This window comes from Paenibacillus sp. N3.4, from assembly GCF_008017805.1.
Classification (GTDB): Bacteria; Bacillota; Bacilli; order Paenibacillales; family NBRC-103111; genus Paenibacillus_E.
This window is the reverse complement of sequence record NZ_VRTT01000003.1, coordinates 1-57,671: the sequence shown is the minus strand read 5'-3', so window position 1 is coordinate 57,671 and position 57,671 is coordinate 1. Positions and strand designations below refer to the sequence as shown.

Annotated in this window: 59 protein-coding genes, 1 pseudogene and 1 riboswitch (1 of these 61 running past the window's edge); of the genes and pseudogenes, 11 read left to right on the top strand and 49 right to left on the bottom strand. The window is 46.0% G+C overall.

The features are described 5' to 3' along the window. From FU659_RS03090 to FU659_RS02970, 26 genes and pseudogenes are all read right to left on the bottom strand, one after another. Nucleotides 1-447, bottom strand: partial view of a DNA sulfur modification protein DndB gene (locus FU659_RS03090; RefSeq protein WP_147946196.1) — the start only. It extends 717 nt beyond the left edge of the window; the window shows 447 of its 1,164 coding nt (coding positions 1-447); the start codon lies at nucleotides 445-447; its stop codon lies off the left edge, out of view. 90 nt (nucleotides 448-537) lie between these two features. Next, entirely contained in the window at nucleotides 538-1,713 is a 1,176-nt protein-coding gene (locus FU659_RS03085; RefSeq protein WP_147946279.1) for an LL-diaminopimelate aminotransferase, read from the bottom strand. An 80-nt stretch (nucleotides 1,714-1,793) separates the two neighbouring features. Continuing rightward, nucleotides 1,794-2,405 carry a zinc metalloprotease gene (locus tag FU659_RS36780; RefSeq protein ID WP_261807578.1) on the bottom strand — a complete coding sequence of 204 codons (612 nt, stop codon included), beginning with the start codon at nucleotides 2,403-2,405 and terminating at the stop codon, nucleotides 1,794-1,796. A gap of 86 nt (nucleotides 2,406-2,491) precedes the next feature. Then, complete coding sequence (locus tag FU659_RS36775) at nucleotides 2,492-2,857, bottom strand: site-2 protease family protein (RefSeq protein ID WP_261807577.1); 366 nt, start codon at nucleotides 2,855-2,857, stop codon at nucleotides 2,492-2,494. A 4-nt stretch (nucleotides 2,858-2,861) separates the two neighbouring features. Then, nucleotides 2,862-3,230, bottom strand: a complete 369-nt coding sequence (locus FU659_RS03075; RefSeq protein ID WP_147946195.1) for an arsenate reductase family protein — start codon at nucleotides 3,228-3,230, stop codon at nucleotides 2,862-2,864. Between the two features lie 121 nt (nucleotides 3,231-3,351). Then, complete coding sequence (locus FU659_RS03070; protein ID WP_147946194.1) at nucleotides 3,352-4,293, bottom strand: RluA family pseudouridine synthase; 942 nt, start codon at nucleotides 4,291-4,293, stop codon at nucleotides 3,352-3,354. After that, nucleotides 4,290-4,859 carry a cob(I)yrinic acid a,c-diamide adenosyltransferase gene (locus tag FU659_RS03065; RefSeq protein ID WP_147946193.1) on the bottom strand — a complete coding sequence of 190 codons (570 nt, stop codon included), beginning with the start codon at nucleotides 4,857-4,859 and terminating at the stop codon, nucleotides 4,290-4,292. The genes FU659_RS03070 and FU659_RS03065 overlap by 4 nt, the downstream gene beginning before the upstream one ends. Nucleotides 4,860-4,878: 19 nt before the next feature. Beyond that, entirely contained in the window at nucleotides 4,879-6,456 is a 1,578-nt protein-coding gene (locus FU659_RS03060; RefSeq protein ID WP_147946192.1) for a cobyric acid synthase, read from the bottom strand. Then, on the bottom strand, nucleotides 6,449-7,546 hold the full coding sequence (cobD, locus tag FU659_RS03055; protein ID WP_147946191.1) for a threonine-phosphate decarboxylase CobD: 1,098 nt from the start codon (nucleotides 7,544-7,546) through the stop codon (nucleotides 6,449-6,451). Before cobD ends, FU659_RS03060 begins: the two co-directional genes overlap by 8 nt. Nucleotides 7,547-7,565: 19 nt before the next feature. Continuing rightward, nucleotides 7,566-8,399: an adenosylcobinamide-GDP ribazoletransferase gene (cobS, locus tag FU659_RS03050; RefSeq protein ID WP_147946190.1), complete on the bottom strand. Its 834-nt coding sequence runs from the start codon at nucleotides 8,397-8,399 to the stop codon at nucleotides 7,566-7,568. Next, nucleotides 8,372-9,391 carry an adenosylcobinamide-phosphate synthase CbiB gene (gene cbiB, locus FU659_RS03045; protein ID WP_147946278.1) on the bottom strand — a complete coding sequence of 340 codons (1,020 nt, stop codon included), beginning with the start codon at nucleotides 9,389-9,391 and terminating at the stop codon, nucleotides 8,372-8,374. The genes cobS and cbiB overlap by 28 nt, the downstream gene beginning before the upstream one ends. A gap of 35 nt (nucleotides 9,392-9,426) precedes the next feature. After that, nucleotides 9,427-9,993 carry a bifunctional adenosylcobinamide kinase/adenosylcobinamide-phosphate guanylyltransferase gene (gene cobU, locus FU659_RS03040; protein WP_147946189.1) on the bottom strand — a complete coding sequence of 189 codons (567 nt, stop codon included), beginning with the start codon at nucleotides 9,991-9,993 and terminating at the stop codon, nucleotides 9,427-9,429. A gap of 62 nt (nucleotides 9,994-10,055) precedes the next feature. Then, the gene (gene cobT, locus FU659_RS03035) at nucleotides 10,056-11,138 is read right to left on the bottom strand and encodes a nicotinate-nucleotide--dimethylbenzimidazole phosphoribosyltransferase (RefSeq protein WP_397354986.1); all 1,083 of its coding nucleotides are present in this window, start codon (nucleotides 11,136-11,138) and stop codon (nucleotides 10,056-10,058) included. Between the two features lie 21 nt (nucleotides 11,139-11,159). Continuing rightward, nucleotides 11,160-11,936: an ABC transporter ATP-binding protein gene (locus tag FU659_RS03030; protein WP_187273862.1), complete on the bottom strand. Its 777-nt coding sequence runs from the start codon at nucleotides 11,934-11,936 to the stop codon at nucleotides 11,160-11,162. Between the two features lie 5 nt (nucleotides 11,937-11,941). Beyond that, nucleotides 11,942-12,979: a FecCD family ABC transporter permease gene (locus tag FU659_RS03025; protein WP_147946186.1), complete on the bottom strand. Its 1,038-nt coding sequence runs from the start codon at nucleotides 12,977-12,979 to the stop codon at nucleotides 11,942-11,944. Continuing rightward, nucleotides 12,980-13,990 (bottom strand): ABC transporter substrate-binding protein, encoded by a 1,011-nt coding sequence (locus FU659_RS03020; RefSeq protein WP_261807576.1) that lies wholly within the window; start codon nucleotides 13,988-13,990, stop codon nucleotides 12,980-12,982. It abuts the gene before it with no gap. Nucleotides 13,991-14,169: 179 nt separating this feature from the next. Next, nucleotides 14,170-14,328, bottom strand: a riboswitch (cobalamin riboswitch). Nucleotides 14,329-14,360: 32 nt separating this feature from the next. After that, nucleotides 14,361-14,888 carry a type 2 periplasmic-binding domain-containing protein gene (locus tag FU659_RS03015; protein WP_147946185.1) on the bottom strand — a complete coding sequence of 176 codons (528 nt, stop codon included), beginning with the start codon at nucleotides 14,886-14,888 and terminating at the stop codon, nucleotides 14,361-14,363. A 62-nt stretch (nucleotides 14,889-14,950) separates the two neighbouring features. Next, complete coding sequence (locus FU659_RS03010) at nucleotides 14,951-15,217, bottom strand: aspartyl-phosphate phosphatase Spo0E family protein (RefSeq protein WP_147946184.1); 267 nt, start codon at nucleotides 15,215-15,217, stop codon at nucleotides 14,951-14,953. 69 nt (nucleotides 15,218-15,286) lie between these two features. Beyond that, nucleotides 15,287-16,492, bottom strand: coding sequence for an aminotransferase class I/II-fold pyridoxal phosphate-dependent enzyme (locus FU659_RS03005; protein ID WP_147946183.1), 1,206 nt, complete (start codon nucleotides 16,490-16,492; stop codon nucleotides 15,287-15,289). 15 nt (nucleotides 16,493-16,507) lie between these two features. Continuing rightward, nucleotides 16,508-16,999 (bottom strand): Lrp/AsnC family transcriptional regulator, encoded by a 492-nt coding sequence (locus FU659_RS03000; protein WP_147946182.1) that lies wholly within the window; start codon nucleotides 16,997-16,999, stop codon nucleotides 16,508-16,510. 177 nt (nucleotides 17,000-17,176) lie between these two features. Then, complete coding sequence (locus tag FU659_RS02995; protein ID WP_147946181.1) at nucleotides 17,177-17,470, bottom strand: hypothetical protein; 294 nt, start codon at nucleotides 17,468-17,470, stop codon at nucleotides 17,177-17,179. A gap of 144 nt (nucleotides 17,471-17,614) precedes the next feature. Then, nucleotides 17,615-18,562, bottom strand: a complete 948-nt coding sequence (gene cysK, locus FU659_RS02990) for a cysteine synthase A (protein ID WP_147946180.1) — start codon at nucleotides 18,560-18,562, stop codon at nucleotides 17,615-17,617. Between the two features lie 38 nt (nucleotides 18,563-18,600). Beyond that, nucleotides 18,601-19,914, bottom strand: coding sequence for an MFS transporter (locus FU659_RS02985; RefSeq protein WP_147946179.1), 1,314 nt, complete (start codon nucleotides 19,912-19,914; stop codon nucleotides 18,601-18,603). A 117-nt stretch (nucleotides 19,915-20,031) separates the two neighbouring features. Next, on the bottom strand, nucleotides 20,032-20,529 hold the full coding sequence (locus FU659_RS02980; protein ID WP_147946178.1) for a hypothetical protein: 498 nt from the start codon (nucleotides 20,527-20,529) through the stop codon (nucleotides 20,032-20,034). Nucleotides 20,530-20,905: 376 nt separating this feature from the next. After that, complete coding sequence (locus tag FU659_RS02975; protein ID WP_147946177.1) at nucleotides 20,906-21,586, bottom strand: PspA/IM30 family protein; 681 nt, start codon at nucleotides 21,584-21,586, stop codon at nucleotides 20,906-20,908. A gap of 136 nt (nucleotides 21,587-21,722) precedes the next feature. After that, nucleotides 21,723-24,084, bottom strand: a pseudogene (locus FU659_RS02970) (endonuclease MutS2). Nucleotides 24,085-24,290: 206 nt separating this feature from the next. Between FU659_RS02970 and FU659_RS02965 the strand changes: the two are divergent. Continuing rightward, nucleotides 24,291-24,659 (top strand): phage holin family protein, encoded by a 369-nt coding sequence (locus FU659_RS02965; RefSeq protein WP_147946176.1) that lies wholly within the window; start codon nucleotides 24,291-24,293, stop codon nucleotides 24,657-24,659. A 189-nt stretch (nucleotides 24,660-24,848) separates the two neighbouring features. Then, nucleotides 24,849-25,232 (top strand): cupredoxin domain-containing protein, encoded by a 384-nt coding sequence (locus tag FU659_RS02960; protein WP_147946175.1) that lies wholly within the window; start codon nucleotides 24,849-24,851, stop codon nucleotides 25,230-25,232. Between the two features lie 120 nt (nucleotides 25,233-25,352). Here FU659_RS02960 and FU659_RS02955 read toward each other — a convergent pair whose 3' ends face one another. From FU659_RS02955 to pheS, 5 genes are all read right to left on the bottom strand, one after another. Then, complete coding sequence (locus FU659_RS02955) at nucleotides 25,353-25,907, bottom strand: CvpA family protein (protein ID WP_261807575.1); 555 nt, start codon at nucleotides 25,905-25,907, stop codon at nucleotides 25,353-25,355. Nucleotides 25,908-25,913: 6 nt separating this feature from the next. Further along, nucleotides 25,914-26,960 carry a hypothetical protein gene (locus FU659_RS02950; protein ID WP_147946174.1) on the bottom strand — a complete coding sequence of 349 codons (1,047 nt, stop codon included), beginning with the start codon at nucleotides 26,958-26,960 and terminating at the stop codon, nucleotides 25,914-25,916. Between the two features lie 120 nt (nucleotides 26,961-27,080). Further along, the gene (locus tag FU659_RS02945; protein ID WP_147946173.1) at nucleotides 27,081-27,632 is read right to left on the bottom strand and encodes a cell division protein ZapA; all 552 of its coding nucleotides are present in this window, start codon (nucleotides 27,630-27,632) and stop codon (nucleotides 27,081-27,083) included. A 93-nt stretch (nucleotides 27,633-27,725) separates the two neighbouring features. Further along, nucleotides 27,726-30,179, bottom strand: coding sequence for a phenylalanine--tRNA ligase subunit beta (gene pheT / locus FU659_RS02940; RefSeq protein ID WP_147946172.1), 2,454 nt, complete (start codon nucleotides 30,177-30,179; stop codon nucleotides 27,726-27,728). Between the two features lie 26 nt (nucleotides 30,180-30,205). Continuing rightward, complete coding sequence (pheS, locus tag FU659_RS02935) at nucleotides 30,206-31,240, bottom strand: phenylalanine--tRNA ligase subunit alpha (RefSeq protein ID WP_147946171.1); 1,035 nt, start codon at nucleotides 31,238-31,240, stop codon at nucleotides 30,206-30,208. A gap of 526 nt (nucleotides 31,241-31,766) precedes the next feature. Between pheS and FU659_RS02930 the strand changes: the two genes are divergently transcribed. Then, a complete protein-coding gene (locus FU659_RS02930) occupies nucleotides 31,767-32,195 on the top strand; it encodes a MarR family winged helix-turn-helix transcriptional regulator (protein ID WP_147946170.1) in 429 nt (142 codons plus the stop codon). A gap of 18 nt (nucleotides 32,196-32,213) precedes the next feature. Then, nucleotides 32,214-33,866, top strand: a complete 1,653-nt coding sequence (locus FU659_RS02925) for an MDR family MFS transporter (protein ID WP_147946169.1) — start codon at nucleotides 32,214-32,216, stop codon at nucleotides 33,864-33,866. Nucleotides 33,867-33,927: 61 nt separating this feature from the next. Here FU659_RS02925 and lepB read toward each other — a convergent pair whose 3' ends face one another. Then, the gene (gene lepB, locus FU659_RS02920) at nucleotides 33,928-34,449 is read right to left on the bottom strand and encodes a signal peptidase I (protein WP_147946168.1); all 522 of its coding nucleotides are present in this window, start codon (nucleotides 34,447-34,449) and stop codon (nucleotides 33,928-33,930) included. Between the two features lie 135 nt (nucleotides 34,450-34,584). Between lepB and FU659_RS02915 the strand changes: the two genes are divergently transcribed. Both FU659_RS02915 and glsA read left to right on the top strand, forming a co-directional pair. Next, nucleotides 34,585-35,505: an aldo/keto reductase gene (locus FU659_RS02915; protein ID WP_147946167.1), complete on the top strand. Its 921-nt coding sequence runs from the start codon at nucleotides 34,585-34,587 to the stop codon at nucleotides 35,503-35,505. 46 nt (nucleotides 35,506-35,551) lie between these two features. After that, on the top strand, nucleotides 35,552-36,508 hold the full coding sequence (gene glsA / locus FU659_RS02910; protein ID WP_147946166.1) for a glutaminase A: 957 nt from the start codon (nucleotides 35,552-35,554) through the stop codon (nucleotides 36,506-36,508). A gap of 146 nt (nucleotides 36,509-36,654) precedes the next feature. Here the strand turns inward: glsA and FU659_RS02905 are convergent, their stop codons facing one another. From FU659_RS02905 to FU659_RS02840, 14 genes are all read right to left on the bottom strand, one after another. Beyond that, nucleotides 36,655-37,902, bottom strand: coding sequence for an APC family permease (locus FU659_RS02905; protein ID WP_147946165.1), 1,248 nt, complete (start codon nucleotides 37,900-37,902; stop codon nucleotides 36,655-36,657). A 141-nt stretch (nucleotides 37,903-38,043) separates the two neighbouring features. Continuing rightward, the gene (locus FU659_RS02900) at nucleotides 38,044-38,238 is read right to left on the bottom strand and encodes a hypothetical protein (RefSeq protein WP_187273861.1); all 195 of its coding nucleotides are present in this window, start codon (nucleotides 38,236-38,238) and stop codon (nucleotides 38,044-38,046) included. A gap of 16 nt (nucleotides 38,239-38,254) precedes the next feature. Further along, nucleotides 38,255-39,955 (bottom strand): copper resistance CopC/CopD family protein, encoded by a 1,701-nt coding sequence (locus tag FU659_RS02895; RefSeq protein ID WP_187273860.1) that lies wholly within the window; start codon nucleotides 39,953-39,955, stop codon nucleotides 38,255-38,257. Then, nucleotides 39,918-40,322: a DUF2203 domain-containing protein gene (locus FU659_RS02890; protein WP_147946162.1), complete on the bottom strand. Its 405-nt coding sequence runs from the start codon at nucleotides 40,320-40,322 to the stop codon at nucleotides 39,918-39,920. The genes FU659_RS02895 and FU659_RS02890 overlap by 38 nt, the downstream gene beginning before the upstream one ends. A gap of 42 nt (nucleotides 40,323-40,364) precedes the next feature. Next, nucleotides 40,365-40,847 carry a nickel-responsive transcriptional regulator NikR gene (nikR, locus tag FU659_RS02885; protein ID WP_147946161.1) on the bottom strand — a complete coding sequence of 161 codons (483 nt, stop codon included), beginning with the start codon at nucleotides 40,845-40,847 and terminating at the stop codon, nucleotides 40,365-40,367. A gap of 173 nt (nucleotides 40,848-41,020) precedes the next feature. Next, complete coding sequence (locus tag FU659_RS02880; RefSeq protein WP_147946160.1) at nucleotides 41,021-42,778, bottom strand: GGDEF domain-containing response regulator; 1,758 nt, start codon at nucleotides 42,776-42,778, stop codon at nucleotides 41,021-41,023. Nucleotides 42,779-42,825: 47 nt separating this feature from the next. Next, nucleotides 42,826-43,209, bottom strand: coding sequence for a response regulator (locus FU659_RS02875; RefSeq protein WP_147946159.1), 384 nt, complete (start codon nucleotides 43,207-43,209; stop codon nucleotides 42,826-42,828). A gap of 91 nt (nucleotides 43,210-43,300) precedes the next feature. Next, nucleotides 43,301-43,678 carry a gamma-glutamylcyclotransferase family protein gene (locus tag FU659_RS02870; RefSeq protein ID WP_147946158.1) on the bottom strand — a complete coding sequence of 126 codons (378 nt, stop codon included), beginning with the start codon at nucleotides 43,676-43,678 and terminating at the stop codon, nucleotides 43,301-43,303. Nucleotides 43,679-43,826: 148 nt separating this feature from the next. After that, nucleotides 43,827-44,114 (bottom strand): CD3324 family protein, encoded by a 288-nt coding sequence (locus FU659_RS02865; RefSeq protein ID WP_147946157.1) that lies wholly within the window; start codon nucleotides 44,112-44,114, stop codon nucleotides 43,827-43,829. Between the two features lie 668 nt (nucleotides 44,115-44,782). Beyond that, complete coding sequence (locus FU659_RS02860) at nucleotides 44,783-45,541, bottom strand: LamB/YcsF family protein (RefSeq protein WP_261807574.1); 759 nt, start codon at nucleotides 45,539-45,541, stop codon at nucleotides 44,783-44,785. Between the two features lie 85 nt (nucleotides 45,542-45,626). Then, on the bottom strand, nucleotides 45,627-46,652 hold the full coding sequence (locus FU659_RS02855) for a 5-oxoprolinase subunit C family protein (RefSeq protein WP_147946156.1): 1,026 nt from the start codon (nucleotides 46,650-46,652) through the stop codon (nucleotides 45,627-45,629). Beyond that, a complete protein-coding gene (gene pxpB / locus FU659_RS02850) occupies nucleotides 46,642-47,394 on the bottom strand; it encodes a 5-oxoprolinase subunit PxpB (RefSeq protein ID WP_147946274.1) in 753 nt (250 codons plus the stop codon). Before pxpB ends, FU659_RS02855 begins: the two co-directional genes overlap by 11 nt. After that, entirely contained in the window at nucleotides 47,391-48,185 is a 795-nt protein-coding gene (locus FU659_RS02845) for an alpha/beta hydrolase (protein ID WP_147946155.1), read from the bottom strand. Before FU659_RS02845 ends, pxpB begins: the two co-directional genes overlap by 4 nt. 193 nt (nucleotides 48,186-48,378) lie before the next feature. Beyond that, nucleotides 48,379-49,974 carry a bifunctional metallophosphatase/5'-nucleotidase gene (locus tag FU659_RS02840; protein WP_147946154.1) on the bottom strand — a complete coding sequence of 532 codons (1,596 nt, stop codon included), beginning with the start codon at nucleotides 49,972-49,974 and terminating at the stop codon, nucleotides 48,379-48,381. 151 nt (nucleotides 49,975-50,125) lie between these two features. Between FU659_RS02840 and FU659_RS02835 the strand changes: the two genes are divergently transcribed. Both FU659_RS02835 and FU659_RS02830 read left to right on the top strand, forming a co-directional pair. After that, nucleotides 50,126-51,112, top strand: coding sequence for a phosphate/phosphite/phosphonate ABC transporter substrate-binding protein (locus FU659_RS02835; RefSeq protein ID WP_147946153.1), 987 nt, complete (start codon nucleotides 50,126-50,128; stop codon nucleotides 51,110-51,112). Nucleotides 51,113-51,306: 194 nt separating this feature from the next. Continuing rightward, entirely contained in the window at nucleotides 51,307-51,543 is a 237-nt protein-coding gene (locus tag FU659_RS02830) for a hypothetical protein (RefSeq protein ID WP_147946152.1), read from the top strand. 80 nt (nucleotides 51,544-51,623) lie between these two features. Here FU659_RS02830 and phnE read toward each other — a convergent pair whose 3' ends face one another. The 3 genes from phnE to FU659_RS02815 form a co-directional block, all read right to left on the bottom strand. Then, complete coding sequence (gene phnE / locus FU659_RS38690; protein ID WP_147946151.1) at nucleotides 51,624-53,198, bottom strand: phosphonate ABC transporter, permease protein PhnE; 1,575 nt, start codon at nucleotides 53,196-53,198, stop codon at nucleotides 51,624-51,626. Continuing rightward, complete coding sequence (gene phnC / locus FU659_RS02820; protein ID WP_147946150.1) at nucleotides 53,195-53,968, bottom strand: phosphonate ABC transporter ATP-binding protein; 774 nt, start codon at nucleotides 53,966-53,968, stop codon at nucleotides 53,195-53,197. Before phnC ends, phnE begins: the two co-directional genes overlap by 4 nt. 169 nt (nucleotides 53,969-54,137) lie before the next feature. Beyond that, nucleotides 54,138-55,163, bottom strand: a complete 1,026-nt coding sequence (locus FU659_RS02815) for a HoxN/HupN/NixA family nickel/cobalt transporter (protein ID WP_147946149.1) — start codon at nucleotides 55,161-55,163, stop codon at nucleotides 54,138-54,140. 208 nt (nucleotides 55,164-55,371) lie between these two features. On the opposite strand from FU659_RS02815, the gene FU659_RS02810 reads away from it, so the two are divergent. From FU659_RS02810 to FU659_RS02800, 3 genes are all read left to right on the top strand, one after another. Further along, on the top strand, nucleotides 55,372-56,151 hold the full coding sequence (locus tag FU659_RS02810) for a sensor histidine kinase (RefSeq protein WP_261807573.1): 780 nt from the start codon (nucleotides 55,372-55,374) through the stop codon (nucleotides 56,149-56,151). Next, nucleotides 56,148-56,822: a response regulator gene (locus FU659_RS02805; protein WP_147946148.1), complete on the top strand. Its 675-nt coding sequence runs from the start codon at nucleotides 56,148-56,150 to the stop codon at nucleotides 56,820-56,822. Before FU659_RS02810 ends, FU659_RS02805 begins: the two co-directional genes overlap by 4 nt. A gap of 96 nt (nucleotides 56,823-56,918) precedes the next feature. Continuing rightward, nucleotides 56,919-57,548, top strand: coding sequence for a YcnI family copper-binding membrane protein (locus FU659_RS02800; RefSeq protein WP_147946147.1), 630 nt, complete (start codon nucleotides 56,919-56,921; stop codon nucleotides 57,546-57,548). Nucleotides 57,549-57,671 lie beyond the last annotated feature (123 nt).

The window sequence follows — 57,671 nt, the reverse complement described above, 5'->3', positions numbered from 1 at the left end:
TGTAATCTCTTCCATCTTGTCATATTCACGGCGATCTTTGGCGCGTGCCATCTGACTTTGCAAGGTTTCCATAATACGTTGAAAAGCAGCTAAACGATGCTGACCATCTACCACATACAATTTCTCAATTGGCTGTAAACGAAGGGATTGATGATCATCGTCGTAATGACCTGCTCCCCTTGCCGAGAAAATAATTCCCGGGAAGTAGATTGGTTGACGATCTTCTAAATACAAATTGACGTAATCAATGAGTTTGGACAGATTGCGCGGAATGATTGCCCGCTGCACTTCCATGTCAACCTCATAAATCGAAAACAACTTACTCATAGGCAATGTAGCTGCAATCGTGGATTGCCCAAACGTCTGCCCCAAAATTCCCGGAATTTCTACGTACGATGATGGTTTCTGATCGGCTAAAAGCTCTGATAATGAGGATATTGCATCCATGTGCTTACCCCTTTCAAATAATAAATATTGTTGTTACGATAACAGTCGAAATGTCTCTCATTCTCCTATTTTTACCAATATCTCTAATTTTCATTCTAAGGTATACAGCCAATCTCTTATTCGCCTTGCAGCTTCAAGTAATCGAGCTTCGTCTTGTACTAAGGCGATGCGGACGAAACCTTCTCCTTCAGCTCCAAAGGCATCTCCTGGGATAACAACTACACCGGTACGGTAAAGCATTTCCCGGGAAATTTGTCGAGATGTCCAGCCTTTTGGTATTGGTGCCCAGATAAACATTGTCGCTTTGGGCGGTGTAATCTTCCACCCTGCTTCTGCTAAAGCCTCAATAAACACATTCCGTCTTTTTTCATATACACCGGCGACAGAATGATCATGCTCCATATCTTCCTCTAATGCTGTAATTCCAGCCGCTTGAATGGCTCCGAACACCCCATAATCAATATTCGATTTGAGCGTTTTTAATGCTTTGACTACATCAGCATTCCCCGTTAGGAATGCAATTCGACACCCTGCCATATTAAAGCTTTTGGACAGGGAGTGAAACTCGACAGCAACCTCCTTCGCACCCTCTATTTCCAAAATACTCAGCGGCCGATAGCCGTCAAAAGCCATTTCGGAGTATGCCAGATCATGCACGACAAGCAAGTTTTGCTTCTTTGCATAAGCAATTAACTGCTCAAAGAATGCTCGATCTGCAACAGCAGACAGCGGATTGCTTGGGTAGTTAAGCAGGATGAATTTTGCCTTCGCAGCCACGTCTGTCGGAATGTCCTCTAATTGTGGTAAAAAATTGTTCTCAGCTCGTAAAGGCAGTAAATAAGGTTCGACACCCGCCAACACTAAGCTTGCCGAATATATGGGATAACCTGGATCGGGAACAATAGCCATATCTCCCGGATCGCAGAGGGAAAGCGCTAAATGAGCAAGACCATCTTGTGAACCCATTAAGGTTAAAATTTCAGTTTCGGGATTAAGCGCTACGCCAAAACGATATTGATACCATTTGGCAACCGTTTCTCGAAATGCGAGGCTCCCCTCGGAAGTTGGATATCCGTACATAGCAGGATTACGAACAGCTGCGGTAATCGCTTCTATAATCCGTTCAGAAGGAGGCAGGTCGGGGCTTCCTATACCTAAATCTATGACGTCTACCCCTTCGTTCATAACCTCTCTCTTCCAACCTGCAATTTCCGAAAAAATAGCCGATCCTAGTTGGCTAAGCCGTTTCGATCCTGTAAATGTCATCATTCATACCCTCATTATAATAAGTTAGTAGCATTCATTCCTATATGGCAGGTCACAGGATATCTAATTGATGAACAAGCCTAATCATGTATAACAAAAAGAGCACGAGTGAGGTAAGACATACCAAACTTCCAACGGGTCTTTGTGGATACCTCATAATAACGCTCATCCGTTCCAAGCGGTGAAAAATCAACTTGCACTTGAATACCTAAGATGAACTGATTTTCTCTCTGAATGCGTTCCACCTTGACCACTTGAACTTTTTTCACGATCGATTGCCGAGGCAAATACGCATGCCCCTCGAAACCGATACCTTGCCAATACATAATAATCGTTTGTCTGCTATCGCCTGAACCGTGCAATTCAGAAAAGGTCGTATATGCCAAATCACGTGTGTGATTCTCACCGGGAAGGATATATCCTTGTTGAAGCAAATGATCCGCATAAAATTCAAAGCGTGTAGAAACAGATACAATTTCCTCACGATTTCTGTATTTCACATATTTCTTATATAAATCCCAGGCAAACATAGCCCAAATCACAAAGAAAATAAATTGACTAAGCCGGCTATCTACATAGTAAATAAAGACTAATCCACCAATTAATCCTAAAATCCACAACCAACGAGTAACTGCCGTCGAAATTCGCCCTCCATCCAACGGATGAATGGGAAGTAGATTAATTAAATTCAAGTAGAAAGCAGTATAAGCTATAGATACGATGGCAGGAGATTGTGTATATACACCTAAGGCCAGTGCGGCTACCCCGCCTAATGTCCCTAAAATAGGCCCGCCAATGCCAACAAAGGCTTCTGTCGCAGCATCCGCAGGATTTTTTTCATCATAATCAAGGCACCGAGAAATGGGATAAAGACAGGCGCCGATACCGGAAGACCTTTGATCTTCGCAGCCAAAACGTGTCCAAGCTCGTGAATGAGGATCATGACGACAAGCCCTATAGCAAAAGGTAACTTAAACATAATCGCGTATGCCCAAATCGTAATAAACATACTGATGACGGCACCGCCAACTTTACCTAATTTGAATACCGTTAAAAGCAGCTTGCCTTGAGAAAGGAGTACAGCTAAGAACCCCCCAATGGCCAACGGTGACTTTTTGCGTGCCGGTTTCTGCTTTTCTTCCAACCTTCTATCCCCCCTTTGCCCATACGTTCTCAAACTCAGAGTCCTTGAATCCGACCGTCACCGTTTTGCCGTCTGTTACGATAGGTCTTTTGATGAGTCGCCCATTCGAAGCTAACAGATTCAGCTTCTCCTCGTGAGACATCTCCGACAATTTGTCTTTGAGTCCCATCTCTTTATATACTTCGCCGGATGTGTTGAAAAACTTCTTAATATCAAGCCCGCTGTCCTGAAGCAATTTTTCCAGCTCCTTAGCAGAAGGTGGTGTTTCAAATAGGGGGACATTTTCACGGATATCTACATCATGGGCTTTCAACCATTTTACCGCATTTCGGCAAGTTCCGCATTTATCGTAAGCAAATACTTTTACTTCCATTTATTAAAGCTCCTTCAGATTTAATGAAAATAAGGCTATTTAAAATTTTGGGCTAATTGCCTCGGAAAGTCAAGTTTATAGCACTAGAAAAACCATCCAAAGAGGGATGGTTGGCGTATTTCTAGGTGCTGGCTTGCAGCCAATTTTGCAATTCTGCTAAATCAGCAGGCAATGGAGCCTCGTATAACGTCCATTTCCGTGAACCCGGATGTATAAAGCCTAGTTGATATGCGTGCAGGGCCTGGCGCCCCAACCGTTCACAAACTTCTCCGGCGGCTTCGCTTAGCTCAAATCCAGGCAGCGTGTACATTTTATCCCCTAGCAGCGGATGTCCAATATGTGTCATATGTACACGAATTTGATGCGTTCTGCCCGTCTCCAGCCAGATTCGTACTAAAGCGGCGTGCTTGTATTGTTCAACGACTTCATAATGAGTAATGGCTGAGTAGCCTGTTGGTGTGACTATCCGGATATGGGGCTGTTCGGGATTTCGATCGATGGGTTCATTTATAGTTCCGCTTTTGTCCGTGACGACACCCCAGACAAAGGCCAGATACTCTTTTGCCACTTCATGACGAGTCATTTGCTCCGATATTTGCTGGTGAACATATGGTGTCTTAGCGATAGCCAGAACACCGGAGGTTTCTTGATCCAGCCGATGAACCGGACGAAAGCGACACGTAATGCCGGCCTGCTGCCAGTGATAGACGACACCGTTGGCGATTGTATTCACATAATGCCCATGCGTAGGATGTACAATAATGCCAGCTTCTTTGGCCAGAATTAATACATGCTCATCCTCATGAATAATGTGCAGAGGAAGATCCTGCGGTAAAATGTCCTCAGACTGCTCTTCCTCCATACGAATCTCGACACGGTCCCCGGCTTTCACCTTTATGCTAATGTATTCTCTAGTCCCATTTACCGTGATGCCTTGTTCGGTCAACTTAATCCGTGATATTAATTTACGGGAAACCATTAATCTTTTCTGCAAAATGGTCTTCAGGATAAATCCTTCCTCTTCAGGCGGCACGATGTAGACGAGCGGTTCATAGTAACTCATGATTTACGTCTGAACACCTCTGCACTGCGGACATACTCTACATCGGCAACACCCTCACGGAAATTAGCTGTACGCGCTATGGTAAAAAATAAATCCGAAAGTCGATTCAAGTATCTGCGCACTTCAGGATTAATTTCCTGCGTACGAGCCAGCGTAACCACTCGGCGTTCAGCCCGGCGGCATACAGTACGACAAATGTGGAGCGTCGAAGAAACGCTGCTGCCCCCCGGTAGTATAAATCTCGTAATATCTGGCGTTTCGGCATCATATTTGTCAATCCAGCCTTCGAGCGCCTCGACCATTTCGGCTGTTACTTTATAAGGACGCAGTTCTTGCTTCAAGAGCGCAAGATCCGAACCGCAGTCAAACAGTTCATGCTGCACCTGCAGCATGTCTTGAAGCAAGTCAGGATATTTATCCGGCGACATGAAGCTCATGGCTTGACCTACGAAGCAGTTCAATTCATCCGTTGTGCCATAGGCTTCAACGCGATCATCATCCTTATCAACCCTGCCACCAATTACGCCCGTTTGACCGGCATCGCCTGTACGTGTATAAATTTTCACAATTATCGTCCTCTCTCTATCAAGACTTAGTTACCTTCATCATCTCATAAACACGGCTCATATCCAAGTGGCTTCGCACATGATTTGCGAGCCTATCGAAAGCTTGCTCTCGCCGTTCTTTGTAACGAAGTCCATCCGCAACAGGCAGCAATCCCTTATTCACACGAATGCGATTTAACCACGCCCGACGAAATTCATCATTGTGCAAAATTCCATGCAAATAAGTTCCCCATACACGTCCCTCATCCACAGTTGCCCCATCCCCATGACGTTCGCCGCTGGCAGGATTCGTCTCAAAAGCCTGTAAATAGAATGGGACTTCCACATCTTGTAGATAGCTCGTGCGCCCCATATGAATTTCATAGCCATCGATGATGATCTCCGAACCATCTCCGGCGAAAAGCGCTGTGCTCCCTTGGACTAAAATCGTCCGCTTCTCCGCTGTAAATACCGTTTCCGTCGGCAAAAGTCCTAAGCCTTCCAACTCCGGATGATCCGATTCGTAGCCTTCCGGATCCAGCAGCTTCATGCCAAGCATCTGATACCCTGCGCAAATGCCTGCGACTGAGCCATGCTCCGTTTGAGCAAAAGCTTGAATCCGCTCAGCCAGACCAGTTTCCTTCAAGTGTCGAAGGTCATCCATCGTGTTTTTGCTTCCCGGAAGTAAAATAACATCCGGCTTGCCCCATTCGGAGAGGTGAGTGATGTAGCGGAAGTGCACGTCCTTTTCTTCTTGCAAAGGATCGAAATCCGTAAAGTTGGACAGACGCGGAAGACGGATAACCGCAATATCTAACTGATCTGCGGATTTTCCGTGTGAAGCCTCTTCACGCCTGCGTTGTACACGTTTAGAATCTAGTGACGCCGAGTCCTCGTCCTCAATACCTAATTGGGGCAAGTACGGAATGACGCCAAGTACTGGCTTACCTGTTCTTTCCTCCAACCAATCCAGGCCTGGCTTTAATAGACTGACATCTCCGCGAAACTTATTAATAATAAAACCTTTAACCCGCTCTCTTTCCTCTGGCGTCAATATCTCCAACGTGCCGACAATGGAAGCGAACACACCACCACGATCAATATCTGCGACAAGCAGCACAGGCGCGTCCGCCCAACCGGCCAACCGCATATTCACGATATCCCGATCTTTCAAATTGACCTCAGCAGGGCTGCCAGCGCCTTCCAAAACGACGACTTCATACTGGCTTCGCAGCCGATGCAGAGCGTCCTTCACGATCACTTCAGCCTGAGGCAAATAGGTCTCTCTGTACGTCCTCGCATCCAGATCCGAGTATGGTTTTCCGTGAACGACAACCTGGGCTACCATATCTTGTTTAGGTTTAAGTAAAATAGGATTCATATCGGTGGTAGCCAATATTCGACAAGCGTCAGCTTGCACACCTTGAGCCCTGCCGATTTCTTTTCCATCGTAAGTGACATAGGAATTGAGCGACATATTTTGCGACTTGAACGGCGCAGTTTGCCAACCGTCCTGAAACAGAATGCGGCAAATCGCGGCCGTAAGAATACTTTTCCCTACATCCGAGGCTGTGCCCTGAACCATCAGTGTGGCCGCCAACTTGGTTTCTTTACTCATTCTTCGGCCCTCGATTCTTCTGCAGCATCTCGCGCAACCCTTCAACCAAACGCTCATTGTCAGCGCGAAGTCGAATCGCAACACGACAATAACGATCATTGAGCCCTTTGAACAAAGAGGCATCCCTAATCAAAATCCCTTGATGTCCCATATGCGTTTGAGCTTGTTTGACCGTAATTCCCATATTGTCAGGAAATGAAAATAGCAAAAAATTAACATCACTAGGGGTAACTTCCAAACCTAACTCTCTAAGTTGCCCAGTCAGCCATGGCTTTTCTGCCTCCAGCCAATCCCTGCTGGATTGCTCAAAAGCTTCGTCGTCTAGCACCGCAGCTCCGATTCGTTGAGCCAAATAGTTAACACTCCACTGTACTTGTAGTGTCTTGATCTGCTTAATGAAATCTGGGTGCGCGACCATAAAACCAAGACGAATGCCCGGTATGGCAAAAAATTTGGTCATCGAACGAATAACCACAACCTGTTGGCTGGCCGATGCCAACTGGATCAACGAGTAATCTTTCTCCTGTGGAACGAAATCCATAAAGGCCTCGTCAAGAATGACCCTTTGTCCATACTGAATAAGCATATCCAGGATGTGGCGAGGAAGAAGCTTGCCTGTCGGATTATTCGGATGCCCCAAAAAGAGTAAATCTGCAGCCGAACACGCAGCTTCCAAGTCTTGCTGTTGGATTTCAAAACCGTAGTTAGCATAAAGCGGAATGTTATAAAGAGATCCGCCCGATTTCAAAATCGCTTCCTCATACTCGCTAAAAGAAGGTCTGGCTAATCCTGTTCTATCTGATTTCAATACGCGCGCTGCCAAATCGATCAACTCAGCGGCACCATTGCCCACGAGTATACTTTCGAAAGGAACATCATATTTCTGAGCTAGCTTCTTCGTCAGTTCACGAACGGCAGGGTCCGGATATTTCACAATGTCCTGCCAATCATCATGTAGAATGTGCCTGACAGCAGGTGGGGGACCTAACGGATTCATATTGGAGCTAAAGTCGAGAAATTGCTCCTTCGGCCTTCCAAATGTTTCCTCCGCCGTCCATAGATCACCTCCATGTCCGTAACGCTCCAGCATACTTCCCTCTCCTTTCAATTTACAATATCGCCGTGAGACCCAATAATAAAAGCACTTCAAGCAGTTCATTCAAAGCGCCGTAGGTATCTCCCGTTAAACCGCCAAGCTTGCGGCTCATATACATAGCTATAACCCAACCGATCACAAAAGTGACGATGGCAAAGCCTATAGGAACTGAAAAGATTGAGAACACATGGAGCGATGTCGAGATTGGTTCACACATATATGTAAAGAGCATCGTAGTTACCAACGCTAAGAACGTGGAAAAAGCTAGATGCCATTTCGTAACGCCACGAAACAAACTGCCTAATCCTGACTCTTTCCGGGCATAGGGCCAACCGCAAATAGCTGCAACCATAAACCAACGACTCCAGATGGGAACGACGGTAAGCAGAAGGCTCGCTCCCTCCCAGCCTTCCATCTGGACTCGCTCTAGTATCGTATAGAGCAGAGAAAACTTGAGCAATACATGCAGGACGCAAACAATAACACCCATGGCGCCTACTCGGCTATCCTTCATAATTTCCAGCATCTGCTCTCGCGGCCTGTGGCTAAGAATGCCGTCAGCCGTATCCATCAAGCCATCCAGATGAAGACCGCCTGTCAGAACGACCCAAAACGTCAAAAGCACAATAGCTGCCGGCATGGGGGGAAGAATCAAGCTCAATCCTTGACAAGCAAGAACCAAGAGCAAACCGATAACAAAACCGGCTAGTGGATAAAAGCTGACGCTGCGCTGGAAAACACGGTCGGTATAAGCGATTTGCACCGGAATTGGCAGCCGCGTTAGAAATTGAAAGGCGGCTATGCAGGCACGCAGCCAATCTAGTAAAACAAGACGAGCAGTACGCATAGCAATCCTCCCATGACTAGAAAGCTGACGCCGTAGAGCATCCTTACGGCGTATACAATATCCCGCTGCGTCCGCGGTCGCAGCGGCCAACCCATGCGGGCGCGCTCGCTCTCGACGCCGCCGTAGACATTCAGCCCGCCCAGCTCAATACCGAGTGCTCCGGCTACCGCCGACTCCGGTATTCCGCTGTTCGGGCTGGGGTGCAAGTGCGCGAAGCGGCGGACTGCAGACGCCGCTCGCTGGGCTGAGAGCCCCGGCTTCAGCAGGGCGACAAGGATCAACAGCAGGCCGGTAAGCCGGGCCGGAATCCAGTTCATGACGTCGTCCCATCGCGCCGACGCCCACCCGAAATGACGGTATTGGTCATTTCGGTAGCCTACCATCGAATCCAGCGTGTTCGATGCCCGGTACAGCATAGCAAGCGGCGCTCCGCCGAGCAGCGCATAGAAGAGCGGCGAGATGACCGCATCCACGATATTCTCCGCCACCGTCTCAACGACCGCGCGCGTCAGTTCTTCCTCACCGAGCTCACCAGTATCACGGCCTACGATGTAGCCTGTGTATTTACGCGCATCTTGAAGATTACCACTGCGCAGCGGATTATAAACCAGATACGCCGCATCTTTTAAACCCTTAATCGCTATCGTTGTTGAAATGAGCCAGGTTGAGACCACATAACCAAGCCATTCATGAATGGAGCGAGCAGCCAAAATAAGCAAGAGCACCGCTCCAAAGCTAACCGCTATGGTGAATACGGTAAGAAATATGCCCTTCGTTCTTAGCCTTTCAGCTGATTCAACCGTTCGTGCATGAGGTAAATCGCCGACTGCTGCTCCTTTTTCTTTAGGACGCAGCTTGTCTTCCAGCCAGCGAATCCAGCGCCCTATAAGAATAACCGGATGCGTTGGCCACTTCGGATCTCCTACGATCCAATCCACGACAATCGCAGCAGCCGTCATCATCACGATCTCCTGCCAAGAATATAACCACATCATTCATCACCGTTCCATGCTTTGTCCATAGCTTTTTAATCCAACCGATAAGCCATGCTTTTTAACTCAATCGGCACGCCTACGGTAACCAGAAAAACTTGCTCGCATACGGCAGCCAGTCGCTGATTCATCCGTCCTGCCAAGTCTCGAAAGCTGCGTCCGAGCGGGTATTCCGGCACGATGCCATCGCCAACCTCGTTCGTAACCAGAATCAAGTGGCCCTTGTAGGAAGAAACAGCACCTGCAAGCTCATCTATTTGCTTCATCACTAAGGCCGTGCAATCAGCTTCTCCTTCATATTTCAGCAGCCAGTTGGTCAGCCAGAGGGTCAAACAATCGACCATGACGACTGCCCCGGAACTGATGCCCGTCGTCTGCAACTGGAGCAGCAGCTCCTTCAGCGCATAGGGCTCTTCTCGTGTATCCCATGGATACCCGGATTCGCGCCGCTGCTGCTGATGCAAACCAACCCGCTCCCTCATTTCCTCATCATAGATGTGGGAGGTCGCGATATAAATGCCCATCTCGCTGCTGCGCATCGCCAGCTTCTCCGCAAATAAGCTTTTGCCGCTTCGCGCGCCGCCTGTAACCAAAACCGCCATGACGCCACTCCTCCCTAACTCAGCTTCCTAACGTAAGCTTACACTGTTCATCGTGCCGTTCTCTATTCTCGCGACACGCCTGCGCTTTCGAATGTCGCCATTTCCTTCATGATCTTGCCTGCGGCGTCGATCAAGTTGAAACAGAGCACCGCGCCTGTTCCTTCGCCCAGGCGCATATCCATCTGCAGCATCGCTTCGAGGCCAACGGCTTCGAGCAGTTTCTTATGCCCCTGCTCATGGGATAAGTGCGAGGCGAGCATGTACGACGCGCTTAGCGGTGCTAATCGGCTCGCCACAAGCGCAGCAGCCGACGATATGAAGCCGTCGACGACTACCGGGCAGCGGTTCTTCGCCGCGCCCAGAATCACCCCAACAAGTCCGGCGATCTCGTATCCGCCAACTTTCGTTAATACATCAAGCGCATAGTCAGCGCTCAGCTTCATCCCTTCATCCTGTTTGCCATGAAGGCTATTCACTTCCAATGCCTTGTTCACCACGGTTTGCTTATGGAGCCATTTGGCATCGTCTATTCCTGTCCCCCGACCAACGGCGATGTCCGCACCTAGTCCCGTTAGCGCACACAATATAGCTGCGCTCGCTGTCGTGTTGCCGATGCCCATTTCCCCCGTTGCAAAAAGCCGATACCCTTTACCTGCTAACTCATCCACAATGTCAACTCCGGCTTGTATCGCCTGGATCGCCTCTTCCGGTGTCATGGCCGCCTCACGGGCCATGTTGCGCGTTCCTTTTCTCACCTTGCGGGCAACAAGGTTAGGATGATCAAGATCCGCATTGACACCCATATCCACACATACAACCTCGGCTCCGGCATGCTTTGCCAGCACATTCACCGCAGCGCCGCCATAGAGGAAGTTAAGCACCATTTGCGGGGTTACCTCTGCTGGAAAGGCACTGATGCCTTCCTCGCAAACACCATGATCACCCGCCATAACAATTACCGCTTTTTTCTCAAATGCAGGCATGACTTCACCTGTTATTCCCGCCATTTGACGAGCGATATCTTCCAATTTCCCCAGACTTCCAGGGGGTTTAGTCAGCTGATCCAAGTGCGCACTAGCGAAGTTCACGTAATCTTCATGAAGCGGTTTGATACTGTCAACGATAAGTTTTAAATGTTTCACGATATGATTCCTCCGTTATAGGGGCTAATGGCCCGGTTGCAACAAGATTTGCGGCGCTTGATTGACAGGGTGCTGGAGCACGATAGGCTCCGTGCCATAGACAGCTGAAATTAACTCATTGGTAATCATTTCCTCCGGAGTTCCGATTCCGGCAAGTTTACCGTTATGCACAACCATAATTCGCGTGCAATATTGGGCGGCTAAGTTTAAATCGTGCAGCACGGCAACGACTGTCAGATTCGATTCTTGCTGCCATTCCTTGATATAATCCATCATCTGAACCTGATAACCGATATCCAGAAAGGTTGTCGGTTCATCTAACATGAGCAGCCGCGGCTGCTGGGCCATCACCTTACCAAGAGCAACACGTTGGCGTTCACCACCGCTAAGTCTTTCTACGGTTCGGTTAATAATCGGCTCCAGGTGCAATTTCTCCACAATACGAGCAATAAGTCCTTCGGCTTCCACCGAATCCTCACCAAGCCAATTTTGGAAAGGATAACGCCCCATTTCCACCACTTCTTTTACCGTGAACCCTACAGGCGGCAAAGCATCCTGCTGCAAGACAGCCAGCCACCTGGCCAGTTCCTTCCTAGAGTAAGACGCTACCTGCTTCCCATCAAGAACAACTTCGCCCGCATCTAATGGATCAATCCCAGACAATAATCGAAGCAGCGTCGATTTGCCGCTGCCATTGGGTCCAATAATCCCCAAAAACTCACCCTGCTTAACCTCAAAGGTGATGTCCTCCAGCACTTGCTGTTCCCTGAAAGATTGGGAGACACGTGCTACTTTTATCATCGCAATCAACCTCTTAACGTTTTCTTATCTTTGTGGAGTAAATAAGCAAAAAATGGAGCTCCGATAAATGCCGTAATCACACCTAGCGGTATTTCCGTTGGGCTAAGCAGTGTACGCGCAATCGTATCTGCCCAAAGCACATAAATGCCTCCCCCGATCGCGGACAATGGTACAATCAACCGATAATCCGGACCAACTAACAGACGCACCAAATGCGGCACAATAAGTCCAACGAAGCCTATAACACCAGCTACCGATACGGCCGCGGCCGTAATGAAAGTCGCTACAATCAGCACGATAAGCTTCGTTCTTTCCACATGGACGCCCAGATGAGCAGCCTGTCTCTCTCCAAGTGCCAGCAAATTGAGCGATCTCGCATAACTGATGATCACCACAAAGCCAATGATTAAATAAGGGGAAATCATGAATGCATAGGACCAACCACGCATCGCCAAGCTGCCCATGAGCCAAAAAATAATTTCATTAATGACTTGTTTGGAAATCGAAACCATAAAGGATACAATAGCGCCCAAAAAAGCCTGCATGACTACACCAGATAAAATAAGCGTCTCCATCCTCAGCTTCCCATCGATTTGCGCCAGCTTGAGAACCAGAAACAACGAGATAAGTCCGGTTCCAAATGCAACTACTGGAATGGACCATTGACCCAACCATGCGAATCGGAGGCCAAAATATATCAAAAAAGCTGCGCCTACTGATGCGCCTGAGGATACCCCCAGTGCATAAGGATCGGCTAGTGGATTACGCAGCACACCTTGAAAAGCTGCCCCCGCCACTGAAAGAGATGCCCCTACAAGAATACCAAGCAAAACACGGGGAAATCGCACTTTGTTTATGATCTGCTCCGAACTTTGCGGCCAGCTAACATCAATATGACTACCTACCCAAGGAATGTGCTTCGCGAGAATACTGGCGATTTGCCCTATAGGCAAGTTTGCAGTTCCCATGGCTAAACTCGCCAGAATAGAAAGAAGAAGGAGTACACCCCCTACTCCTCCCCATAGCATCAATTTTCTTTTCATTTATTTCACCAGTTCGGGATAAATGCCTTTCGCCATTTCGAGGAGACCATCGGTTAATCTAGGCCCTGGACGGCTCAGCATATTTTGCTCAAGACCAACCACTTGCTTGTTCTTCACCGCATCAATAGCATCCCACCCGCTGCGGCCACGTATAATTTCGTCCAGTGTCTTCTTGGTCTTATCATCGACAACCCCTTTAGCAAAGAGAATCACATCAGGGTTTTGTTGAATAACTTTTTCTTCGCTTATTTGATACCAGCCTTGCTTATCTCCTGCCACATTGACCCCACCGGAAAGCTTAATCAACTCATCCATGAATTCGCCACTGCCAACTGTCCAGCCTACGCTAAATTCAATGTACACCTTCTTCTTATTTTCTTGCTTCACATCTTTAACGGCATCGACAACCTTTTGGCGATCTGCTTTCATTTTGGCAACTATTTTTTCAGCTTGTTCCTGATGATCAGTAATTACACCATACGTTAAAATATTACTCATCGCATCATCCAATGTTTTAGGCTCAACCTTGAAAAGATTGATGTTCAGTGCACGTAATTTTTCCACTGTATCGACTTTCATAGAAACGCCAGTGAACACGACACCTGCATTTGCAGCAAGCAGCGCTTCTTGATTAGGTTTCGTAATGCTGCCGAGCTTAGGTTTGGTTTTAACTGCATCCGGATAATCATCAAAGTCCGACACACCTACAATATTAGGCTCTAGGCCAAGCGCAAACAGGGCTTCTGTTTCAGCGGGAGACACAGATGCAATGCGCTCCGGCGCTTTATCGAACGTAAATTCTTTCCCTGTTGCATCCTTTATTTTTAATGGATACACCGTCTTTTTCGCTGATGATGGAGCGGTTGAAGTGACCGGTGCTTTGGTTGAATCCCCGCCCAGCTTAGCCGGTGAGCTGATCTCCGTTTCTTTTTTGCCGCAACCTGCGAGACTAATCGCTGTAGCTACTGCTAAACTAAGTAAAAGTGCTTGTTTCATTGTTTGCTTTTTCATTCCTGTACCAACCTTTCTTTAACCCTGTTTCATTCAATCGTTCTTACAATCCATCTTACAATCCTTCTTACAAAAAAATCCCCTCTGTTCCTAAGGAACAAAAGGGGACGATAAATCGCGGTATACAGCAACCCTAAAGTTACATCCTGATTTAACGCGATCCTTTTCCTCGAAGGATATCGTAGACAGCACCATGGGCAGGTATCCTGACTTTCGAGGCAATGAGACGTATTGCCTGGAATACAGTGGCGGGACCGCGCCGGATTCCAACCGGCTTCCCTTTTAAGTGACACCTCAAGGTAAAGGAGTGTGCCAACACCTATGGCTGCATAATTGATCATAATCATCTTTGTCGATTATAGACCTCTTGCTACTTTTGTGCAATTGCTTTAAGTACTTGCTTTGCTTCATTCAACTTCGGTGCGTTCTGGGGAATAAATGCGACTAACCCTTTCCCTTCAAATCCCTGATCTTTCATCCATTTATTGTTCGTAAGCGGAATACCGTATAAATGCTTCTCGGCAGGTTTCCCTTCCTCAGCGACTTCGATGACTCCGTCCGGATAGTCTTCAGGCTTAATAGTATCATCCAGTGAGACAAATCCTGCTTGTTTAGTCAATGATTTGAACTGATCTTCTGCAAGAATGAAAATACCATTACCGCCAGCCGCAAGTTCAACAATCATCTTTTCCATCGAAAATATAGGTGATGTTAATACTTTCACCGTCGGTGTTTCTCCTACTTTTTCTTTAAGAGAAAGCTCCAGCTTGTCCCCTGCTTCGCTTGGATAGCCATTAGGTCCCATAATAAAAATGGATACATCCGGTTTCGGCCCGCCGCAGCCAGCAAGAATGATCATGAGTCCTACGATTGTAATGAATAGCCATTTCGCTTTCATGTTTGTAAGTATCCCTCCGTCGGTGGTCTAGAGCAATCGATAGTCATGAGAAAAGTCGGTTTTCACCGACTTTTTTTACCTCTATTCATATATTCATTAATTTTTTGGTCGAGGATGGTACTTAATTCGACGACAGAATCTGATGTCATTTCTTTGCCTTCAAGGACCATTTGCTCGAGCATTCGGCGTAGAGAATGAATTTCTTCTTCCAGTAAGTTGAGGGAGTTGAATTTCTTCGCACGCTTGGTCAACCAACGTTGTTCGGTATCATTTTCACGAATTTGAAGATGTTTATTATAGGTCGACAGTTGATATTCCAAAAAAGCCATGCTCATCCCTCCTTACTACAAGGATACCAGTTTTCGTCATCAATGAACATATTTTTTTAGTCTATCATGTTACATTTTTCTCAGTAGATTTCCTATTCTTTCTAAAGCCTCGTTTAGTTGAGAAACGCTGTATGCATAGGAGCAGCGCAAGAAGCCTTCTCCTCCCAGACCGAACACATCCCCCGGCACAGCTGCAACCTTCGCTTCAAACAATAATCGCTGCGCAAACTGGTCTGAAGTCAGTCCCGTAGCAACGATGCTTGGGAATGCATAGAACGCGCCTTGCGGTTCGTGACACTCAAGTCCGATGTCTCTGAACCCTTTGACAATCAAGCGACGACGCTGATTATAGGATTCGATCATGCGATCTTTCTCATCAAGCCCATTGGTCAACGCTTCATGAGCAGCCACCTGACCCATGACGGGTGCGCACATGACGGTGTATTGATGAATCTTGGTCATGGCCGAAATGAGCTCCGGATGACCGCAAGCATATCCCATCCGCCAGCCGGTCATGGCGAAAGCTTTGGAAAAACCGCTAACCAGAATCGTCCGATCCCTCATTCCCGGAATAGCTGCGAAACTCACGTGCTTCTGACCATACGTCAGCTCCGCATAAATTTCATCGGATATGACGATTAGATCATGCTCCTCGACCACTTTAGCAATCGGAAGCCAATCTTCATAGGTCATAATCCCACCTGTCGGATTGCTAGGGTAGCAGAGAATTAGTATTTTGGAGCGTGATGTCAGCACAGCGCGAAGCGACTTCTCCGTCAGCTTGAACTGATCCTTAGCGAACGTTTCAATCCCTACAGGCACACCGCCGCTTATACTCGTAATGGGAGAATAGGAAATGTAAGAAGGCTCAGGAATCAAAATTTCATCGCCCGGGGAAACCAATGCCCGAAGAGCCAGGTCAATCGCTTCACTGCCCCCAACCGTAACAAGCACTTCATCCGAGGGCTCGTATTTGACCTTGAAAGAGTTGTACAAATAGGCTGCGATGGCTTCACGCAGCTCAGGGATTCCTGAATTCGGCGTATACTTGGTTCTGCCGCGCTCTAGGGAATGCACAGCAGCTTCACGCACATGCCATGGGGTAGAAAAATCTGGTTCCCCTACGCCAAGCGAGATGATATCTTCCTTGCTATTACTCACTAAATCAAAAAATTTCCGAATGCCTGATGGCTTGATTTCGCGTACGGCAGGCGTCAAATAATCCTGCATCGACTTTACCTTATTATGCGGGGTCGTTATCTCATCTTTGATCATGGCGTTCCCTCTTCTTTACGGCGAAACGAGCATTCGGTGATCATCTTCTTGATCCTCGAATATAATGCCGTCTTGTTTGTATTTTTTCAATATAAAATTAGTTTTTGTTGAAAGCACACGATCAATTGGCGATAGCTTGTTAGATACAAAGGAAGCAACTTGCTTAAGCGAGTTCCCTTCGATTTCAACGAGCAAATCATATGCCCCAGACATCAAATAAACCGACTTTACTTCCGGATATAAGTAGATCCGTTCTGCAATCGCATCAAAGCCGCGGCCGCGTTCCGGCGTAATTTGCACTTCAATTAAGGCGGTAACCTTTTCGTCATCTACTTTGCTCCAGTTTACCACTGTCGCGTATTTGACAATAACCTTATCCGCTTCCATCTCGCTTATCGCTCGCGCCACTTCGGCCTCCGCCGTTCCTAACATGGTGGCGATCAGATCCGCACTCCTGCGGGCATCTTCTTTCAGTAATTCGAGAATTTTAAGCTTCAAAGCATCCATGGTTAAACCTACCTTCCTGAAATTGTTATTGTTCATCCTACAATCTTACAATGAATTGCTGTCCTAATTCAATTACTGATCATGTCTAAGAAGCGGATTATTTTCATATAGCCGAAATTTCCTCCCAAAACCAATACAAAAGACCACCCGAAAAACCGAGTGGCCTACCCTCTGAACTTATTGTCCATGAGTCAAACTATATTTGGATGTGGTTTGCAGTAATTTTTGCACGGTTGTTTCAATATCACGATGCTCATACGTAGGACGAACATGGATATGGAGAGCATCTTCCATACTTCCCAAACCGACAAGCGTATCCTCATCATATACCGATATGATGCATCCTGCCGTGATTTTGTGCCAATCCTCAGGAGCTGTTCCTCCCACTGTTATGCATTCTTCTGTATATAGCTGAATGAATTCATCCAGTTGATCTTTCTTTGGCAGTTCATTAACATAGGCTAATTTCACGATTTATCCACCTTTCAGGAAGAAACTACTTACTTTTATAATTATACACGATTATGAATTTTTATTCAATTTTCTTATTGTAAAAAATTAATAAAGGACTTTCTTGAGTCCATAAGACCCTAGAAAACCCTTTATTCGCTGGAATTAAAAAATGTCCATACTTAAATATCTCTCGCCTGTATCCGGGGCGATACAAAGCACTCTTTTGCCCGCCCCTAGCTTACGCGCTATTTGGAGGCCAGTCCACACTGAAGCTCCGGACGAAGGACCGACCATAATGCCCTCTTTCGTTGCCAAATCTCTGGTCGTCTGGATAGCGTCCTCATCGGACACTTGGACGATTTGGTCATATATGCTCGTATTGAGGATTGCTGGGATAAAGCCTGGGCTCGTGCCAACGAGTTTATGAGGACCAGGGACTCCTCCGGAAAGTACAGGGGAACCCTGAGGCTCCACGACATAAATCCGGAGGTCAGGCAAATGCTCTCGAAGAACTTCCCCTGTTCCGGTAATCGTTCCACCCGTGCCTGACGAAGCGACGAAAGCATCCAAACGCCCTTCCATTTGCTGCAATATCTCAAGAGCGGTTGTTGTGCGGTGAATGTTGGGATTTGCAGGATTCTCAAACTGCTGAGGAATATAGCTGCCGGGAATCTGATCTCTCAGCTCCTTCGCTTTAGCAATCGCTCCCGGCATTCGAAGCGCGGCAGGGGTGAGCACGACTTCTGCTCCGTAAGCCTTAAGCAGATTGATCCTTTCCTTTGTCATATTATCCGGCATAATCAGAATCGCTTTGTAGCCTTTGGCTGCGGCACTCATGGCAAGCCCGATGCCGGTATTGCCGCTTGTCGGCTCAATAATCGTGGAGCCTGGACGCAGCAACCCCTCTTTTTCCGCCTGCACAATCAAATTATAAGCAGCACGATCTTTTACACTGCCGCTTGGATTAAAGTATTCAAGTTTGACATAAAGCTCCGCATCGCCGTCCTGTACCAAGCGGTTGATACGCACTACAGGTGTATCGCCAATAAGCTCAGTGATACTATTGACCATTTTTCTATTTGACAAGGGTTTCCCTCTCCTTTTCCCCATAACCATTACCCACATTTTTATAGGGATAGGCTCAGTTGTCAAGATTTAATTACGGTTAACTGTTTTTTCATAAAAAACCAGCTAACGAGTGTCGAGCTGCCAATCACCAAAAGCAGCACTTGGATAACGAGTGGAGCCGTACTCCACGATACAACCGCGATAAACAGAAGCACCCCACACACACGCCCTGCATTAAGGGCAAGTTCACGGAGAACGACGTATTCTTCCCGCTGCTTTGCGCTATCCTCCTTTGAGCCAATCAGGTCGAACACCGTAGAAACCATAGGTACCGTATACATTGGAAAAAAGAGAGATGCCCCTAAACCGAAAATCAGCAAGGTTCGATAGTCAATCACCCAGAAGAATGGAAGAATAACGACAACTGCCATAGCAGCGCCTATGAACATAGCAGTCTTCCGAAATTTAGGTTTAATATATCTGCCTGCGATCCAGAAACTAACCAATGAAACAGCCGATGTGATGAGAACAAAATTACCTAAACTAGCCTCACTGGAGGTCGAAATATATACTAAAAGTCCAATCATGAAACCAAAAACGCCTTCTCGAAACCCTTGTGCCACTAAAGCCAAAGCAACCCGTCTCCATGGTGTCTCTTTTTGACGCAAGCAGCGGATAGCGAGAAACCATTCATAAGTACCTTGTGTCTTCCTCTTTTTCAAGAAAAAGCTAATGATCACACCAAGCACAAAGATTCCCAGAGAAATTGAAAAGATTAGCCGGTATCCAACCATGTCCCCTAAGCTTACAATCAAAAACCCAGAAATCCATGGTGCCAGAATACCTGCCCCGGAACCTAGCAATCCCACCCAGCCATTGAATCGATCTCGATTGTAAGGATCTGTCACCTCGAAATAAACGACATTAAATGCGATCCAAAATAAACCCGATGAAACGCCTTGGACCATACCTAGCCATACGAAGTAATGAATGCTGTTAGCCCCAAGCCACAACACAAGCATATAGAAAACAGCTGAAACCGAAACGCCAATTCGTAAACAATTCATTTTGTTGTGTTCCTTCACCCATTTTCCGGCTAACCAGAACGTGAGTGCCATCGTCAAATGGGTAACTAACGTAAACCAACCGATTAAAGCGTAGTCATTCTTAGCTTTCCATAAATAAACACCTACGAATGTCCCCGACAAGGCATTTGCCGTACTAAATAAGGCGTTAACAATTAACAATAAGATAGCCTGCGCATCCAGCTTCCCTTTTAAGGAGGGTAGGTTGTCATTGACGGCCGCACTACTAGCTTCCTTATCATAGGGGCTTATTGATTGTCCGAGTCGTTCACCCGAATAAATACGCGGTCTGCTGCGATCCTTCTGCATGCTGCTCCCCACCTCTCACATGGTTCAAATAGCTCTTGTTAAGCTTCCCCAAACGAGTGAAATTATAAGGCAGCATATAGAAAAACCGAACCCCTTAGGACTCGGTTTGATATCAAATTATGATTTAATACGCTCAACCATCAACAATCGATCGGTATCAGATAAAATCTTCTCAACCTTGAAGCAGGATGGGCATACATAAACATTAACCGTAAAAGGACCCGTTAAAAAGGCATTTCCTAAGGTTTTAGGGATAAGCGGAACGAAGGAAGCCGCGTCGGTAACTTCATCACCGGCCAAAAGCATCAACTCATGGCAGCTAGAGCACTCGGGTGCTTCTTCTTGTTCATCTGAGATATGCTGTACTCTTTCCCCATATTTATCCAGTGGTTCGTCCGAATCTTCCCAAGCCAAGGATAAGTCTTCATCGGTGTCCTCATATTCCGATTCTTCAAAACGGAGAGGTTGGCCTGTTTGTTTGACCTTAAGATCAATGCTCCGATAATCGTTCAGTTCATTAAAGCAGTGCGGACATTCGTCCTCTGGTCCAATCTCCGGATCCCAGACGATTTCCGTCTGACACCATGGACATATAACTTCTTCGTTGGCGCTCATGTCTTCATCCTCCAGTTCCTTGCACTCATGCATATTTCAATAAATAATATACCCCTGCCGCCACAAATACAAATGCAATGGCAAACAAGGTGCCCCACAAGTATTTCATTGTTCTTCAAGCCTCCAAGCGTATGTATGAAGTAAAGGTACACAAGCTCCGACTACGTAGGGTAGGGAGACAGAATCGTTAAGGATAAAAATCCTACCGCCCGGGCAATCACACCCACGGCAAAAAAAGCAAGCACAGCTATATACGGATTGCTTTCCGTTTAATGATCCCTATAGCGGAGAGACTTTAAACTTCGTTTAAAGGTCCCTATATATGGTAGAAGAGACTGAGTATACTCAGTCTCTCGCAGGTACATTTAGTATAACATTAGGATTGTTTTTTTTCAGCAATCTTTGCTTTCATAGCTGCCAATTCATCGTCGATACCACTTTTGCTTGCGCCAAGCCCATCGAGCTCATCATCTAAGCTTCGGTTTTTGGCACGAATTTCTCCACTTGCTTGTGCTTCTGCTTCCATTTGCAGCACTTTCTCGCTCATGCGGTCAAATCCTTTTGCCGCGTTATCCGTACCAAAACCGGACATTGCTTGGTTGATTTGCTTTTGCGCTTTTGCTGTTTCAGCACGTGCAATAAGCAAATCTTTCTTGTTCTTCATTTTAGTGAACTCGTCTTTCATCTCTGTTAATTGACCGCGAAGCTGATCGGCATTCGTTTTGGCCAAGTCATATTGATGTTTGAGTTCGTCATAGCGTGTTTGATGCTCTTTCTTATCTTCCAAAGCGCGGCGTGCCAGATCTTCATTGCCTGATTCCAGAGCTTTCATCGCTTGCTCAGTCCGTTTGGTAACCATTTCTTCGGATTCTTCCACTTGCATTTTGAATTTCTTTTCAATCGCAATTTGCTTAGCAACAGCGGATTCTGCCTCCATGATATCCTCTTCCATGTCGCGCAAAAATTGATTTAACATTTTAACTGGATCTTCGGCCTTGTCGAGCAAATCATTGATTGAAGCCATCGTCATGTCACGCAATCTTTTGAAAATTCCCATTTTAATTTCCTCCTAAGGTTGGTAAGAATAATTATATTGGTGTTTCGAATTCGAATGCTTAATGAATCACCGGTTCATACACATACATACGCAGTCCCAAAGAATGAGTTTCAAAAATTTTGTAATTGAACAAAATTTATTTTAACTCAACGATGGTAACCCCTGCTCCACCTTCATTGTAATTCCCCATCCGATAGCTTTTTACATGCTTGTGACGGCGCAAATACTCCTGCATCCCTGTACGGAGGACACCCGTCCCCTTGCCATGAATCAAATAAACTTGCCCCATATTGCTTAAGAAAGATTCATCCAGGAAGCGGTCCGCTTCAATAAGCGCTTCATCCAAATTCATGCCGCGCATGTCCAATTCCATGCGTATATTGTCATCTCGTGTACGTTTGACAGTTGTGGCCACTTGTTGCGGCTGTTTTTTCTGAGCTGTCGTGCCGATCTTTTCTAAATTAGATAGCGCCACTTTCATTTTCATGATCCCCAGTTGAACAGTCGCCTCTGTACCACTAACGATCTCAACCACATGACCCTTCTGCCCCAGGGTCACCACGCGCACTTCATCACCGGCCTCGATTCGCTCAGGCCGCTTCTTCGCCACGCGAACCTCGCGCTTCTCGCGCAGCTCCGGCGCCGCTAGATCAAGACGGCGCTTGCTTCAATCAGCTTGTGGTCTTTAACGCCACCAGCTTCTTCCTGCGCCATGCGCCGCAGATCCGCGATGACTTCGTCGGCCTCGCGGCGCGCTTGGCGACAGCCTCGCGGGCGTCGCGCTCAGCTCGCTCAAGCAGCTTGTCGCGCTGCTCGTCAAACTTAGCCTGTTGCGCCTCCAGTGATAGGCGCAGCTCTTCTGCTTCCCGCCTTAGCTGTTCAGCAATTTGGCGCTCTGATTCCGCAATCAGGCGATTCTCCTCCAGTGAAGCGATCATCGATTCAACGCGTTTATCTTCTTCGCCTACCTGCGTGCGTGCATGATCAATAATGCGACGGGACAAGCCAAGTCGCTCTGCAATCGCAAATGCATTGCTTCGCCCGGGAACGCCAACGAGCAATCGATACGTGGGACTTAGCGTTTGAATATCAAATTCCATACTGGCATTGATTGTGCCTTGTTTTTGATAGGCATATGCCTTTAGCTCGGAGTAATGCGTCGTGGCAATAATCCGACAACCGATTTGATGTATATAATCTAATATGGAAATCGCCAATGCTGAACCTTCGGCAGGATCCGTCCCTGCTCCAAGCTCATCCAGAAGCACCAAGCTCTTCGGGGTCATGTCTCGTAAAATACGAATGATATTCGTCATATGACTGGAGAAGGTACTCAAGTTCTGTTCAATACTTTGCTCATCGCCAATATCGGCATAAATAGCATCAAACACACAGAGCTGGCTGCCTTCCTCAGCAGGTACAAATAATCCTGACATAGCCATTAAGCTAAGCAAGCCTACCGTTTTGAGAGATACCGTTTTACCGCCTGTATTAGGTCCGGTTACGATAATCGTTGAATAGTCATTCCCCAGCTCCAAATCCAACGGAACAACCGCTTCGGCAGCAATAAGCGGATGTCTCCCCCGTTTGATTTTTATAAATCCGCGGTCATTCAATCTTGGCCTTGTAGCCTTCAATTCTCTGGCTAAGCCTGCTTTGGCGAACGTAAAGTCCAGTTCGGCCAATTGATCCACATCAAACACAAGAAGTTCAACCTGTTCCGCAACAAGTTCGGTCAATGCCCGCAAAATCTTCTCAATTTCGACTTCCTCTTTAAATTTGAGTTCACGGATTTTGTTATTCAGTTGAACAATCGCATCAGGCTCAATATAGAGCGTAGCGCCGGAGGCAGACTGATCATGAATCATACCACCAAAGCTGGAACGGTATTCCGATTTAACCGGGATTACATATCGATCATTGCGTATCGTAATTAATACATCCTGCAGCATTTTCTGAACGGAAGAGTTCCGAATCATTTGTTCCAAGCGCTCACGGACTCTGCCTTCACCGGTGCGAAGCTCGCTTCGTATACGCCCTAATTCAGGACTCGCTCCATCCACAACGACCCCATTCTCATCGATGCAGCTGTTAATTTTGTCCTCTAATTGTTTATTTTCGGTCAGCAAATCAACTTGTTCTTTAAGCATAGGAATCGGATATTCCTCATGCACAGCAAGAATAAACCGTTTGAGCCTGCGTGTGCCAAACAGCGTTGTCGAAATATCGAGCAGCTCCACAGGGTTCAGCATCCCGCCGATTCTGGATCGGTGCAGAGAGGAACGTATATCCCTTATGCCTCCAAATGGGGCGTTGCCCTTCAATCTCTCAACGTTAACGGCCTCATCAGTAGCCTGCAAACGGAGCTTAACGAGTTCGAAATCACCTTTAGGTTCCAGCTTCTCGACAGCATCTTTTCCAAGTGAAGTGGATGCGTGATGTGCTAGTTTATGTAAAATCTTCTCATAGTCTAATGTTTTTATAATTTTTGTATTCAACTGTCTCCAACCTCATTTCTCTAACCTATATTATAAACCAAACGGAGCATGATTAGCTACGGAGACAATCATTATATGGAAGTTACTGACTTATATAATCTTTTGCACGAATGGATAGACTATACTGTGTACCTATTCCTACTGCCAAAGGAATTCCAACCTTTCAACACACCAAGGCTCTCGACAAAATGAAGGAGGTTCACGAAATGCATCTTCTTGGACATCTGGTCAGGTTTATTGTGTCCGCATTGGTATTGATGTTTGTCAGCTGGTTAGTGCCCGGGTTTCATGTCGGCGGATTCTGGAGCGCATTTTTTCTAGCGTTAGTTATCGCTGTTGCCGCATGGATCATTGAAGGAATCTTCGGTAAAAGCATAACCCCCTTTGGCAGAGGGATCGTTGGCTTTCTTGTAAGTGCGTTGGTTATCTGGGCAGCTCAATTTGTCGTGACTAACGTATCGGCAAGTCTGATAGGTGCCATTTTAGCCGCCTTAGTCATCGGGATCATCGACTTATTCATTCCGGTAAAGACCCCTTTTGAACAAGGTCTCCCCGAAAGAGAAAAGCACCGATAACGATCATCAGTTTCAATAACTGATTCCCGTGCTAAGAACCAAAAAGAGATCGGTCTGCTGCGGATATAATCGCCGGACCGATCTTTTCTATAGCATAGACACAATTTCTTTTCACTAGTTTGTCACTGTTTTTTTCCAGGCAGTCATGTACAATTAGGGAGTCAGAAATAAGTTTTTGGAGGGGTACCTATGAAAAAATTACTCGTTCTTATGCTGGGAATAGCTCTGGTTATTGCTATTACGGCATGCGGAAGCAAAGATAATAAAGCAGCAGAAACCAAAACACCATCTGCTTCTACGCAACCAGCTGGACAAACTGTCGTATTGAAAGCAACTAACTTTAAGTTTGACCAAACCGAATATCATGTGAAAAAAGGCGAGCCTGTGACGATTACACTTGATAATTCGCAAGGTGTACACGGCGCGGCAATCAAAGATTTTAAAATAAACTTGGATAACAGCAACAAAACCGCAACATTCACACCCGATAAAGCAGGATCTTTTCCAATCAACTGCTCCATCATGTGCGGAACCGGTCATGCTAATATGAAAACAATGCTCATTGTTGATTAAATATGATGCCAATGCCTTAATGGGGTTAAAGCCCTGTTAAGGTTTTTTATTATGAGCAGGATGAATGGTTTACAACACAAATAAAAGCTGCCTTTTTCTGATGACAGAAATCGGCAGCTTTTATTTGGGAATCGCATATGTCCAAAGATCATGAAGCTTTCCAGCCATGTTTGGCAGCTCATTGATAAGATAAGGTGCAATGGACGAACTTGAAAGCAACTTTTGCAGCCCCTCCGAAGGGATAATCGTGCCTACGTTGACAGCAATAATCACGATGAGACAGGCTTCCGCCAGACCCAATAATGCACCGCTCCATCGGTTTAAAAAGTTCAAACCTGGGGTTTTGGCTAGCTTATTTAATAATCTTCCCATGACAACGAGGGCAAGTTTAACACCAAAAAAAAGGATGGCAAAACCTAAAGCATTCAAGATGTAGGTATCTAAATTTAACCCTTTTACGATAAACTCATATTTCTGATAATTTTGGCTGGCTGGCAATGAAACCACATTGGGAAGTAAACGTGCCAAATCTTTATAAAAATAAAGGGCAATTAAATAAGCGAGTACAAAGCCTGCAAGTGAGACGATTTGAGCAATAAATCCTCTGAGGTAACCAAGCACCAGACCTAAAGCTATGATGGCCAGCATGACGTAGTCTAAACTATTCAGGGTCACTATGGTTTACCTGCCGGGACTGTCTGTCTCGACTAGCTCGATCCACTCATTGTACTCACTTTGAAGCTTCGCGTATTCCTCACGCAGTTCTTTATAATCTTCCTTCATGCTGTCAAATTCCTTCTGCAGTGCCTCATCAATTAAACTACGCTGCATCAACTCTTCTTTTTCTTGGCGTGCTTGAGAGGAAAACAATTCTTTCTCTTCTTCATATCGCTGAGTGAGAGCGCTTTTCTCCGATTGATGATTCTCCTTTATAACAGCAATCTGATCTTGAAAATGCTGAATAATGCTCGCTTTATGAGCGTCCAGTTCCTTAAAAATGCTGGCATGTTGTTCTTGAAATTGCCTGATAACATCCACTTTATCTTGTTCCAATCGTTGTACGGTGGCCGCTAATTCCTCTTGGGCCTCATTTCTTAATTGTTCAAGTTCCTTTTGATGTAGTTCAGCGAGAGACTCTTTTTCGGCTTGATCTCTAATTGCTAAACCTTGGATCTCTCCCCTAAATTGTGCCGAGATGGCATGCCTTTCCTTTTGGAACTGTTCAGTTAAAGCCATTTTTTCTTGGTTGTATTGTTCCGTAATCGTTTCTTTCTCTTTACGGTATCTTTCTGCTAATGAATCCTTCTCTGCCTGAGACTGTCTGACAAGCTCTTCTTTTTCTGCTTGGTACTGATGCTTTATCGCATGCACCTCTTCTTGATGCCGCATGTTTAAGATATCCCTGTCCTGTGAATGAAGCTGAAGAGCTTCCTCTTGCTCTTGTTGATGCTGCTGCAATAAAGTTTCTTTATCTTGCAAGTGGATTTCTGCCAGAGATGCTTTCTCTGTTTGATGCTGCTCAATTGCTAATTGAAGACGCTGCGCGTGCTGTTGCTTCTCTTGCTCAGATTCTTTTCTAACTTGTTCAATTTGTTGTTTAAGCTGCTCGTGTTGGCTCTTCGCTTGTTCCTGCTGCTGCTTGACGAGGTTATGTTGTTGTTTTTCCTGTTCGAATTGTTTTCTAAGCTGCTCGCGCTGATTTTTTTCTTGGTCCAGCTGTTGCTTCAACAAATCTTGCTGCTGCTTTCCTTGTTCCAGTTCTTGTTTTAATTGATCCTGTTGTTGTGTGAACTGCTCTTTGAACTGCTCTTGCTGTTTTTAGTTTGTTCCTGCTGCTGCTTGACGATGTTATGTTCGTTGCTTTTCTTGTTCTAATTGCTTTCTAAGCTGCATATGTTGATTTTTTTCTTGGTCCAGCTGTTGCTTCAACAAATCCTGCTGCTGCTTCTCTTGATTCAGTTGTCGTTTGACTTGTTCCTGTTGTTGTTTACCTTGATCAAGCTGCTGTTTTAACTGCTCAAGTTCTTGGTCCGCGGCGAATTGGATACTGGCCGCCTGTTCTTTCATCTGCTCTTGGTTATTTGCCAGCTCCTGCTGCAATTCGTTATACGTTTGCTGTAATTTATCGTATGCCGCTTGCGTGGCCTGTTGTTCTTTTTGTATTTTGTTTAACTCTTCCATTACTTCGTTCATACGGAAGCAGTCGTCTGCCATGTTGACAGCAGCAAGAACCGCAACTTTTTGCGAGTCAAGATGAGGATACCCTTTAGCTATTCGAAACATTTGTTCATTTACATATTCTGCGACGCGTTTCATATAGTTCGTACTGGTGCTAGCTTTTAATTTGTATTGGTTCCCATATATATCAACTGTGATCTTTGTTTTGTCTTCAGCATTCACTCGTTATATCCTCCCTTAGATGAAAGGCTGGTTCTATCGAATGTAATTTCGATAAGACCAGCCTGTTTTCCTGCGTCTATAGCTAAAAAACCACTATTTTCTTAACTCTGCCTCATATTGCTGTTCAAGTGTTTGAACAACCTTAGCATGAAGCTCTGTTACTTCCTCATCTAACAGCGTTCTTTCGGAGTGACGATACACTAAAGCGATAGCTACGCTTTTGCGATTTGCGCCAAGGCGCTCTCCTGTATAAATGTCGAATACTTGTATGGATTCAAGTAAATCACCTGCTACCTCAGTGATAGACTGTTCCATGAGCCCAACAGGTACGTTAGCATCAACGACAACAGCCAGATCGCGACCAATGGACGGATAACGAGGAAGCAATTTATATACAACAACATCGTTCGTAGCAGCCAAGATAGGGGCAACCTCAACCTCGAGAACATAGGTATCTTCAAGATCTCGTTGTTGTTGAACCGTCGGATGCAATTGGCCTATACGGCCAATAACTCGATGGCCCTCCGCCGTTTGGAGCGACAGCTCAGCGGTTCGTCCTGGATGAAAGCCATCTGGTGATGCCGATGTGTAAGAAAGACCTTGGATACCCAAATAGCTAATGAGTCGGTCGAAAATACCTTTGATGTCATAGAAATCGACAGCTTCGGATTTCTGTGCCCAGTGGGCTTGACGTCGTTTGCCTGTTAGGACGATCGATAAGAGAAGCTTCTCTTCAGGCAGCGCAGTTAATGATGCTTCATCCGTGACAAATACTTTGCCAACTTCAAAAATCGCTACATCATCCATGGTTCGATTTCGATTATAGCTTACTACATCCAACAAATGAGGAAGCAAGCTGGTGCGTAATTGGCTGCGATCCTCGCTCATTGGCATCGCAAGTGAGATTGGCTTGGCGTCCGGGTATAAGCCAGGCAGCGAAGTCGTTTGATCGGGATGTGTGAAGGAATAAGTAATCACTTCATGCAGTCCGCTTTGTGTAAGAAGATTCCGCATGATCCGACGAATCGACTGTTCTTTGGACAATGATCCGGGTGTTGTCACACCGGTCATCAGTGTCGTAGGAATGTTATCGTAGCCGAAAAGACGTGCCACCTCTTCGATCAAATCGACATCCCGTGTGATGTCTCCGCGGCGGCTCGGCACATGAACAAGCAGCTTGCCTTCACCTGCTTGTTCATAAGCAAAATGCAGACGTTCTATAATTTGACTCATCTCGGCTAAGGTTAGTTCAGTGCCGAGATAGTGGTTAACACGATCAGCAGCCAGCTCGATGCTAACCGGCTGATGTGTGCCCGCTACGGCTTCTACAATACCGTCAGCTACTTGACCTGCTGCGTACTGGGCGATCAGCGCTGCAGCACGGTTCAACGCAGGAAGTACCGCTTCCGGATTCACTTCTTTCTCGAAGCGCAGACTAGCTTCGGAGCGAAGACCAAGCTGACGGGAAGTACGGCGAACTGAACTTCCTGCAAATTTAGCGGATTCAAGCAAAATGCGTGTCGTTGCTTCTGTCACTTCAGAATTTGCGCCACCCATAACTCCAGCTATTGCCACCGGTGTTGTTCCGTCGGTGATGAGCAGCATATGCGGCTCAAGCGTACGCTCAACATCATCAAGCGTAACCAGCTTTTCACCTGGCTGCGCCAACCGTACATCGATGTGACCGTTGTTCAACTGCTCTGCATCAAAGGCATGAAGCGGTTGACCATATTCCAGCATAACGAAATTCGTAATGTCTACAATGTTATTGATCGGGCGGATTCCCGCGGCCATCAGGCGATTCTGAATCCACAGCGGTGAAGTGCCAACACGCACGCCTTCAATCAGACGAGCGGCATAGTGCGAGCACTGTTCGGCTGCAGTGATCTTAACACTGATGCGCTCAGAAGCTTTCACAGTCGCAGCTCCTGCAGCTTGAAGTACTGTTTCAACGTCGGGCAGCTTGACTTCACTGCCTAAAATTGCCGCAATTTCATAGGCAGCCCCGAGCATACTCAAGCAATCTGAGCGATTCGGTGTAAGATCGAGCTCCAGCACTTTGTCATCGATGGCAAGCACATCGAGAACGGATTTGCCGATTTCCGTATCTTCCGGCAAAACCAAAATGCCTTCCTGAATCTCCTTCGGCAGCAGCTTATCATTGAGCCCAAGCTCTTTGGCTGAGCAGATCATGCCTTGAGATTCTACCCCGCGCAGCTTAGCGCGTTTGATTTGCAGTCCGCCGGGCAGAACAGCTCCGACCATCGCTACCGGAACCTTTTGCCCAGCATCTACGTTTTTCGCACCGCAGACAATTTGCAAATCTTCTCCTTGTCCGGCATCAATGATACAAACGCTTAGTTTATCCGCATCCGGATGTTTTTCGCGTGACTTAACAAATCCGACAACAACCTGTGATACTCCTTTATTGCGATCTTCAACGATATCCACTTCAATACCGCTTCGGGTTAATTTCTCAGCTAATTCCTCAGCTGTAAAACCTGTCACATCTACATATTCAGCTAACCATTGATAAGAAACCTTCATTGCTTAACCCCTCCTTTTCCTTTTGCTTACAAATGTAAGAATTGCTTCAAGAAACGCAAATCGTTTGTGTAAAAATGACGAATATCTTCAATACCATATTTCAACATCGCTATCCGCTCGACGCCCATGCCGAAAGCAAATCCGGTATACTCTTTTGGATCGTATCCACCCATCTCAAGAACGCGCGGATGCACCATGCCTGCTCCGAGAATTTCCAGCCAGCCTGTTTGTTTGCAAGTCCGGCAACCAACACCTCCGCACATCGCGCAGCTGACGTCCACTTCAACGCTCGGCTCTGTAAAAGGGAAGAAGCTCGGACGCAACCGGATGCGCGTTTCTTTGCCATACATTTCTTGCACAAATTGAAGCAAGGTTCCCTTGAGGTCGCTCATGCGAACATTACGATCGATGACCAGTCCTTCAATTTGTGTAAACATATGGGAATGGGTCGCATCGTCGTCATCGCGGCGGTACACCTTGCCCGGACAAATAATTTTAATCGGAACTTCCCCTTTGCGTTTCTCCATCGTTCTAACTTGCACCGGCGAAGTTTGCGTACGCATCAGAATTTCTTCTGTGATATAGAATGAATCCTGCATATCGCGTGCAGGGTGATCTTTAGGCAAATTAAGCGCCTCAAAATTATAGTAATCCTGTTCAACCTCAGGCCCTTCAGCAACGGTATAACCCATGCCGATGAAAATATCTTCAATTTCTTGAATGACCTTACTCAAAGGATGCACAGCTCCTTGCTGAGACGGACGACCCGGAAGCGTAACGTCAATCCTTTCAGCGCGCAGCCGATTCTCTGTTTCCTGCTGCTGATAAGCGGATTGCTTCTCTTCAATAACCGCTTCGATCGCTGCCCGAACATCGTTTGCGACTTGACCGATAACCGGTCTTTCTTCTGCACTTAAAGCGCCCATGCCGCGTAATACTTCGGTTAATGGCCCCTTTTTACCCATATACTTAATTCGTAAATCGTTAAGCTCCTGCTGACTTTGCACGCCGCTCAGTTCCTGCAGCGCTTCCTGTTTCAAAGCTTCTAACCGCTCTTTCATCGAAATCCCTCCTGAATTAGGTCCCTAATCACCCTAAATAAAAAACACAAAAAAGACTTTCCGCTCCCTCGCAAGGGACGAAAAGCCGTGGTACCACCCTAATTAGATTCGCCAATGGGGCTTCAATGCCCAAATAAGCGATTCTCACTTCATTCCAGATAACGGACGATGTGTCCGGTTCCTTCTATTGAGAAGTCACACCAGGAGACTTCTGTTCAAAGGACTGCTCGGGAGCGAACTTCCGCAGCCTGATTCTCGGGGATAGCTCTCAATCCTTGGCTTTCCCTCCCTGTCAAGAAGCACTGCATACTCTTCTCCGTCAAAGCATTTCAACGTATATTTATGAGTAATTATATGCAAGATACGCTTGATATGCAAGTGATGAGCATTACTTTAAAGAAATCTCCAGTTGACACCGGAATTCAATCGGCGTATATTTTACTTAAACAGTTTAATAATTAAATTATTTAATAGTTAATTTATTTAATATTCTGACTATTTAACTATTACTTGAAGGAGGAACGCAATGGATGAGCTCTTGCTATCTTATACTGATCGATTTCGTACTTCATTCGAGTTAACGCATCGCAAAATAGGTCAAGCGGTTTTCACTGAACTTGCTACTGATCTGACAATGCCGCAATTTTTCATGTTGTATATGATTCGCAAAGAAGTCAGTCCCAAACAAAGTCATCTGGCGGACAAAATGGGCGTCAAGCCAAGCGCGATAACGGTCATGATCGATAGACTCGTGCAAAGCAAACATGTGATACGTAAGCATCATGATACCGATAGACGCATCGTATTAGTCGAATTAACGGAGCATGGCAAAGAAGTTCTCAAACAAGCAGAAGAAGTTCATAAGCAATTCATGGCAAAAGGTTTATCCCAATTGCCACCGGATGAGCTTCGCATCCTGGTTGAATCTTTCGAAAAGCTTGCATCCTATTATTAACATCAAGGAGTGAAACACATGGAAACTATTCAGAAAACAGCTTCAGACGACACCATCGAAGCCTCAGCTCCCGAGCTTAAGAATCGTGGACTGCTGCTAACCGGACTTATCATTGCCATGCTATTTGGTGCCTTGGATGGCACAATCGTAGGAACGGCTATGCCGCGTATTGTCGGGGAATTTGGCGGTCTCGGACTTATGGCTTGGTTAACAACAGCCTACATGCTAACATCTACGGTCGTTGTGCCAATTGCAGGTAAGCTAGCGGACTTGATTGGTCGTCGTGTCATTTATGTCACAGGCTTAATCATCTTCATCGGCGCTTCTGCGTTGTGCGGTATGTCGCAAAACATGACGGAGCTCATCCTCTTCCGCGGATTGCAAGGTATTGGCGGCGGTATTATGATGCCGATGGCCATGATTATTATTGGGGACTTATTTACAGGTAAACAACGCGCCAAATGGCAAGGTGTTTTCGGGGCTATTTTCGGTTTATCCACAGTTATTGGACCCCAAGTTGGCGGTTGGATTGTCGATTCTTTAAACTGGCGTTGGGTGTTCTATATCAACCTTCCCGTTGGTATCTTGGCGGTTATATTAATTTCCATCGCTCTTCCTAAACATAAAGCCGTAGGCAACGTTAAATTTGATATTCCCGGTATCGTGACGATGATTGTCGGGGTTGTGAGTTTGCTTCTTGCTCTGACATTCGGCGGTAAGGATTATGCTTGGTTGTCTTGGCAAATCATTGGTCTGTTCGTTCTGGCCATCGTCTCTCTCGTTTCCTTCGTCATGATTGAAAACAGAGCACAGGAACCCATTCTCCCTGTTCGACTGTTCAAAAATAGAACATTCACAACGATTAACGGAGTCGGCTTTCTAATGGCTGTCGGTATGTTCGGAGCCATCATGTTCGTTCCTCTTTTCATGCAAGGTATCGTCGGAATTAGCGCTTCCGCTTCAGGTACAGTTATGACACCTATGATGATTACCATGATTGTTGCCAGCATTATTTCAGGTCAATTTATTCAAAAAATTGGCGTTCGCAAACAAATGCTGCTGGGTATGATCATTATGGCTGTCGGTTTCTTATTCTTGGGCACTATGGGTATGACTACAACGAAATTGCTGGCTTCCAGCTATATGATGATTCTAGGTTTAGGTATGGGTCTCGTTATGCCGATCCTGACTCTGGCTTTGCAAGAAAGCTTTCCGAAATCAGAGCTTGGTGTCGTCACTTCTTCCAGTCAGTTTTTCCGTCAAATCGGCGGTACCTTTGGGATGACGATTCTCGGTGCTGTTATGAATCACAAATCAAGTGTGTTGCTTGAGCAAAACTTAACGCCAGTCGTCAAACAGCTTCCTGCGGAAGCAAGCGAACTGTCCAATCAATTGACTAACATGATTCATACGAATCCGCAAGCTTTATATTCTTCCCTGTTAAGTCCTGAGGCTTTGGCCAAAATGCCAAAAGAATTCGTGCAGCACTTGCTGCCTATTCTAAAGGATGCCCTGGTCTCTTCCCTTCACCTTGTGTTTACTATAGGCTTAGTGTTCGTGCTGCTTGGCGCTGTATTGACTCTCTTCATCGGAAATATTAAAGTGTCTGATCGCAAGCCGAAAAAAGATGATGCCGAGAAAGATGCTGAGCTTTCAACAGGACTCGCTTAAGTACAATAAAAAAATGCTCCCTTCCTCTCAACGAGGATAGGAGCATTTTTCTAATTATGAGCTATTCAATCGTTCCTATATGGTTCAAGGGAAATAAGCGAAAAACTGCTTTGCCAATTAAGTCTTTTTCCGGAACAAACGGGGTCGGCCACAAATGCGAATCAAAACTATCGTTTCGATTATCACCTAGGAATAAATAATTGCCTTCTGGCACTGTAACTTGATGAAACGTATAAGTCATTGGCGATTTCACATAGGGTTCATCTACTTTTTGACCGTTTCGGATCAGAACACCGTCTTTAATTTCTATCGTGTCTCCCGGCAATCCGATCAGACGTTTCACATAACGATCTTTATTATCAGCCAGCGGCGGCCAAAAAACAACGATATCCCCAAAATTGAAATGAGTTAATGGCTTCATTTTCTCCACAATCAACTCGTCCTTCAACTGAATGGTTGGAAGCATGGAACCCGTAGGAACTGTCATCGCTTGAGCAACGTACGTATTGATGACCAGGGCTACGATAACCGCAAAGGCGATGCTTGGTACCCAGTCTTTGATTACTTTCAAGATCGATTTCATGTCAACACGACTCCCTTTCTATGACATATCTAAGTCTACTCTATACAGTAAGCGATTTTCGATGCCTCAACATTAAAATAAAATAAAATATTGTTGTATAATAAATATGGAAAACCCCTAAGGAGAGTGAGCTCGATGAAATATCGTAGACTTGGTAAAACAGACTTGAAAGTTTCCATCGTTGGTGTCGGCACCTGGCAATTCGGCGGAGAATGGGGCCTTACATACACACAGGATGAAGCTGATGCGATCTTGGATCAAGCGAGGGAGCTTGGAATTAACCTAATCGATACAGCTGAATGCTATGGCGATCATCTCTCTGAATCTTTCATCGGAAATTACTTATCAAGGCGAAACCGTGAGGATTGGGTTATTGCTACAAAATTCGGTCACCACTTCCATAACTTATTCACCCGGACCGATGACTTCAGTTCAGAAGGTGTTATCAAACAACTGGATGATTCCCTTAAAGCTTTGCAAACGGACTATATTGATTTATACCAATTTCACTCCGGTCCAGATGATTTGTTTGATAACGATATGCTATGGACAACGCTGGATAAGCAAATACAAGCGGGGAAAATTCGTCATTTGGGGACTTCTATCGGAAGTAATGCGAATATTCACCAAACGGAAGCTTCCACTAAAGTGAACTCAAAAGCCATTCAAGTTGTATATAATCGTCTCGACCGGGCACCAGAAGAACTTGTTTTGCCGTCATGTGTAGATCAGGATCTTGGTGTTCTCGCTCGTGTGCCTCTAGCCAGTGGATATTTGAGCGGTAAATATAAACCGGGCGCCGTCTTTGGCAAGACCGACGTTCGCCATCGTCATGATGCAGACAGCGTCAAACAAAAGCTTGAGGAAGTGCAGCGCATCCAGAAGGAAGAAGTCCCCGAAGGCATGGATATGGCCAAATGGGCACTTGCTTGGTGCTTGAAGCATGATGCTGTCACAAGCGTCATTCCGGGCTGCAAAAATCCGGAGCAAGTCATCGCTAATGCAAGCGCAGTTGAGTTAATCAGCGATAACCATCCACAAGCTTGGAAAGCTTAGAACAGGGCTTTATCAGACTTATGTCGTGAGGAAGGACGGCTCCTACATGGGCTACAATCAACAACAAGAAGACACCTGGAAGCATCTGAATGAACACATCTCCGAGTGGGTGGAGGAAAGTAAACAACATACATCTAAAGGCCTTGTAGCTTCTTACATCCCTGAGCTGGCGAACGCCCCCCAGGATATTCTGGGAATTTGCATCATGGATGCTTCAGGGAACACGGTTGTAGGTGGCGAGTTTGAATTCCGCTTCACTCTGCAAAGTATATCGAAAGTTTTTACACTCATCTTGGCCTTGATGGATAATGGCGAGGATAAGGTCTTCTCCAAAGTTGGCATGGAGCCAACCGGGGATAACTTTAATTCCATGCTGAAGCTCGAGCTTGTAGAGCCAGGAATTCCCTTCAACCCGCTCATTAATGCCGGTGCGATTGCGATATCCTCCCTGATCGTCGGCAATGGGCCCAAGGAGCAGATAGAACGTATTCTCCTTTTCTTCCGTGAAATTGCCGATAACCCTACACTGGAGATCAATCAAGATGTGTTTCAGTCTGAGTCGGACACTGCGCACAGAAATCGCTCGCTAGCCTATTTCCTGAAGCACAACGGTGTGTTGGACCAGGCAGTCGATGATGTACTAAACGTATATTTCAGCCATTGCTCGGTCGATGTTACATGTAAAGATTTAGCCCGTATGGCTCTTGTTCTCGCCCATGACGGGATAGATCCCATTCGCAATCAACGTATGATACCGCGGCGCTTTGTGCAAATCGCGAAGACATTCATGACGACCTGCGGTATGTACAATGCCTCCGGTGAGTTCGCCATGCATGTCGGACTTCCGGCTAAAAGTGGCGTATCCGGCGGGATTTTGACCATGGTGCCAGGGCGTTACGGCATAGGCGCTGTAGGTCCCGCATTGAACCGCAAAGGAAATAGTACCGCTGGCGTAGATCTTCTATCCACGCTGTCTCAAGCCTATGATTGGAGTTTATTTTAGATGGCATCGAGGATAACGACTTCCTCGTCCTTCAGAGACACGCGAGTTTGTCAAGGTAGATGCGAAGCAAACGTATAGACATATACTTCTATCTATCAAAAAAGGGTTGTCTCCATGGTCTGTTATGACCAAGGGACAACCCTTTTTTAGGTTATATGTTTGCCACGCCATCGTAAATAAACTAGGCAGCCTATCGAAACGATGATCGGCACAATAAGGAACCCCATCGAAAATGGCGCAACCAGCAGGCAGCATATCGAAGCAATCATCGCCGAGATGCGCCCTATCCTGTCCTTCCAGAGCAGCTTAAGGCAAGCGAAAGAAGCGATGATGTAAACCAAAATGCCCAGCGTTGTTGGAATCATAATTAATGTATCTACGGAGATATAGAAATGATAACTGACAATAAGCACAATCGTGTTAGTGGCGAACACAAAACCAGCTGCTCGATAGGGAAAGCCTTTTCCACTCATCCTGGCAAACCATCCAGGCAGTTTGCCTTCTGTCGCTAGCGCATAAGCTAGACGTGATGAGCTTGCGATATATACATTTAGTGTCCCTATGCATACGATGCAAGCTATAAGCGCTGTGGCAACCCCCGCACTGACGCCAATGGTCTTGCTCATCAGGACAGATAACGGAGCATCCATTCCCTGATCCCCATAGGTATGCGTGCCAACAGTGACAACAGATAGCAAGATGTAGACGATGCCAATGATGAATACGCTCGCCCACGTGCTGCGCATCACATCACGCTGTGGATTGCGAAACTCGGGTACGAGATGAGTAATGCTTTCCCAGCCGAAGAAGGCCCAAAATATAAGGACACAGGCTCGGCCGATACCCGTTATTCCGTGAGGAGCAAAGGGTTCAAAGTGCTGCACTTCCATCGTAGGGAGGGCAATCACAATCGTTGTAAGTAATAATACGAGTACAGCTCCGCTAAGTAAAAGCGACACTAATCCGCTTATTCGCATGCCTAGAAAGTTACTAAGCATCGCAGCGACGAGAAAACAACAAGCAAACACATACAAATAAATCCGCGGTAGATGCAGCACTTCCGTGATATAGGAGGCCCCCGTCAAGCCAACAACCGCTTGGCCCGTTGCGACCCAAACGAAAAAGAACCATCCTACAATCGCGCTCCAAGTTGTCCCGAATGCATGTTGAACAATTGTCGCAATGCCGCCAAAATGATCAAACTTCAAGGCTAATCGCGCAAACGTATACGCAATGGGGATACTTAGCAAGGAAAGAATGATCCAGGAAATAATGGAAGCGGGGCCGGCCACATCAGCCGTATAGCCCGGCAAAATTAATATTCCGGAACCAAGAACAGCCCCCATGTATAAAGCAATGCCTTGCACAAATGTAATATTTCGTTGTCCTGTCATCCACAGATACCTGCCTTATTCGTTACTAAGTTTTAGTAAGGATCATCTAAGCTCCTAGATATATCTTAGCTTGTTCGAAGACGGCTTCCCATGGACTTGATGCATCATTATTTGCATATTGTTTCTAAACATGCATGAACGTTATTGAATCGACGCCTTGATTCGCTGCAAAGCATCCATGAGAGCATCGATCTCCGCTCCCTTCAAACGAACGGTCACATAATTCGGTGAAATGCCGCCATCATTCACTTCAAGTAAAGCGGCCTTATCTTCATCATCTAGTTTTAAGGTTAATTGATCCTGATCAAGTATAGAATGCCAAGCCAAATCACTCACCCGCCTTCTGATTCTACTAATAAACGATGAATGCTTTGTGATACACCGTTTCGTTATCTTCCGCATCCATGACACGCATCTCTAAGTCCCAGTTTCCGCGGAAAGGAAGATACGCTCCCACAGCTTTGTAACTGTATTTAGCAAAACCATAAGACTCTTCTTGCGTTTGATCCTCGAATGCCGTTAATGGGACAGAAATAGGAGCGACATCTTCTGCATCCGTATAATGAAAGATCAACAAGACTTGCTTCGGTTTCCCTGCCTTCTCAGGAAGAAATACTTTGGCTAGAAACGTATTCGTTCCCTGCACCTTGGGTGTAATGTCAACGGAAACATGAACCTTCTCGCCCATTTGATGCCACTGCAACGGTTCATTAGCAGGGATAGGGGCCATATAGGTAATGATTCCGACAAGCAGCATAATGACAATCATCAGAGATAGATCCACCTTGATCCATGGAAAGGCTTTGTGCTCATTCTTGTTACGCATATATAAGCGAATAACAAAACCAACCATACCAACGAGCACAACAATCCCTATTTTCACAAGCAGCAAAATTCCCCATGTCGTGTAAAACAAGTAATGCAAGTTTGGTAAAAACAGCAATACCGACAAGGAACCTGTTATTGTCAGCACAATAATTGAGATAAAGGCCATCTTCGAGAAAGTCTTCATAAACATACGGATGTCATGATCTTGCTTACGCCATTTTGCATATAGAAGCATCAAGCCGCCCACCCATAAAGCCGAGGCTGCCAAATGAATGAAATCAAGTCCTATCGTGGCCCACGCTGGCGAAAAAGATGCCGCGTGACCGCTAAAACTCTTCATAGCAAGGAAACTTAAGGTCCATGCGATATCTAACCAAGCCCGTCTGCCCGCAAGCACAAATCCAAGAAAAGACAGAACCATAAGAACGATCCATGAAATTCCAATCGTCGTACCCGTAAAGAGCTGCCAAATCTCTTGAACACCTCCACCGCCCAACAAATCTTCGATATGCGTGAAAATAAGCAGCAGCAGCGCAACCAACTGAGCACGTTGAAGGTTCAATGTCCAAGAAGATAAAGCTTTCTTGACTTCTGCCCCTCCAGCGCTAGAAAACCTTAACCATATGATCCATCCCGTTAAGGCTAAAACCAAGAAATACCATATTCCGCGAGATAAATATTGCAGCAGTACCTTCGTAGTTAGCGGGCCTGCTCCGTGCTCATGCCCTTCGTGTGCAGACGGCAGATCCAATGTATCTTCTTGCGGCGGATTACCAATCGTAATGGGGTAACTTCCTCCAACGGGATGCCCATCTGCCGAAATGACATGGTAGCTGATCAAATAAACGCCCTCAGGCAGCTTCGGCAAATCAAGCTCTACACCTGTCCCCGCCTTGTTCAGGTGAGCTTTATTGTTTGTTGCCTCATTACCGTTGTGGTCGAATACTTTAATATAAAATAGACCTGCGTCCAATTGCTCATTAAAGGTCACCGTTACCTGAGCTGGCGACTCTTGCAGCTTGCTGCCCGACTCCGGCGTAGCTTCCACAAGGGACGCATGCGCAGACGCTGTCTGCGGCGCAATGACTGCGCTCCAAATAACGGTAGCTAGAATAAACATTAGAACGATAAACTTGAGTTGGAATCGTTTCAATCCATGAAAGATAGCTTTTTGCATCATTGCTCCTCTAATCCGAAATCGGTTTACGACCAGCAAAACCATCATGCTTGCCATGGTAGTATCGAATTCTGTCTTCTCCTTGTTTCCAGCAAAGCAGCACTTCTTGTCCATCCATTCGTGCCGGAAAGTCAACTAGACCTGTCACTATATCCTTGAGTTCAATACCCGTCGACTGAAAGTTGTGTATCAGACCGCGGGCCTCAATCTGAATAAATTCAAGTTCTGTTTCCATAAAAAAATAGGGGTCCTTCTCGCCTTTGCCAACGGCCCCAGCCTCCTCGTTCTTTTTTCTGCGAAGCTCTGTATATTTTTCCTCGAAATCACGTTTCAATGCTTGCATCTTTCTCAATTCCTGATCAACAAAGGGAAGCATACGATTCGCTTCTTCCAGACTGAAATATCTATCTGACATTATGCACCTCCTCGCCCTTATTTTAACAAATATCCAAACCAACTACGAATTGTGCGAATTTCTATGAGCATGAGAATGCCCACCTTCATGTTCGTGCGCCTGCCCATGGTCGTCCACATGCGTAACGGATAGCTCGGCATAGCCCACACCCTTCAATACTTGTATTCGCTGCTGAAGCTCTCTGAGCTCCATTACTTTACCGCGAACAACTAATATTTCCAAGCATTGCTGATGGTTCAAATGGATGTGCATCGTTGAAATAATAACATGATGGTAATCATGTTGAAGCTCCATTAGAGTCATTGGTAAATCACTAAACTCATGGTCATATACCATCACAATCGTTCCTGCGACGGTTTCATCAAGCTGCATAGAACTGGATTCAAGCAGCGCTTTGCGCGTAAGATCACGTATCGCTTCGGACCGGTTATCATAGCCTTGTAAAGCAATAAGGCGGTCATATTGTTCAATTAAGGATTGTGGCATTGAAATTCCGAAACGTACGAGAGTTTCTTTATCAGACATTCAATGAACTCCTTTCCAGCTTAACAGATTCTATTCTTACTCTAGCAGAAAGCTGCTCTCCAGCAAACCTCATTAGAAGTAAATTCGCAAGATGCTCACATCTTCATCCCAATCAACGTCATAACGGGCTAAAAAATAAAAAGAGGAGCAGGTATACACCTTCTCCCCATCTTTTATGTTAATTTCATCAAGAACTTCACGCGAACTTCAAGTTCAACTAAGGAGAATGGCTTGGTCATGTAATCATCGGCACCTAATTGAAGCCCTTTGACCATATCATCTTCCTTCTTTTTACCTGAAAGCATAAGGACCTTCATGTTTCTTTGAGCCAAATTAGGGTCCTTCCGCAGCTGCTCCAATACAGTAAATCCATCCAATTTTGGCATCATACCATCTAGGATACAAGCATCGAAGACGGTTTCCGATAATAAACGCAATGCCGCTTCTCCATCTGGAGCATGTGTAATTGAAATCGGTAAATGTTCCAAATGAGAAGTTAGGATGGCTCGCAAAATAGGATCATCATCCACGATCAACAGACGTTTCTTTGGTACAGGCACATGACGAGCTGATAAGGTTGGCTCCGCCAAGCTATCCTCTTCCGATGCCAGAAGAACACGATTTCGACCTTGTTGTTTAGCTTGATACATCGTCTCATCGGCTCTGGCTATCCAATCCTCAACGCTCATTCCCTGCTGCCACTCAGCAACGCCTGCCGAAAAAGTAATCGAAAAGGGTTGGCCGACATTATGCGCGACCGGATTAAGGCGGACTTTATCCAATATTTGCTGAATAGCGGCAGTAGCCTGTTCACCTGTCGTATTCGGAAGGGCAATAACGAATTCTTCTCCCCCAAAACGAGCCAGTAGGTCCGTCGTTCGCAAGTTAATCTGCAGAAGATGGGCCAAGCCCTGGAGAACCAGGTCTCCAACATGATGACCATAACTGTCATTGATGCGTTTGAAAAAATCAATATCAATGAATATGAGTGAGATCGATGCCGGATATCGCTCAATCCGTTGTAATTCCTGACCGATCTGAAGATGGAAATATCGACGATTGAATACACCTGTGAGAGGATCTCGGAAGGCAAGTTGTTCAAAGTTTTTGGTTCTTTTCAGAAGAGCATATATTCTTGCGGCTAATTCCTCATACTGGAATGGTTTCGTCACATAATCGTCGGCCCCCAGATGAAAGCAGCGTACTTTATCATTCAAATCATTACGGCCGGAAAGCACAATGAGTGGCAGCCATTTCAAAGTTGGATCTTCTTTCAGAAATTCGAACAGCTCATAACCGGATTGCGGATGCATCATAAGATCAAGGATGACTAAATCATACGTGTGCTCACGCAGCAACAGAATCGCAGATTCAACATCAGAAGCTTCGTCTACCATACAATCATCAAGCTGCAAACGCCGAGTTAAATAGCAGCGGAGCACTTCGTCATCATCAACAAGAAGCAAACGACCCTTCAATGTTCCCAGAAGGGATCCGCCGCTTGGGTCACGTTGTTCGTCTAATTCAATCTCAGTTACGCCGATGTCATATTCCATCGTCATTTCACGAAGTGCACTGTGACTGCGCTCTATGCTTTCAAGAATCGGCATGTCAAACAAAACAGCACTGCCGTTATCTTTATTTATCGACTGTGTCCATTCCCAAACTCGAACAAGCTCTTCGGCAATCTTACCTATACGCAAATACCCAAAAATAGGCGCACTCCCCTTGAGGGTATGTGCAATACGATAAAACTGCAATAAATCCTGATGGACAGGCAAGGTGCTTATCGTAACAAGCAAAGCAGCAAGTTGTTTCATTTGTTTATCAAATTCTCGAATAAACAGCTTCTTGCCTTGTTTTAAAATTCTTATATCTCGATCTGTTTCCGAACTTAGATGTGGATCAAGCTCTTCCTTTGAATTGCTCATAGCAGACAATCACCCTTTATATCTATCAAGTTATCTAAATCGTGGTTTCATTTTACCTGGCCTTTTAATAATTCCTGAACCGTGTCCAGCAGTTGAATGGGGCTGAACGGTTTAACGATATACGTCGTCACACCAGCAGCCTTGGCCTTCTCTTTATCTTTATCAAGCGCTTTGGCTGTTAATAAAATAAGAGGTAATTGCTTATTCGGATTATCGCTATTGCGCAGCCATTCACAAACTTCCACACCTGTTCGTTCAGGCATCATGTAATCGAGAATGATTAAATCATACACTTCTTTCTGCAGTTGTTCGATCGCTTGCTGACCGTCTTCAACCTCCGTAATCTCATAACCTTCGTCAGATAACGTTTCGGTAAGCAGAAAGCGAAGCGCCAATTCATCATCAGCGAGCAAAATTTTATACACAGACATAGCACGATTCCCCTCAATGTAGTTAATTCTTATAACTATACCATCTTGCAAGCTTGCAATAAATGGTGCATTCAAAATAAATGGAATGGTGTCACAAACCTTGTCCTTCGCTATACAATTTCCATGAAGAACCACTGATTTCTTTGAGTCCGCTAATATCTTCCCAAATATAAACCCAACCTTCACGGAGCCCATCCACATCAGGAACCCATACTCTTTCGTATTCATTAGAAGCTCCCGGACCCCGATATCCTTCTAGCACATCCATGGCTTCCAGTCCTTCTTTCGTAACTTCCAACCACTCGCCGACAACGTAATTCTCTTCCGTCAAAACAAGGGCAGGATAAGGGCCTGCATCATATAAACGTCCGTTTATGGTTCCAGGTTTCACAGATAACACAAATGGAGCTGCAATATGATGATTGCTCTCCCCGACAAGCAGCGTTCCATAAACAAATACCGAAAACATAGCCCTTCCTCCCCATTGATAAAAGCAAGTCTCTTTTACTCCAATTAATTCGCTGAGAAGTGAGATTTCCCTTCCTTTAAAGCGCCAGGAGTATCCTTTTGGAATTTATATAAATAAAAAAAAAGCAGAACCTCTGAGGTTACTGCTTCTATACTCGATTTGCTGTTAATTCGCGTGTTTTTACAATAATTTTGCGTATGCTGTCTTCCGAAAGGTGAAAGACCTTGATGAGCTCAAGTACGGTAGAGCCCGTCTGATACAACCGAAAAATTTCTTGATTTCTACGCTCAATAATAATCCTTGTTCCGTTATTTTCTCCCCATCCAGCGCGTTTTTGCTCTTTTTTAGGGATATATACAATTTCACCTTGGATATATTCTTGTAATTGTTTTAATAGGTTAGGGGGAAGAACGTCCTTCCCGTTCTTGTAACTCATGGATGAAAACCTCCTCAAATGTGTAGAGCAAAGTAAACTTTGTCTGATTTGCAGAGAGCATCTTCATCGGCCCCTAAACCTCCTATCATTCTCAAAAAATGGAATAAAAAAAACACGATCATAATCGTGCCTGTCGGTTGTATATGCAATTATACAATTCAGGTGAACGGTTATTCCAACGAATGATATTCAGTTAGGAGACGAGTACCTCTGCGGCGGCCGCAACATTCATCGCTACTGTCATTGTGTTGTTCATTTAATAGCACTCCCTTCACCGAATAGTTGTTTGTAGTCGTTTCAATACTTGCGTTCTTTACATTACATGTTTACTTGTCAATTATATGTAAAAAGCTTCTCGCTGTCTACCCGAAGATTATGGGGAGCCTTGCGGCCTCCGTAAAACAGTGGACTCTGCTTACGCAGAGACCACCTCAGTTTGTGTTGTAATCAATCTCGATCACTCCTTTCCTAAGGACTAAGCCGGCCGGCTACCTTTATATTTACTCATAAACGGGAGCAGGACTCAAGTGAAAAAACAGTTATATTGATTCTCTCCTGCTGGCGAGAAAAGTGGAACTTTTGCATTTCTCCCGACAACCATCTCATTTGTATAGCAAGGAGAAAAAATGAAGCACTCGTTGCAAAAAGCAAGCTCTGTTGTCGAAGAGCTATAGCTGCAGGGCCATAACCCTGATGCCCTGGCTATCCAGCAGCATGCGGATATCGCGCGCGAACTCCACGGCATGCACGCCGTCGCCGTGAAGGCAGATCGTGTCCGCGTGCATCCTCAGGTCCTCCCCCTCTGCGGTGAGGACCTTGCCTTCACGGACGAGCCGAACGACCTGCGCCGCAGCATCGGCGGCGCTGCTTACAAGCGCCCCAGGCTGCTCGCGAGGCGTGAGCGAACCGTCCCGCCGGTAAGTGCGGTCCGCGAATGCTTCGCTCGCGGTCCGCAGCCCCGCGGCGGCGCCCGCCCGCAGCAATTCGCTGCCGGGCGGGCCGAACAGCGTCAGCTCCGCGCTGACGCTCGCCGTTGCTGCCGCAATCGCCGCGGCAAGATCATGCCGCTTCGCCGCCATGTGGTAGAGCGCGCCATGCGGCTTAACGTGCTGCAAGCGTCCGCCTTCGGCGTGGACGAACGCTTGCAGCGCCCCGAGCTGATACAACGTCAGCTCGTAGGCTTCAGCCGGCGAAATAGCCAACTCGCGCCGGCCAAAGCCCTGCAGATCGGGAAGGCCCGGATGGGCCCCGATCGCAACGCCCTTGCGCAAGCACAGCTGCACGGTGCTGCGCATGGTTGCAGGATCGCCTGCGTGAAAGCCGCAGGCGATGTTGGCGGAGCTGACGTAATCCAGCAGCTCCGCGTCGCGGCCAAGACGATAAGCACCAAAGCCTTCGCCCATATCACAATTCAAATCGATTCGCACACTAGCAGCCTCCCCTTCATTTCGTCTTGCTTTATTGGAGTTTAGCCCGTTTTCTATTTCCCCTGTCTTTTTTGTGTCCAAACACTCAACGCTGATCTTGCGCCCAGGCCTTTAATCCAACCTCTAACAAACGTAAATCCAGCTCTCTCAGCACAATCTGTTCTTGCGCTTCCGCATGGCTGACTTCTCGAAATCGAAGCTGACCGCCAGGCTTCACTTGAGCAACTAATGGGAGATCGACACTGATGACATGAGCGATTCGCGGATAACCTCCAGTTGTTTGGCAGTCTGCCATAAGAAGGATCGGCTGACCGCTAGGCGGGACTTGAATCGTGCCCTGAACCACAGCTTCTGAAATCATTTCGCTGGATATGCCCTCTTCGATCACAAGCTTCTTGCCCTCCATCCGGTATCCCATGCGGTCGGATTGCGGAGTAACCAAATAAGGTTGAGACTGGAAATCATGCCTGCTCTGTTCCGTGAATGAGGCAGCCTCTCTGCCTAATAGGACACGAACAACAGGATTCTCTTCGTAAACCGGAGACATCCTAGTGCTCACAATTGGCGGAGTATGCAGCAGTCCCTTCTTCCCTGAATGACCCCAATGAGCTGTTGCATGATATAAACGGCTAGAAGACTGACCGGCTGCGCCGACCGGCAGTACATCCCCTTCTTGCAGCGCTCTGCCTTCATATCCACCTATACGAGCACGCAAATATGTACTTCTGCTGCCCATGACAGGCGAGCTGTCAAAGCCTCCGCCAACAGCCAAGTAAGCTCTGCATCCGTGCCGTGCATAATGAATATGGAGCTTCGATCCTTCATGAATGACAAAAGGAGACCAAAGAGGAACGAAAACCCCGTCCACATTAGCCTCCATATCGGCTCCGCATAGAGCTAAAAGCATATCTTTGTGCGCGTGTAAAACGGGCCCTTGCAGTGTCATTTCGAGTGTCGCCTTGTCAGCCGGATTCCCTACGAGTATATTGGCGACACGATGCGCAAAAAGGTCCATAGGTCCGGATGTAACTACGCCATATTTGCGCTGTCCGTATCGTCCCATGTCCTGTAAGGTTGTCAGCAAGCCAGGATTTATGACTTTAAAGCCCATACTCTGAGTTCCTTTCTGCTGCAAAATCAAACTGTTCCGGCGTTATCGCGACAAAACGGACCAAGTCCCCTACCTTCAACAAGGAGGGTATGTCTGCATGCGGCTGAAATAAAACAACAGGCGTGCGGCCAATCAGGTTCCAGCCTCCAGGCGTTTCAAGTGGATATATCCCCGTTTGAGCCCCTCCAATGCCTACAGATCCAGCACTAATTTTGGTCCGAGGGATTGCCTTTCGCGGCGTCTCCAAGCGCTTATCCAATCCGCCCAAATAAGGAAATCCCGGCGCAAATCCAATCAAATAAACCGGATACTCTTGTGCGGTGTGGCGCCGTACGATCTCATCAGAGCTAACGCCATGATAGGCGGCTACTTCTTCTAAGTCAGGTCCATAAATACCTCCGTAACAGACAGGAATGTCGACGGCTCGGACAGCTTCATCGCGTTCATTTTTCATTTCTTTTTCAAAATCAGCTATCGCCGTTTGGATATGTAAACGGACCATTTCGTAGGGAAGTAAGACATCTCGACTGGTACCGGACTGGTAAACAGTGAAGCAATCGTAATAAATCGTTATTGTCATATATGCCGCGACGATTTCTACAAAGCCTGCAAACTTATGTTTTTCTAAAAATGCAGTCAATTGGCGCACACGATTTAGCGTCACATAGTCGATGCTCGTACCAAGCCTTATGACGAGAGCTGAATCCCCGAGGCTATGGCATTGATAAGCAAGCTTTGTCATGCAAATTGCTGCTTTTTGAGCCATCTCGCGCAAAGCTCTGGCCATAAGCTGGCTTCCGGATGATTTTCTGCCAGTCCGATGCCATGCACACCACTTTCAAAGACATGCAAGTCAAAAGGGATTTTATGACGACTAAGCGCTCCGGCGAATAAGAGACTGTTCTCAACAGCAACCGCAGGATCATCCGCTGTATGCCACAGAAACGTTGGAGGCGTGTCCGACGTGACCTGAGTTTCGTTCGATAGAGAGGCCACCAATGCCTCCTCCGGTGTTTCACCCAACAAGTTATGTTTAGAGCCGACATGCGTAAATTCCCCGAATGTAATAACAGGATAGCACAGCACCATTAAATTGGGTCTACTGCTTTGTTTCTCAATCGGATCTTCAGCCTGTGTATTCCCAGCATCATAATGAGTGCCAGCTGTTGAGGCTAAGTGTCCGCCCGCAGAAAAGCCCAGAATACCGACTCGATTCGAATCTATTCCCCATTCCTCCGCATGATGCCTAACCATCCTTATCGCTCGTTGAGCATCTTGCAGTGGAGTTGGATGCTTATAAGGCGCCACACGATAGTTGAGGACAAACGCCGAAATACCTAGTCCGTTTAACCACTGGGCAACAGGCTCACCCTCATGATAGGCGCGGTTCCCATAACCTCCGCCCGGGCAAACGATAACAGCTGCACGCAGCCCTTCACCGGATACAGGATATAAGGACAAGCTTGGACATCCGGCATTCGCGCTGCCTTCACTTTCCCTCGCAGCTTCCGGCCACAATTCAATCGTATTCATGATAAATCCTCCAAATCATATTGTTGTTGTATCCTAATCATATCCAATTCTAACAATCTAGCAAAGTCCTAAAATGCGACGGGAATCAAATGAAAGGAAGTCCAAACCTATGAAATCATGAATAGACGAAAAAGCCGCAAACAAGAGAACGCCTCTGCGCTGAACTTGTTTACGACTTTCGTATGGAAGCCTTTTAATCCCAAATAACTTCCCAGTTGTTATTCACAGTGGCTTCGATCGTACCACGCTCCATAATGTATCCAGCCAAAAGTTCTGCTACATCCGTTGGGATATCCTTAACAACCGGTTTGTCTTGGAACATAGCATAATTGCCACCGCCTCCTGCACGGTAGTTGTTCATCACAACATCATAGGAAGCCTTGAGATCCAGTGGCTTGCCTTCACGCTCAAGCATGACGACACGTTCGCCGACAGGACGAGAGATATTGATTTTATACGTGATGCCTTCCCACATGTCATAGTTGTAATGCTGCGGCTTCGGATCTTTGAAACTGGCGCTTACTTCGATTGTACCTTCCGGTGTTCGATTGAAATATTGGGCAGATTGCTCCAGCGCATCCTTGATGTCCTGTCCCGAAATGCGGATCACTTTCAGCGTATTGGGATAAATATAGTTAGATACAATATCTCGCATCGTAATATCGGATGGAAACCCTGGTGAAATGTTATCAAAAAGTGCTGTATTGGAAATGGATGCCCCTGAGAGCTCCATTTGCACCCGATTAATGAACTCGATAAGTGCGTTGTCCTTCAAGCGAGTCTGCATCGGATCTTTAACCAGCATATCACCTGTCAACTTACCAATTGGCTGGTCAAGCCATTGTTGCGTCTTGTTTTCGTACTCATGGATCAATTCAATAAGCTTCATATCGGCTTCGATATTAGCAACGGATAAAAGCACCGATTGCTTCGCATCTATGTGCCATTTTCCTGCCGATAGCGATAGCTCCAATTCCACTTTGCCGAGTGTTACTCCCGCAGTCCCAGGTTGAACAATGACTACGCCATTGAGTTCTACACCAGCAAGGCTGCGGTGCTGATGGCCGGTAAGCAGAACATCGATTCCCTCTACCTCCATGCAAAGCCGATACCCTTGATTTTCACCTGTCAAAGGCTCTGTTGGTTCTCCGGTTACCAAATCTCTTTCAAAACCGCCATGATAAGAAACGACAACAACATCTACGTGTTCTTGCTGCTTCAAGATATGTACCCATTTTTTAGCCGTTTGCACAGCGTCTTCGAAACGAAGACCAACAATATGATTCGGATTTTCCCAATTCGGAATATACGGTGTTGTTAAACCCAATATGCCTACTCGAATGCCGCCTTCGAATTGCTTGATGATATAAGGCTTCCCTAAGAAAGGCTCTCCGCTGGCAGCATCCACAATACTTGCGCACAACCATGGGAACTCGGATTCATGAACAGCTTTGCGCAGCACATCAAGTCCATAGTTAAATTCATGATTGCCGAGAACAGCCGCATCGTAGCCCAAATAATTCAGTCCTAAAACCATAGGGTCAACAGGTTCATTATCTAATCTGGCATGATGATAAGCCAGTGGGGTGCCCTGAATAAGATCGCCATTATCAATTACAATGACATGCTGGTCCTTGCTTCGCTCTTCGGCAATAATAGCCGCAATTTTGGCTAAGCCAACCTCATTGGGCTGATTATTGGCGTAATGAATGGGCAGCATGCTGCCATGTAAATCACTCGTTTCCAAAATGCTAATTCGACATGTCTGATGTGTTGCGCTTTGTTCCATTATTCCCACTCCCACATATCCAATATTTTGTATTTATATACATATTTCTTGTCACTTTAACAAATACTTCACACTATCTTCCATATCACATGTGTTAATGTTATATTACTACGTAGGTAAAAGTAAATATTTAAACGGAGGTCAAAAAGAGATGATTAAAAAATTTACTGTCATTAGCTTGTCCATGATTGTTGCTGCAGGTGTGCTTGCAGGATGTGGTGCAAAGAAAGAAGACACCAAACCAGCCGCTTCCCCGGCAGCTTCCCCAGCAGCATCGACGAAAGCATCGGCAACTCCAGCTGCAGCAGGTTTCATTCCGAAAGAACTGAAAGTTCAATTCGTTCCTTCCCAAAATGCAGAAACGCTTGAAGCAAAAGCAAAGCCGCTTGAGAAATTACTCTCTGACAAACTTGGCATACCAGTTAAAGTGTCTGTTTCAACAGATTATAACGTGGTTATCGAAGCTATGGCTTCCAGACAAGTCGATATCGGCTTCTTGCCGCCAAGTAACTACGTTGTTGCCCATGATACTCGTAAAGCCGTTGATCTGGTTGCACAAGCGACTCGTCTTGGCGTTGATGATACAACAGGTCAACCTACCAAAGATCTTGTAGATTTCTACAAATCAGAAATCGTCGTAAAAGCAGATTCACCAATCAAGTCTGTAGCTGACTTGAAAGGCAAAAAAATGGGTTGGCAAGGTGTTACTTCCGCTGCCGGTTATGTATACCCAGGATTCGTATTGAAAAAAGCTGGCGTTGACCCAGTTAAAGACGTTACTGGCGTACAATTCCAAGGTCATGACAAAGCGATTATCGCTTTGCTTAACGGTCAAGTTGACGCAGTCGGCGTTTTCCAAGATATCCGTGCCAACATGACTAAAGACTATCCGGACATTTTCAAACAAACGCGTATTCTTGCTTTCTCCGATAAAATTCCTAATGATACGATTGCTGTTCGCTCCGATATGGATGCAACTTGGAAAAAGAAAATTCAAGACGCATTTATCGCAATCGGCAACGATCCAGAAGGCCAAAAAGTCATTTTCGATGTGTACTCACACAAAGGTTATGTAGCTTCTGACGATGCTAAATTCGATATCGTACGTAGTGTTAACAAAGAAATGGGCTTGAAATAAGCGAATTGGAATGAACTAAGAAATCCCCCTTACGTACTCTTATTCAGAGTCGCAATGGGGGATTTTTGTGTACTAGTCGCTTTCACCGTAACATAGTATGATTGTGGTGTCCAAGAGTATGTATAAGCCTTATTCCATTTTTCGTGTGATGAATCCAGACTTGGACCTGTCATTACTTAGGTGAGGTGAAATCGATGTTTCAAGCACTCATAACCAGTAAAAATACCGTGTGTATTCGCTGCGGCAACGACGATATTCAAGGAATCATCTCTACCTACTATGCACCCTTTCAACTATTGAAAATTAATAATATCCTCATTCCGATTGAAATGATCGAACATATTGAAGTGCTCGAAGCAGCCGATACAGCTGTCACAAGACGAACACTTCAAAGAAATTACGCTTTACATCTGGTTTCCAAGCAGCACTAAGCAGGGAGAGTCCAGAATGTTGCCGCGGTTCGTTTCTTTGCCGGAAACAAAAAGACGCCTCTTAACGGCGTCTTTTTGCTCTATACAATTCGTTTGCGCAGCGTTGCGGAAATGTAATCAATAATCGAGACGGTAATAATAATTCCAATGATAATAATACCTACACGCGGCCACTGTCTGGCATTAATGGCAAATACGAGCGGAGTACCGATACCGCCTGCGCCGATAACACCTAACAGCGTCGCAGAACGTACGTTGATCTCAAAACGGAACAAGGTATACGAGATGAAGTCTGGGATTACCTGAGGCACGATAGCGAACGCCATCTTCTGCCAAACGTTAGCCCCAACTGCTGTCATCGCCTCCGTAGGCCCCATGTCCATGTTCTCGATGGCTTCGGCGTAAAGTTTGCCTAACATACCAACGGAATGCAGTCCGAGCGCCATGACACCGGCAAATGCGCCTGGACCTACGGCTTTGATAAAGATTAAGGCCATAATGATTTCCGGAATCGTACGAACCACACTGAGGAACAATTTTCCTGAACCGGAAACTGCACGTCTGCGGCTCAGATTCGATGCGGCCCAGAACGCGAACGGCAGACAGACAATCGCTGAAACGAAATTACCTAGATAGGAAATAGATAAAGTTTCGAGCAAGGAGCGAATTAAATCTTCCCCTTCAGGGATATATACGTAAGCCCAGTCTGGATGAGTAAGTCCCTTAAACATCGCTTTAGTAAGAATCCAAGTCGTTGGCTGGAAACCAGTTAATTTCAAACCTGTGAAAGACCAGATCAATAAAGCAATGACGACCAACCAGCCGATAATCATATACGATTTGGAACGTGATGCCGAGACTGGCTTCGCGCTGCCTTTTAACAAGAAAGAGCGGAATCGCGTACTAATCAAGTCGATGATGACAACGACAATAAGTGTGTAAATAACAATCGCACAGGCTTGATCATAACGGAACAGATCAAGCGAGTTTTTGAGCAGCAAACCGATACCTCCGGCTCCTACTAATCCGAGAATAGCGGATGCCCGGATGCTTACTTCAAAGGTATACAGCAAATGAGCCAAATAAGTAGGCGCAACTTGCGGAATAACGCCAAAACGAATGAGCTTGAGCTTGTTCGCGCCAACGGCTGTCATAGCTTCAAGCGGCCCCGGATCAATGGCCTCGGTAGATTCATAAGAAAGCTTCGACAAAATACCGAAGGTGAAGAAAATTAGCGCAAGCGTACCTGCTGTTGGCCCGAAACCAACTAATACCGCAAATATGGCTGCATAGAGCAAGTCAGGAATGGTCCGACATAGATTCATTAATAATCGGGCCGGATAGAACAGCCATGGCGTCGTATTGACGTTACGGGCTGCTAAGAGCGCCATCGGATAAGCGAACAAAGCACCCACGATTGTCCCGATAATCGACATCTGCAGCGTCTCCGCCATCGGCTTCCAAATATCAGCAAAAAATTGCCAATCTGGCGGGAACATTTCGGCAATGAATTTAAAAATTTCCGGTGTGCCGGAGATAAGCTTTGTTAACGTCGCTTCCGTTTGATAAATACTCCCGATCAGGAAAAGAACCATAATCAGGATGGTCAGATACAACTTCGTACGAGGAGGCTTCTTGACGGTTTTTACACTCATCCCTCCTGCACCCCCAGCAGTTCATCTTTCTTAATGGCCCGGCCATAAATTTCGGAGAATACCTCATCCGTCGCTTCAGCTACGGGTCCATCATAGACAACTTTACCTGCACGAAGTCCGATAATACGTGTCGCGTACTCACGTGCAAGATCAATAAAGTGAAGGTTGACAACCGTTGTGATGCCTAGCTCCGTATTAATTCTTTTCAAATCATCCATAACTTGTCTTGTCGTCAAAGGGTCCAGGGAGGCAACAGGCTCGTCCGCCAAAATAATTTTTGCTTCTTGCGCCAAGGCTCTGGCGATAGAAACACGCTGCTGTTGACCACCGGACAATTCATCAGCGCGTGAATAAGCTTTCTCTCGAATATTAACGCGCTCCATCGCTTTTAAGGAAAGCTCAATATCTTCTTTGGGAAATAGTCCCAACACGGTTCTCAGCGTGGAATGGTAGCCAACACGGCCCGATAAGACGTTGCGAATCACGGTAGAACGTTTAACCAGATTAAAAGTTTGGAAAATCATCCCGATATCTCTGCGCATACGGCGCAATTCGGCACCTTTCGCCATCGTAATCGATTTGCCATCTATTAAAATTTGTCCATCTGTTGTTTCATGCAAACGATTGATGGAGCGAAGCAAAGTAGATTTCCCTGCACCCGAAAGACCAACAATAACAACAAATTCCCCAGGTTGAATGGTCAGGTTAATGTCATTAAGTCCTACCGTACCATTAGGATATACTTTGGAAATGTGTTTAAACTCAATCATATAAGTCCTACTTTCTTTACATAGTATCAAATTATCAGACAGACTACATTCAACGTTTTTCAGCAAAATCCTTTTTTCCATAATAACCTTTAGAAAAAATTCATATTCCATTGTTCACCATAACAAAAAAAAATAGCATCAGCAATAAAACTGAGGCTATTTCCAAAAATTAAGTCTTAGCGCTCCAGCGTTCCTCAATCCGCAGCCATTTCCAAATACCTACGGAAACAGCCCAAGCCAAAACGAACAAAGCGACCAAGATGTACCCCAGCGTGCCAAAATCCAGATCCTGCAGCCAGGACCAGAACGTTCCTTCCCAACCAAATTGTTCAGAAATGACCTGTCCTAATTCAACCACACCAATGATCAATGCTGCTAACACGGCTAATGTGGTTACGGTCAAATTATAGTATAGCTTTCTTACAGGTGTATGGAACGCCCATTTGTAGGCTTTCGTCATAAACATGCCATCGGCCGTGTCGAACAGACTCATGCCGGCCGCAAACAGCAATGGCAGAGAAAGGACACCGATGAACGGTATGGCTTCCTTGGCAGCGTGTGCCGAGATCGCCAGTAAAGCAATTTCACTCGCGGTGTCGAAGCCCAGACCGAACAAGAAACCCAACGGATATACATGCCAGCTTTTGCTAATAAAAGCGAACAACGGCTTGATCATTCTGGCTATGAGTCCACGCGACTCCAACAGCTCTTCAAACTCATTATCGTTATATTCTCCGCCACGAAATTTGCGAAACAGCTTATATAGGTTAAGTAGAATAAGAAGGTTCAAAATGCCGATAAGAACCAGAAAAAGTCCTGAAACCGATGCACCGATGATACCGCCGAAGCTTTGCAGCCACGGTAATTCCTTTTCTGCCCATTTTACGGAAAATGCGGTCGCTATGGCCATTAAGAAAACGACCGACGAATGTCCAAGCGAGAAGTAGAAACCGACGCCTAGCGGATTTTTTTTCTGCTGGACAAGTTTGCGAACCGTATTATCAATAGCGGCAATATGGTCAACGTCGAAAGCATGCCGCATACCTAACGTGTAGGCAAGCAGACCAATTCCCCAAAAGGCAGGCGATGCCTTCGCAGCGCTATACAGTCCAAATATTCCTACAATGTGTAAGATGGCAATACAAATAACATAGCCACCCCAGCTTTTTTTCTGCTGCATCATCGTCTTCCACATACAATCTTCCACCATGCCCTTCCAGTCGTGCTACGAATTAATAATAATGTAGCACACGTGTGCATACTTGAAAAGTCTCAAAGCTTTTTTTTGTGAAGAATTCTAATATTTATCCTGATATAATAGAAACCATTCCAATTTATAGTTGCCGCTAAGGAGATGAGACGTTAAATGTCTTTACGTGTTTTAAAGTTATTTACAATTCTAATTGCCTGTCTTCATCATTGGTGGGTTTGAGTATATTCGTCATGAATTTCTGCTTAACTATTTGACGATGGAGGCCGGCAATTTTACGATTACTTTGATTACCTTGCTGCTTTCTTACTTATTTGCTTCTTGGATGTTCCAGAGCATTGAGCGCAGCAACGAGAAGTTAACTCATGTAGAGGCCCGCAGAGCGGTGTATGAAGAGCGAGAGCGGTTGGCCAGAGAGCTGCACGATGATTTGGCTCAAACGCTGTTCTTTTTAAATGTTAAATTAAAACAAGGGCATTTGGACGAAGCTAAGGCAGCGGTTTCTGAAATTGACAACTCGCTGAGACAAGCCATCTTCAACCTGCGAACGCCGCCTGAAGAAGGCTCAGGCTTTGAACAACGCATTCATAAATACTTGCAGGATTGGCAGCTGGCAGCAGGTATTGAACTGCAGGAAAACCTGGATATTGAACAGCAACGCTTCTCTTCCGTAGAAGAAGTGCAGCTATTTGGCATTATTCAAGAAGCTTTTACAAATATTCGAAAACATTCCATGGCGACAGAAGCCAGGATTGATCTATGCGCCCGTCCATCGGGATGGCGACTTCAAATAACTGACAATGGCTGTGGATTACAGCAAAGCAAAGCTAAAAGCAAAAAGTATGGCATTGAGCTTATGCAGAAGAGAGCCATGGAGCTGGGTGCAACCTTTGTGCTGCATTCCAAAGAAATTGACGCTTCGCAGCAAGTAACCGAACTTCTAGTAACCGCCGAAAGGGGACCCGCAGAATGACACAAAATCAACCATATCGCGTGCTGATCGTTGACGATCATCCGCTTGCCAGAAAGGCTATTCGCAGTATGCTGGAGCCTGTCTCAGACTTCGATATCGTAGGCGAAGCCAGTCATGGCGAGGAGGCCATTTTCTTATGCGGCTCTGTATCGCCTGACGTAGTGCTTATGGATATTCACATGTCTCCTATGGGAGGTCTAGAAGCGACGCGGCAGATCAAACAAATATACGGCTCGTCCATTCGTATTGTTATACTGACTGTGTCCGACGACGTCGCCGACCTCTTCACAGCCCTGCAATTCGGTGCCCAAGGTTACCTATTGAAAAATATGGACCCTGACGAATGGCTCACGTATCTGCGTGCCCTGTTGGACGACAATTCCGATGTCGCCAGACGAATGGCGGACAAGCTATTCCATCGGTTTCGCGCACCGATTAGCGCACATACGGAAGGACCCACCCCAAGCATGCTTACCTCGCGAGAGCAGGAAATCACCGCTTATGTAGCACTTGGCAATAATAACAGGCAGATTGCCGAAAAGCTTCTCATTTCCGAACATACGGTCAAAAATCATATGAAAAACATTTTAGAAAAACTGCAGCTTGAGAATCGCGTTCAACTAACCGCTTTCGCCATTAAGTTCGGATTGACACGAAAAGGACAAATCTAGTCGAAAAAATAGCCCGTTAGAGTCATATTCTTATGCTTGCCGTTCCAGTAACATGGACAACATGATAAGAGTTGATTTGAAAGGGGTTCACGATTTATGTTTAAGAAATTAATGTTAAATGCAAGTGTTTTCCTGATTGTATCCATGCTTCTTGCCGGTATCGCAAGCGCTCATGTGGTTGTGTATCCGAAAGAATCCACACAAGGCAGTTATGAGAAGTTTACTGTTCGCGTGCCGAACGAGAAAGATATTCCTACTGTTAAAGTAGAAGTGAAATTTCCGCTTGATTCCGTAGCAATCTCCCGCTTCGAGCCCAAAGCAGGCTGGACTTACGAACTGGCCAAAGATAGCGCCGGCAAAATTACAGGCGTCACTTGGAACGCAACCGGAGATGGATTATCCAGCACGGAATTCGGTGATTTCAGCATGCAGGGTAAAGTCGCTGACACGGCTACCCAAATTGTGTGGAAAGCTTACCAAACTTACAAAGACGGCAGTGTCGTAGAATGGGTTGGCGCAGATGGCGCTGACAAGCCCGCTTCTGTCACGACGGTTAAAGCCAAGACAGCCGCAGGTGCTACAACGGACAGTCATGGTCAAGTAACAACCGGTAAAGCAGAAGCTGCCAGCTCGTCCTCCTCCAATACATCCTTATACCTGTCCATTGTGGCTGTTGTATTAGGCGCATTAGCCTTGATTGTTTCGATCACAAAAAAGCGCAGATAAAAGAAAAAGGACCCTCCAGATTAAGAGGCCACTGAAAAAGTCCACAAAAAATAAACAGGTATCTTTTGCGCAATTTATTTGTGTGAAAGACGCCTGTTTTTTTGTATAATAAAGGTATCAAAA

Bases quoted from the DNA above. Each gene is read 5' to 3' on its own strand.
- FU659_RS03085 (WP_147946279.1), bottom strand. From the start codon at position 1,713: ATGACATTTACAGGATCGAAACGGCTTAGCCAACTAGGATCGGCTATT.
- FU659_RS03075 (WP_147946195.1), bottom strand. From the start codon at position 3,230: ATGGAAGTAAAAGTATTTGCTTACGATAAATGCGGAACTTGCCGAAAT.
- FU659_RS03070 (WP_147946194.1), bottom strand. From the start codon at position 4,293: ATGAGTTACTATGAACCGCTCGTCTACATCGTGCCGCCTGAAGAGGAA.
- FU659_RS03060 (WP_147946192.1), bottom strand. From the start codon at position 6,456: ATGAGTAAAGAAACCAAGTTGGCGGCCACACTGATGGTTCAGGGCACA.
- cobD (WP_147946191.1), bottom strand. From the start codon at position 7,546: ATGCTGGAGCGTTACGGACATGGAGGTGATCTATGGACGGCGGAGGAA.
- cobS (WP_147946190.1), bottom strand. From the start codon at position 8,399: ATGCGTACTGCTCGTCTTGTTTTACTAGATTGGCTGCGTGCCTGCATA.
- cbiB (WP_147946278.1), bottom strand. From the start codon at position 9,391: ATGTGGTTATATTCTTGGCAGGAGATCGTGATGATGACGGCTGCTGCG.
- cobU (WP_147946189.1), bottom strand. From the start codon at position 9,993: ATGGCGGTTTTGGTTACAGGCGGCGCGCGAAGCGGCAAAAGCTTATTT.
- FU659_RS03030 (WP_187273862.1), bottom strand. From the start codon at position 11,936: ATGATAAAAGTAGCACGTGTCTCCCAATCTTTCAGGGAACAGCAAGTG.
- FU659_RS03025 (WP_147946186.1), bottom strand. From the start codon at position 12,979: ATGAAAAGAAAATTGATGCTATGGGGAGGAGTAGGGGGTGTACTCCTT.
- FU659_RS03020 (WP_261807576.1), bottom strand. From the start codon at position 13,990: ATGAAAAAGCAAACAATGAAACAAGCACTTTTACTTAGTTTAGCAGTA.
- FU659_RS03015 (WP_147946185.1), bottom strand. From the start codon at position 14,888: ATGAAAGCGAAATGGCTATTCATTACAATCGTAGGACTCATGATCATT.
- FU659_RS03010 (WP_147946184.1), bottom strand. From the start codon at position 15,217: ATGGCTTTTTTGGAATATCAACTGTCGACCTATAATAAACATCTTCAA.
- FU659_RS03005 (WP_147946183.1), bottom strand. From the start codon at position 16,492: ATGATCAAAGATGAGATAACGACCCCGCATAATAAGGTAAAGTCGATG.
- FU659_RS03000 (WP_147946182.1), bottom strand. From the start codon at position 16,999: ATGGATGCTTTGAAGCTTAAAATTCTCGAATTACTGAAAGAAGATGCC.
- cysK (WP_147946180.1), bottom strand. From the start codon at position 18,562: ATGGGGAAAAGGAGAGGGAAACCCTTGTCAAATAGAAAAATGGTCAAT.
- FU659_RS02985 (WP_147946179.1), bottom strand. From the start codon at position 19,914: ATGCAGAAGGATCGCAGCAGACCGCGTATTTATTCGGGTGAACGACTC.
- FU659_RS02980 (WP_147946178.1), bottom strand. From the start codon at position 20,529: ATGAGCGCCAACGAAGAAGTTATATGTCCATGGTGTCAGACGGAAATC.
- FU659_RS02975 (WP_147946177.1), bottom strand. From the start codon at position 21,586: ATGGGAATTTTCAAAAGATTGCGTGACATGACGATGGCTTCAATCAAT.
- FU659_RS02965 (WP_147946176.1), top strand. From the start codon at position 24,291: ATGCATCTTCTTGGACATCTGGTCAGGTTTATTGTGTCCGCATTGGTA.
- FU659_RS02960 (WP_147946175.1), top strand. From the start codon at position 24,849: ATGAAAAAATTACTCGTTCTTATGCTGGGAATAGCTCTGGTTATTGCT.
- pheT (WP_147946172.1), bottom strand. From the start codon at position 30,179: ATGAAGGTTTCTTATCAATGGTTAGCTGAATATGTAGATGTGACAGGT.
- pheS (WP_147946171.1), bottom strand. From the start codon at position 31,240: ATGAAAGAGCGGTTAGAAGCTTTGAAACAGGAAGCGCTGCAGGAACTG.
- FU659_RS02930 (WP_147946170.1), top strand. From the start codon at position 31,767: ATGGATGAGCTCTTGCTATCTTATACTGATCGATTTCGTACTTCATTC.
- FU659_RS02925 (WP_147946169.1), top strand. From the start codon at position 32,214: ATGGAAACTATTCAGAAAACAGCTTCAGACGACACCATCGAAGCCTCA.
- lepB (WP_147946168.1), bottom strand. From the start codon at position 34,449: ATGAAATCGATCTTGAAAGTAATCAAAGACTGGGTACCAAGCATCGCC.
- FU659_RS02915 (WP_147946167.1), top strand. From the start codon at position 34,585: ATGAAATATCGTAGACTTGGTAAAACAGACTTGAAAGTTTCCATCGTT.
- glsA (WP_147946166.1), top strand. From the start codon at position 35,552: ATGGGCTACAATCAACAACAAGAAGACACCTGGAAGCATCTGAATGAA.
- FU659_RS02905 (WP_147946165.1), bottom strand. From the start codon at position 37,902: ATGACAGGACAACGAAATATTACATTTGTGCAAGGCATTGCTTTATAC.
- FU659_RS02895 (WP_187273860.1), bottom strand. From the start codon at position 39,955: ATGATGGTTTTGCTGGTCGTAAACCGATTTCGGATTAGAGGAGCAATG.
- FU659_RS02890 (WP_147946162.1), bottom strand. From the start codon at position 40,322: ATGTCAGATAGATATTTCAGTCTGGAAGAAGCGAATCGTATGCTTCCC.
- nikR (WP_147946161.1), bottom strand. From the start codon at position 40,847: ATGTCTGATAAAGAAACTCTCGTACGTTTCGGAATTTCAATGCCACAA.
- FU659_RS02880 (WP_147946160.1), bottom strand. From the start codon at position 42,778: ATGAGCAATTCAAAGGAAGAGCTTGATCCACATCTAAGTTCGGAAACA.
- FU659_RS02875 (WP_147946159.1), bottom strand. From the start codon at position 43,209: ATGTCTGTGTATAAAATTTTGCTCGCTGATGATGAATTGGCGCTTCGC.
- FU659_RS02870 (WP_147946158.1), bottom strand. From the start codon at position 43,678: ATGTTTTCGGTATTTGTTTATGGAACGCTGCTTGTCGGGGAGAGCAAT.
- FU659_RS02865 (WP_147946157.1), bottom strand. From the start codon at position 44,114: ATGAGTTACAAGAACGGGAAGGACGTTCTTCCCCCTAACCTATTAAAA.
- FU659_RS02855 (WP_147946156.1), bottom strand. From the start codon at position 46,652: ATGGGCTTTAAAGTCATAAATCCTGGCTTGCTGACAACCTTACAGGAC.
- pxpB (WP_147946274.1), bottom strand. From the start codon at position 47,394: ATGACAAAGCTTGCTTATCAATGCCATAGCCTCGGGGATTCAGCTCTC.
- FU659_RS02845 (WP_147946155.1), bottom strand. From the start codon at position 48,185: ATGAATACGATTGAATTGTGGCCGGAAGCTGCGAGGGAAAGTGAAGGC.
- FU659_RS02840 (WP_147946154.1), bottom strand. From the start codon at position 49,974: ATGGAACAAAGCGCAACACATCAGACATGTCGAATTAGCATTTTGGAA.
- FU659_RS02835 (WP_147946153.1), top strand. From the start codon at position 50,126: ATGATTAAAAAATTTACTGTCATTAGCTTGTCCATGATTGTTGCTGCA.
- FU659_RS02830 (WP_147946152.1), top strand. From the start codon at position 51,307: ATGTTTCAAGCACTCATAACCAGTAAAAATACCGTGTGTATTCGCTGC.
- phnE (WP_147946151.1), bottom strand. From the start codon at position 53,198: ATGAGTGTAAAAACCGTCAAGAAGCCTCCTCGTACGAAGTTGTATCTG.
- phnC (WP_147946150.1), bottom strand. From the start codon at position 53,968: ATGATTGAGTTTAAACACATTTCCAAAGTATATCCTAATGGTACGGTA.
- FU659_RS02815 (WP_147946149.1), bottom strand. From the start codon at position 55,163: ATGTGGAAGACGATGATGCAGCAGAAAAAAAGCTGGGGTGGCTATGTT.
- FU659_RS02805 (WP_147946148.1), top strand. From the start codon at position 56,148: ATGACACAAAATCAACCATATCGCGTGCTGATCGTTGACGATCATCCG.
- FU659_RS02800 (WP_147946147.1), top strand. From the start codon at position 56,919: ATGTTTAAGAAATTAATGTTAAATGCAAGTGTTTTCCTGATTGTATCC.